This window comes from Exiguobacterium sp. s166 (assembly GCF_018618855.1).
Taxonomy (GTDB): domain Bacteria; phylum Bacillota; class Bacilli; order Exiguobacteriales; family Exiguobacteriaceae; genus Exiguobacterium_A.
On the sequence record NZ_JACSMU010000002.1, the window covers coordinates 343,802 to 401,472 of the forward strand.

General features: G+C 48.5%; 55 protein-coding genes, 1 pseudogene, 1 riboswitch and 2 other annotated features (2 of these 59 running past the window's edge). Of the genes and pseudogenes, 20 read left to right on the forward strand and 36 right to left on the reverse strand.

Annotated elements, in window-relative coordinates; all coding sequences use genetic code 11:
* The 6 genes from KNP93_RS06175 to KNP93_RS06200 all read left to right on the forward strand — a co-directional run.
* Positions 1 to 278 carry the end of an ABC transporter permease gene (locus KNP93_RS06175; protein WP_188005278.1) on the forward strand. Its footprint begins 754 nt before the window's first position, so the window shows 278 of its 1,032 coding nt (coding positions 755-1,032); its start codon lies off the left edge, out of view; it ends in the stop codon at positions 276 to 278.
* Positions 275 to 1,702 (forward strand): FAD-binding oxidoreductase, encoded by a 1,428-nt coding sequence (locus KNP93_RS06180; protein ID WP_188005277.1) that lies wholly within the window; start codon positions 275 to 277, stop codon positions 1,700 to 1,702. Before KNP93_RS06175 ends, KNP93_RS06180 begins: the two co-directional genes overlap by 4 nt.
* A gap of 10 nt (positions 1,703 to 1,712) precedes the next feature.
* Entirely contained in the window at positions 1,713 to 2,300 is a 588-nt protein-coding gene (locus tag KNP93_RS06185; RefSeq protein WP_188005276.1) for an MFS transporter, read from the forward strand.
* Between the two features lie 23 nt (positions 2,301 to 2,323).
* Complete coding sequence (locus KNP93_RS06190) at positions 2,324 to 3,025, forward strand: ABC transporter ATP-binding protein (protein WP_131973152.1); 702 nt, start codon at positions 2,324 to 2,326, stop codon at positions 3,023 to 3,025.
* Entirely contained in the window at positions 3,025 to 4,155 is a 1,131-nt protein-coding gene (locus tag KNP93_RS06195) for an ABC transporter permease (protein ID WP_214853932.1), read from the forward strand. The genes KNP93_RS06190 and KNP93_RS06195 overlap by 1 nt, the downstream gene beginning before the upstream one ends.
* A gap of 146 nt (positions 4,156 to 4,301) precedes the next feature.
* The gene (locus tag KNP93_RS06200; RefSeq protein ID WP_188005274.1) at positions 4,302 to 5,480 is read left to right on the forward strand and encodes an MFS transporter; all 1,179 of its coding nucleotides are present in this window, start codon (positions 4,302 to 4,304) and stop codon (positions 5,478 to 5,480) included.
* A gap of 60 nt (positions 5,481 to 5,540) precedes the next feature.
* Here KNP93_RS06200 and KNP93_RS06205 read toward each other — a convergent pair whose 3' ends face one another.
* The 5 genes from KNP93_RS06205 to KNP93_RS06225 all read right to left on the reverse strand — a co-directional run bounded on the left by KNP93_RS06205 (position 5,541) and on the right by KNP93_RS06225 (position 12,798).
* Positions 5,541 to 6,644, reverse strand: coding sequence for an MFS transporter (locus tag KNP93_RS06205; RefSeq protein WP_214853935.1), 1,104 nt, complete (start codon positions 6,642 to 6,644; stop codon positions 5,541 to 5,543).
* A 209-nt stretch (positions 6,645 to 6,853) separates the two neighbouring features.
* Positions 6,854 to 9,433, reverse strand: coding sequence for a HAMP domain-containing sensor histidine kinase (locus KNP93_RS06210; protein ID WP_214853938.1), 2,580 nt, complete (start codon positions 9,431 to 9,433; stop codon positions 6,854 to 6,856).
* A 228-nt stretch (positions 9,434 to 9,661) separates the two neighbouring features.
* Positions 9,662 to 10,195, reverse strand: coding sequence for a hypothetical protein (locus KNP93_RS06215; protein WP_214853941.1), 534 nt, complete (start codon positions 10,193 to 10,195; stop codon positions 9,662 to 9,664).
* A 69-nt stretch (positions 10,196 to 10,264) separates the two neighbouring features.
* A complete protein-coding gene (locus KNP93_RS06220) occupies positions 10,265 to 10,681 on the reverse strand; it encodes a hypothetical protein (RefSeq protein WP_131503079.1) in 417 nt (138 codons plus the stop codon).
* A complete protein-coding gene (locus tag KNP93_RS06225) occupies positions 10,681 to 12,798 on the reverse strand; it encodes a DNA topoisomerase III (RefSeq protein WP_188005272.1) in 2,118 nt (705 codons plus the stop codon). The genes KNP93_RS06220 and KNP93_RS06225 overlap by 1 nt, the downstream gene beginning before the upstream one ends.
* Before the next feature lie 43 nt (positions 12,799 to 12,841).
* Between KNP93_RS06225 and KNP93_RS06230 the strand changes: the two genes are divergently transcribed.
* Complete coding sequence (locus KNP93_RS06230; protein ID WP_214853944.1) at positions 12,842 to 13,735, forward strand: DMT family transporter; 894 nt, start codon at positions 12,842 to 12,844, stop codon at positions 13,733 to 13,735.
* A gap of 54 nt (positions 13,736 to 13,789) precedes the next feature.
* On the opposite strand, the gene KNP93_RS06235 is transcribed toward KNP93_RS06230, so the two are convergent.
* Positions 13,790 to 15,250 carry an MDR family MFS transporter gene (locus KNP93_RS06235; protein ID WP_214853947.1) on the reverse strand — a complete coding sequence of 487 codons (1,461 nt, stop codon included), beginning with the start codon at positions 15,248 to 15,250 and terminating at the stop codon, positions 13,790 to 13,792.
* Positions 15,251 to 15,406: 156 nt separating this feature from the next.
* On the opposite strand from KNP93_RS06235, the gene KNP93_RS06240 reads away from it, so the two are divergent.
* A complete protein-coding gene (locus KNP93_RS06240; protein WP_214853950.1) occupies positions 15,407 to 16,219 on the forward strand; it encodes an SDR family NAD(P)-dependent oxidoreductase in 813 nt (270 codons plus the stop codon).
* Between the two features lie 62 nt (positions 16,220 to 16,281).
* Here the strand turns inward: KNP93_RS06240 and KNP93_RS06245 are convergent, their stop codons facing one another.
* Genes KNP93_RS06245 through rnz form a run of 7 tightly spaced genes read right to left on the reverse strand, consistent with a single transcriptional unit; the run spans position 16,282 to position 21,064 of the window.
* Complete coding sequence (locus KNP93_RS06245; protein WP_131973156.1) at positions 16,282 to 16,656, reverse strand: hypothetical protein; 375 nt, start codon at positions 16,654 to 16,656, stop codon at positions 16,282 to 16,284.
* Between the two features lie 32 nt (positions 16,657 to 16,688).
* Positions 16,689 to 17,255, reverse strand: coding sequence for an ECF transporter S component (locus tag KNP93_RS06250; protein ID WP_131503084.1), 567 nt, complete (start codon positions 17,253 to 17,255; stop codon positions 16,689 to 16,691).
* Positions 17,246 to 18,211 carry an ATP-binding cassette domain-containing protein gene (locus KNP93_RS06255; protein ID WP_131973157.1) on the reverse strand — a complete coding sequence of 322 codons (966 nt, stop codon included), beginning with the start codon at positions 18,209 to 18,211 and terminating at the stop codon, positions 17,246 to 17,248. The genes KNP93_RS06250 and KNP93_RS06255 overlap by 10 nt, the downstream gene beginning before the upstream one ends.
* The gene (locus KNP93_RS06260) at positions 18,174 to 18,872 is read right to left on the reverse strand and encodes a hypothetical protein (RefSeq protein ID WP_131503086.1); all 699 of its coding nucleotides are present in this window, start codon (positions 18,870 to 18,872) and stop codon (positions 18,174 to 18,176) included. Before KNP93_RS06260 ends, KNP93_RS06255 begins: the two co-directional genes overlap by 38 nt.
* Entirely contained in the window at positions 18,850 to 19,260 is a 411-nt protein-coding gene (locus KNP93_RS06265; RefSeq protein WP_131503087.1) for a DUF4430 domain-containing protein, read from the reverse strand. Before KNP93_RS06265 ends, KNP93_RS06260 begins: the two co-directional genes overlap by 23 nt.
* Positions 19,257 to 20,153, reverse strand: coding sequence for a hypothetical protein (locus KNP93_RS06270; RefSeq protein ID WP_131503088.1), 897 nt, complete (start codon positions 20,151 to 20,153; stop codon positions 19,257 to 19,259). Before KNP93_RS06270 ends, KNP93_RS06265 begins: the two co-directional genes overlap by 4 nt.
* Positions 20,154 to 20,158: 5 nt before the next feature.
* Entirely contained in the window at positions 20,159 to 21,064 is a 906-nt protein-coding gene (gene rnz, locus KNP93_RS06275; protein WP_131503089.1) for a ribonuclease Z, read from the reverse strand.
* A 107-nt stretch (positions 21,065 to 21,171) separates the two neighbouring features.
* On the opposite strand from rnz, the gene KNP93_RS06280 reads away from it, so the two are divergent.
* Positions 21,172 to 21,351, forward strand: coding sequence for a hypothetical protein (locus tag KNP93_RS06280; protein ID WP_026828866.1), 180 nt, complete (start codon positions 21,172 to 21,174; stop codon positions 21,349 to 21,351).
* Between the two features lie 57 nt (positions 21,352 to 21,408).
* Here the strand turns inward: KNP93_RS06280 and KNP93_RS06285 are convergent, their stop codons facing one another.
* Positions 21,409 to 22,533 carry a M20/M25/M40 family metallo-hydrolase gene (locus KNP93_RS06285; RefSeq protein WP_214853965.1) on the reverse strand — a complete coding sequence of 375 codons (1,125 nt, stop codon included), beginning with the start codon at positions 22,531 to 22,533 and terminating at the stop codon, positions 21,409 to 21,411.
* Between the two features lie 228 nt (positions 22,534 to 22,761).
* Positions 22,762 to 23,715: an aromatic acid exporter family protein gene (locus tag KNP93_RS15865; RefSeq protein WP_131503092.1), complete on the reverse strand. Its 954-nt coding sequence runs from the start codon at positions 23,713 to 23,715 to the stop codon at positions 22,762 to 22,764.
* Between the two features lie 78 nt (positions 23,716 to 23,793).
* On the opposite strand from KNP93_RS15865, the gene KNP93_RS06295 reads away from it, so the two are divergent.
* The 4 genes from KNP93_RS06295 (at position 23,794) to KNP93_RS06310 (ending at position 27,587) form a co-directional block, all read left to right on the forward strand.
* The gene (locus KNP93_RS06295) at positions 23,794 to 24,879 is read left to right on the forward strand and encodes an N-acetylglucosaminidase (RefSeq protein ID WP_131973159.1); all 1,086 of its coding nucleotides are present in this window, start codon (positions 23,794 to 23,796) and stop codon (positions 24,877 to 24,879) included.
* A 56-nt stretch (positions 24,880 to 24,935) separates the two neighbouring features.
* Complete coding sequence (locus KNP93_RS06300) at positions 24,936 to 25,871, forward strand: manganese-dependent inorganic pyrophosphatase (protein WP_131503094.1); 936 nt, start codon at positions 24,936 to 24,938, stop codon at positions 25,869 to 25,871.
* Between the two features lie 88 nt (positions 25,872 to 25,959).
* Positions 25,960 to 26,724 carry a 2,4-dienoyl-CoA reductase gene (fadH, locus tag KNP93_RS06305; RefSeq protein ID WP_214853966.1) on the forward strand — a complete coding sequence of 255 codons (765 nt, stop codon included), beginning with the start codon at positions 25,960 to 25,962 and terminating at the stop codon, positions 26,722 to 26,724.
* Positions 26,725 to 26,873: 149 nt separating this feature from the next.
* Entirely contained in the window at positions 26,874 to 27,587 is a 714-nt protein-coding gene (locus KNP93_RS06310) for a ZIP family metal transporter (protein ID WP_131503096.1), read from the forward strand.
* A 47-nt stretch (positions 27,588 to 27,634) separates the two neighbouring features.
* Here the strand turns inward: KNP93_RS06310 and KNP93_RS06315 are convergent, their stop codons facing one another.
* The 6 genes from KNP93_RS06315 to KNP93_RS06340 form a co-directional block, all read right to left on the reverse strand.
* Entirely contained in the window at positions 27,635 to 28,237 is a 603-nt protein-coding gene (locus tag KNP93_RS06315) for an HD domain-containing protein (protein WP_131503097.1), read from the reverse strand.
* Positions 28,238 to 28,293: 56 nt separating this feature from the next.
* Positions 28,294 to 29,016 carry an amino acid ABC transporter ATP-binding protein gene (locus KNP93_RS06320; RefSeq protein WP_131503185.1) on the reverse strand — a complete coding sequence of 241 codons (723 nt, stop codon included), beginning with the start codon at positions 29,014 to 29,016 and terminating at the stop codon, positions 28,294 to 28,296.
* A gap of 13 nt (positions 29,017 to 29,029) precedes the next feature.
* Positions 29,030 to 29,686, reverse strand: a complete 657-nt coding sequence (locus tag KNP93_RS06325) for an amino acid ABC transporter permease (protein WP_131503098.1) — start codon at positions 29,684 to 29,686, stop codon at positions 29,030 to 29,032.
* A 60-nt stretch (positions 29,687 to 29,746) separates the two neighbouring features.
* Positions 29,747 to 30,523: a transporter substrate-binding domain-containing protein gene (locus tag KNP93_RS06330; RefSeq protein ID WP_131503099.1), complete on the reverse strand. Its 777-nt coding sequence runs from the start codon at positions 30,521 to 30,523 to the stop codon at positions 29,747 to 29,749.
* Between the two features lie 284 nt (positions 30,524 to 30,807).
* On the reverse strand, positions 30,808 to 31,233 hold the full coding sequence (locus KNP93_RS06335; RefSeq protein WP_026828877.1) for a BrxA/BrxB family bacilliredoxin: 426 nt from the start codon (positions 31,231 to 31,233) through the stop codon (positions 30,808 to 30,810).
* A gap of 34 nt (positions 31,234 to 31,267) precedes the next feature.
* Positions 31,268 to 32,452 carry a class I SAM-dependent methyltransferase gene (locus tag KNP93_RS06340; RefSeq protein ID WP_214853969.1) on the reverse strand — a complete coding sequence of 395 codons (1,185 nt, stop codon included), beginning with the start codon at positions 32,450 to 32,452 and terminating at the stop codon, positions 31,268 to 31,270.
* A 118-nt stretch (positions 32,453 to 32,570) separates the two neighbouring features.
* On the opposite strand from KNP93_RS06340, the gene KNP93_RS06345 reads away from it, so the two are divergent.
* Positions 32,571 to 33,344: a sporulation protein gene (locus KNP93_RS06345; RefSeq protein WP_131973163.1), complete on the forward strand. Its 774-nt coding sequence runs from the start codon at positions 32,571 to 32,573 to the stop codon at positions 33,342 to 33,344.
* A 67-nt stretch (positions 33,345 to 33,411) separates the two neighbouring features.
* On the opposite strand, the gene tenA is transcribed toward KNP93_RS06345, so the two are convergent.
* Positions 33,412 to 34,107, reverse strand: coding sequence for a thiaminase II (gene tenA, locus KNP93_RS06350; protein ID WP_131973164.1), 696 nt, complete (start codon positions 34,105 to 34,107; stop codon positions 33,412 to 33,414).
* A 74-nt stretch (positions 34,108 to 34,181) separates the two neighbouring features.
* Positions 34,182 to 34,287, reverse strand: a riboswitch (TPP riboswitch).
* Between the two features lie 190 nt (positions 34,288 to 34,477).
* Between tenA and KNP93_RS06355 the strand changes: the two genes are divergently transcribed.
* The 6 genes and pseudogenes from KNP93_RS06355 (at position 34,478) to KNP93_RS06380 (ending at position 43,358) form a co-directional block, all read left to right on the forward strand.
* Positions 34,478 to 35,359 carry a DUF1002 domain-containing protein gene (locus KNP93_RS06355; protein ID WP_214853972.1) on the forward strand — a complete coding sequence of 294 codons (882 nt, stop codon included), beginning with the start codon at positions 34,478 to 34,480 and terminating at the stop codon, positions 35,357 to 35,359.
* Between the two features lie 278 nt (positions 35,360 to 35,637).
* A complete protein-coding gene (gene abc-f, locus KNP93_RS06360; RefSeq protein ID WP_214853975.1) occupies positions 35,638 to 37,497 on the forward strand; it encodes a ribosomal protection-like ABC-F family protein in 1,860 nt (619 codons plus the stop codon).
* Positions 37,498 to 37,734: 237 nt separating this feature from the next.
* Positions 37,735 to 39,189: pseudogene (locus KNP93_RS06365) on the forward strand (alanine/glycine:cation symporter family protein); the annotation flags it as partial.
* 120 nt (positions 39,190 to 39,309) lie between these two features.
* Complete coding sequence (locus KNP93_RS06370) at positions 39,310 to 40,200, forward strand: diacylglycerol/lipid kinase family protein (RefSeq protein WP_131973168.1); 891 nt, start codon at positions 39,310 to 39,312, stop codon at positions 40,198 to 40,200.
* A gap of 326 nt (positions 40,201 to 40,526) precedes the next feature.
* On the forward strand, positions 40,527 to 41,243 hold the full coding sequence (locus KNP93_RS06375) for a peptidoglycan DD-metalloendopeptidase family protein (RefSeq protein WP_131503109.1): 717 nt from the start codon (positions 40,527 to 40,529) through the stop codon (positions 41,241 to 41,243).
* Positions 41,244 to 41,369: 126 nt separating this feature from the next.
* Positions 41,370 to 43,358 carry a penicillin-binding transpeptidase domain-containing protein gene (locus tag KNP93_RS06380; protein ID WP_214853978.1) on the forward strand — a complete coding sequence of 663 codons (1,989 nt, stop codon included), beginning with the start codon at positions 41,370 to 41,372 and terminating at the stop codon, positions 43,356 to 43,358.
* A 70-nt stretch (positions 43,359 to 43,428) separates the two neighbouring features.
* Here KNP93_RS06380 and trpA read toward each other — a convergent pair whose 3' ends face one another.
* From trpA to yqiS, 14 genes are all read right to left on the reverse strand, one after another.
* Positions 43,429 to 44,208 (reverse strand): tryptophan synthase subunit alpha, encoded by a 780-nt coding sequence (trpA, locus tag KNP93_RS06385; RefSeq protein ID WP_131973170.1) that lies wholly within the window; start codon positions 44,206 to 44,208, stop codon positions 43,429 to 43,431.
* Positions 44,208 to 45,407 carry a tryptophan synthase subunit beta gene (gene trpB, locus KNP93_RS06390; protein ID WP_214853980.1) on the reverse strand — a complete coding sequence of 400 codons (1,200 nt, stop codon included), beginning with the start codon at positions 45,405 to 45,407 and terminating at the stop codon, positions 44,208 to 44,210. The genes trpA and trpB overlap by 1 nt, the downstream gene beginning before the upstream one ends.
* A complete protein-coding gene (locus tag KNP93_RS06395) occupies positions 45,404 to 45,982 on the reverse strand; it encodes a phosphoribosylanthranilate isomerase (protein WP_214853983.1) in 579 nt (192 codons plus the stop codon). Before KNP93_RS06395 ends, trpB begins: the two co-directional genes overlap by 4 nt.
* Positions 45,969 to 46,745 (reverse strand): indole-3-glycerol phosphate synthase TrpC, encoded by a 777-nt coding sequence (gene trpC, locus KNP93_RS06400; protein ID WP_131503114.1) that lies wholly within the window; start codon positions 46,743 to 46,745, stop codon positions 45,969 to 45,971. Before trpC ends, KNP93_RS06395 begins: the two co-directional genes overlap by 14 nt.
* A complete protein-coding gene (trpD, locus tag KNP93_RS06405; protein WP_131503115.1) occupies positions 46,742 to 47,761 on the reverse strand; it encodes an anthranilate phosphoribosyltransferase in 1,020 nt (339 codons plus the stop codon). Before trpD ends, trpC begins: the two co-directional genes overlap by 4 nt.
* A 5-nt stretch (positions 47,762 to 47,766) precedes the next feature.
* Positions 47,767 to 48,333 carry an anthranilate synthase component II gene (locus tag KNP93_RS06410; protein ID WP_214853986.1) on the reverse strand — a complete coding sequence of 189 codons (567 nt, stop codon included), beginning with the start codon at positions 48,331 to 48,333 and terminating at the stop codon, positions 47,767 to 47,769.
* Positions 48,330 to 49,724, reverse strand: coding sequence for an anthranilate synthase component I (gene trpE / locus KNP93_RS06415; protein ID WP_214853988.1), 1,395 nt, complete (start codon positions 49,722 to 49,724; stop codon positions 48,330 to 48,332). The genes KNP93_RS06410 and trpE overlap by 4 nt, the downstream gene beginning before the upstream one ends.
* A 49-nt stretch (positions 49,725 to 49,773) precedes the next feature.
* Positions 49,774 to 50,016: a binding site (T-box leader), on the reverse strand.
* Positions 50,017 to 50,063: 47 nt separating this feature from the next.
* Positions 50,064 to 50,296 (reverse strand) — a binding site (T-box leader).
* Positions 50,297 to 50,357: 61 nt separating this feature from the next.
* Entirely contained in the window at positions 50,358 to 51,650 is a 1,293-nt protein-coding gene (locus KNP93_RS06420) for a dihydrolipoamide acetyltransferase family protein (protein ID WP_131973175.1), read from the reverse strand.
* A 13-nt stretch (positions 51,651 to 51,663) separates the two neighbouring features.
* On the reverse strand, positions 51,664 to 52,647 hold the full coding sequence (locus tag KNP93_RS06425) for an alpha-ketoacid dehydrogenase subunit beta (RefSeq protein ID WP_131503119.1): 984 nt from the start codon (positions 52,645 to 52,647) through the stop codon (positions 51,664 to 51,666).
* On the reverse strand, positions 52,644 to 53,657 hold the full coding sequence (locus KNP93_RS06430; RefSeq protein WP_114596332.1) for a thiamine pyrophosphate-dependent dehydrogenase E1 component subunit alpha: 1,014 nt from the start codon (positions 53,655 to 53,657) through the stop codon (positions 52,644 to 52,646). Before KNP93_RS06430 ends, KNP93_RS06425 begins: the two co-directional genes overlap by 4 nt.
* 13 nt (positions 53,658 to 53,670) lie before the next feature.
* Positions 53,671 to 55,092 (reverse strand): dihydrolipoyl dehydrogenase, encoded by a 1,422-nt coding sequence (gene lpdA / locus KNP93_RS06435; RefSeq protein ID WP_131973176.1) that lies wholly within the window; start codon positions 55,090 to 55,092, stop codon positions 53,671 to 53,673.
* Positions 55,062 to 56,165 carry a butyrate kinase gene (buk, locus tag KNP93_RS06440; protein WP_188005255.1) on the reverse strand — a complete coding sequence of 368 codons (1,104 nt, stop codon included), beginning with the start codon at positions 56,163 to 56,165 and terminating at the stop codon, positions 55,062 to 55,064. The genes lpdA and buk overlap by 31 nt, the downstream gene beginning before the upstream one ends.
* Positions 56,166 to 56,182: 17 nt before the next feature.
* Positions 56,183 to 57,307 carry a Glu/Leu/Phe/Val family dehydrogenase gene (locus KNP93_RS06445; protein WP_214853991.1) on the reverse strand — a complete coding sequence of 375 codons (1,125 nt, stop codon included), beginning with the start codon at positions 57,305 to 57,307 and terminating at the stop codon, positions 56,183 to 56,185.
* A 13-nt stretch (positions 57,308 to 57,320) separates the two neighbouring features.
* Positions 57,321 to 57,671, reverse strand: the 3' portion of a protein-coding gene (gene yqiS, locus KNP93_RS06450) for a phosphate butyryltransferase (RefSeq protein ID WP_131973178.1). Its footprint extends 570 nt past the window's final position; only the last 351 of its 921 coding nucleotides appear in the window; its start codon lies off the right edge, out of view; the stop codon is at positions 57,321 to 57,323.

The window sequence follows — 57,671 nt, forward strand, 5'->3', positions numbered from 1 at the left end:
TCATTTTTGAATGGGCATCCCAGTTCGGCTACTATTTCCTGCAATTCTCAGCCGTTTCGTGGATCAACCATCTGTTTTTAGTTCCGGCGATTGCTTTAGCTTTGCTCGTGTTCTTTGCCAACTTACTGACCAGCCGCCTCGAGCGCGCTTACCGCTTGCGCCGACAGCAAATAAGTAGTTCAACTACTCTGCTCGCTGAAGCGGAAGCGGCGACAGCCCATTTGTTTCACCCGTTTGATCCGGTCGACATTTCAATCAAATCCCAGGAGGATATATGAAGCGAATAATCATTGGTGCCGTCATTGTAATTTATGTGACGGTTTTTAGTTTTTCCATTTGGACTTATCAACACCCGGTCCTCACCAGTTCCGATCAGTCGAACTTACTCCCGACCCGTGTCAAACAGATTCGGTCGGCAACTTCGACGGATGACCTGAAGTCCTGGATTGAGCAAGCAAAACAACGCCAGGAGACGGTGTCGATTGCCGGTATGCAACACAGTCAAGGCGGGCAGACATACCTGCCGGACACGACAGTCCTTGATATGACCAAGTACGATCAGATTCTAGATTATACTCCCAGAACGAAACGGATTACCGTCCAAAGCGGCGCCACCTGGGGTGAAATTCAAGACCGGATTCAGCCGGACGGTCTAGCAATTCAAGTCATGCAGTCGCAGAATATCTTTACAGTAGGCGGCGCACTCAGCGTCAATGTCCACGGCCGGGATATCCGTTACGGTTCCCTGCTTGATACGGTCGATTCGTTTCGGCTGTTGCAAGCGGACGGTTCCGTCGTCAACGTCAGCCGGACGGAACATGCGGATTTATTCCGCCTGGTCCCCGGCGGATATGGTCTCTTCGGTATCATTTTGAACGTTACTTTGAAACTGACAAACGATGAATGGTACGCCGAGCAGACTGTCGCCTTGAATTATCAGGATTATCCGGCTTATTTCCGGCAACATGTCCTCGGTGACGATGACGTCCGTATGCACATCGGACGTATTTCTGTCGCGCCGGACGGATTTTTCAAAGACATGTATGTCACGAACTATCGTAAAACAGAGCGGACAACTCCGATTGAAGAGGAACCGCTCAAGCAAGAAACCATCATCGCTTTGCCGAAAGCATTACTCGGCATCTCCCGGTACAGCGACTTCGGAAAAAATCAGCTTTGGTCATTTCAGAAATCGTATTTCCTGAAGCAGAGTGGAACGTTCGAATCCCGTAACAATGTCATGCGTTCCGACAGTGCGTTTATGGAATATACGAGTCCCGGTCGAACCGAATTACTCCAGGAATACTTCGTGCCGGTTGATTCGTTTGTTTCCTACATCGATCAATTGCGGTCGATTTTGACAGCCGAGGAACTGAATGTCTTGAATATCACGATCCGGTATGTCGAGCAGGATGAAACAGCTGCCTTGTCCTATGCGAAACAGGATATGTTTGCCCTCGTCTGGCTGATCAATACGGAAACGGATCCGATATCAATCAACGAAACGAAACGGATTGTCCAAAAGTTGATTGATGCGACACTCGCACATCAGGGCAGTTACTACCTGCCGTACTATCCGTTCGCAACACGCAAGCAGTTCCATGACGCCTATCCGAATGCTGCTACTTTTAAAGAAGCCAAACAAAAGCAGGATCCCGATGGCCTTTTCATGAACCAATTTTATCTCGACTATTTTAAGTAAGGAGACGATGATGAACTATTCACTTTTTGTTCGTATTCAAAGCATGATTTTAATGAGCAGCAGTATCATTTTCCCGTTTTATTTATTGCTTGTCCGGCAAATTGGAGATTCCTATGCCCAGTTCGGTCTTGCCTACGGTCTCTTCACGCTGACTTCAGCGTTCGCTTACCTCGGAATCGGCCGCCTGAGTGACCGGTTCGGCGACCGCTCATTGCTTGTCACCCACACGTTTGGCATGGCACTGGTTTTATTGTACGTACCGATTGTGACGTCCATCAGTCACGTCTACCTGATTCAAATCATCATGGGGATACTTGGTGCGTTGCAAAAGAACACGGAAAAAACAATCCTTGCCCGGCAGGAACTTGCCTTAACGACGGTTGGCCGGACAATCGGCCGCTATCATTTCAAGACGTCCTTATGGTCGGCACTTGGAATCATAGCTGCCGGTTATCTGATTGATTTTTTAACGATCGGCAGTCTGTTTTACATCATCTCTGCCGTCTATTTTTATGTAACGTTGCGTTTACTGTGGGACCGTCCACGTTCAGGAAAAAACATACGGAAGATTCATCATCGGGTGTCGAAGCGGGTATAAAGAAGTAGAAGGGATGTGATCGTATGATTGACGTAACCCATTACTCCCAAACGTTCGGGAAACGCACGGTCTTGAGCGATGTCCAGTTTTCAATTGGTCAAGGTGAAATTGTCGGTTTAATTGGTCCGAGCGGTTCCGGAAAAACGACTTTAATCAAGTCGTTGATTGGTCTGCAACAACCAACGACCGGGACGATCATGGTTCTCGGCACCAAACAACCCTCGCTCGCCCAAGCGGAGAACATCGGCTACATGGCACAGTCGGATGCGCTTTATGAAGACTTAACGGCGCGCGGAAATCTGCGATATTTCGGAAAACTATACGGTTTAAAAAAAGCACGTCTTCGAGCACGTATCGAAACCGTCCTTGAATTCGTCGATTTGAAGAAAGATGCCGATCGTCCGATCCATCAATTTTCCGGTGGAATGAAACGACGACTCAGTCTGGCCATCGCCTTGATCCACGAACCGAGTCTTCTGTTGCTCGATGAACCGACGGTCGGGATTGATCCCGCGCTTAAGAAAACATTTTGGCATGAGTTTGAACAACTGCGCCAGTCCGGTGTAACGGTACTCGTCACGACACATGTCATGGATGAAGCTGAGCGGTGCGACCGGTTATTGTTGATCCAACATGGTCGTCTAATCGAAGCCGGTACCCCCAATGATTTGATTCAACGTTTTGGTTCCATCGATGAAGCTTTCATTCAAAAGGAGCGAGTATAATGCAAATTCTGACGGTAGCGGAACGTGTCATTTCACAAATTTTTCGGGATAAACGGACGATTGCCATGATGTTTCTCGCTCCCTTATTTGTTCTGTTCTTACTGTCGACGATTCTCGGTTCGAGCTCGGACGATGTGACAATCGGTACGGTCGATTTACCGGTGACCTTTCAAGATATACTGAAAACCAAAACAGACATCCGCACCTTTTCAAGCAAAGCGGCTGGTATCACTGCCATGAAGGATCGACAGATTGATGGCTTGATCACCTTTCAAAAGAATCAGCCGAAAATTTTAATTGAAGGCGGCGACATTTCAAAAAACGCCGCAGCGCTCCAACTCATTCAAGAAACCTTGATCACGATTCAAGGAAAACAAGCACTCACAGCCAACACGAAACTCTCGGCAACCGTTCAACAGTTGCAACAACAATTGACGCAATTAACGAATCAAACATTCGATACGCCGCAGCCTGCATCACCCACTCTTACCAAACCCGACATCCAATTTTTATACGGCAATCCGGATGCTGAATTATTTGATCAAATCGCTCCTGCCTTGATGGGGTTTTTCATCTTCCTATTTGTCTTCATCATTGCCGGTGTCAGCTTTTTACGGGAGCGGTCGAGCGGTACACTCGAACGGACGCTTGCGACGCCGCTCAAACGCTCGAGTATCGTCTTCGGTTATTTTGTCGGTTTCTTTTTATTCGTCACGATCCAGACGATTCTTATTCAGTTATTCATCGTCAACGTGCTTGACGTGACGCAACAGGGAAACTACTTCTTACTTTTGTTCGTCAATCTCCTGACGGCAAGTGTCGCCTTGTCGCTTGGTTTACTGCTGTCGAGTTTTTCCCGGACTGAATTTCAACTGATCCAGTTCATTCCGTTAGCAATCGTGCCCCAGATTTTCTTCAGCGGGTTGTTTGATTTGGGTGATGCGCCCGTATGGGTCGAAATCATTAACCGGTTGATGCCATTGACTTATGCCGCGCATGCTCTGCAAAATATCATGACTCGGGGCTACGGGCTTCAAGACATTTGGCTCGATCTTGTCGTATTGGCAGGTTTTGTCCTCCTGTTCGTCGCACTCAATATGCGGGCTCTCAAAAAACAACGCCCGGTCTAAGAACATCGACTTCATTTCCCGGACTCCATTGACAATCCATTTTTTTCCTTATACAATCAAAAAAAAGCGAAATGAGGCCGACCAATGTAAATCCATCTAGATTACCTACCCACTAACTAAATACGAACGATGTGGAGGTTTTATAGATGAACCGATTTACAACTTTACTGGTCAGCCAGTGGGTAGCAAATGCGGGAGACGCGCTCTACATCGTCGCTCTCATTGCTACCCTGTACGCTCAGACCGGACAAGCAAGTACTGCCGCCCTATTCCCGGTTGCCGTGACGGCAGGCATGACGCTCAGTGGATTTTTCTTTGCCGATGTCGCAAGACGGTTTCGTCATGCTTCGCTCTTGTTATACAGTCAGCTTTTAAAAACGATCAGCCTCGGTCTGATTGTGTTTCTTGATTTACCGTTCGGTTATCTGTTAGGATGCGTCGTCTGGATTGCCTTTCTCGACGGGTTTGCCCGGCCGCTTGAGAGTGCTTTCCTGCCGCGGATCACAGACAACCTTCAAAAAGCTAACAGTCTGGTCCAGGGAACAAATCAAGTCGTCCAACTCGTCATGTGGCCGCTTGGCGCGATTTTTGTCAGTCTCGGTTCTGCCGATCTGGTCCTGACGATTTCGTTTTTCCTGTTTGTCCTAGCGAGCATCTGGACTGCTCTGTTTCGTCATCAAGTCCGTGAACTCGCGGATCCTGTCCAAGAAACGCAGGAAACACCGTCGTTCCGCTCTAGCTTCCGCTATACGTGGACGACTGAGCCGGCCCGCTTGAATACAACGTTGCTCGGCATCGATGCCTTTGCCAGTACGGCTTGGATTTCAGCGTTGTTCCTCGTCTATATCGACACGCATCTTCATGTGTCTGACAGCTGGTGGGGCATCTTAAATGCGTTTTATCTGCTCAGCATGATCGGTGGTAGTTATTACATGCTCCGCCGGACCAAGTCCGCCTCCCTGTTAACGCTTAGTGTCGCATTATCGGTCGGAGCAACCGTCTTGTTTGCGTTCGCACCGCATGTGGTCTTTGCGATTGTCGCCTGTGTGTTGCAAGGGGCCTCGAGCCAACTACGGGCAATCGAGCTCAATACACGTTTACAGGAAGCGACGCCTTCCGCCCGTTTGCCGTATGTCTACAGCATGCAACAAACAGTATATACGCTCAGCTTTTGTCTCGGCAGTTTGTTATTCGGACTGCTTGCAGACCGGTTAAGCATCGAGACGGTCTACTGGATTGCGGCCGCGGTCGCCCTGCTGATGTTCTCTTCCGCCCGACGTTTGCGCCATACTGTTTCAGTGCAGGATAAACAGCATGTTTCATAAGACAAGACATAACCAAAAAGAAGTATTTCCGGACTTCATACCGGAAATACTTCTTTTTCCTTACACATTTCGACTTTTTCGATATCGTATCAAGAGTCCTGCCCCGATTGCTCCACAGACGAGTCCGAGATAGAAATAGGCTCCGTCGAGACCGGCGTCTTGACTAATTTGTCCGAAACCCAGTCCAACGCCGATTGTCACAAGGCTCTCAAGCATCGAGACCATCGAGCTCCCTGTCGCCCGCGAGTCATCTGTCAAATTGCCCTGCAACCACGTTGTCAGGACCGGTTCGGACCAGCCATAAATTAGAAACAAACCAAATAAGACAAGCACCGACCATGGACTATCGATCAGGGAAAGTAATATGAATCCGCCAGCATACACGAGCAAGAGAACGCTGAGAGGAACAAACGGACGGTTCGGTTTCGGCAAAAGATTACCGAGTGCTTGGGCAACCATCAGTCCAATCAAAATCGTGCCAAACCAGGAGACCGCAATTTCTCGATCCCGGACATACAATTGCCAAAACTCATCCAAGAAAGTGATCGTCGTACCAAATGAAATGCTGAGCAACGTAATCCGGGCAAAAGAAGGAAATACCTGCCACCGACACCGGTCGCGACGCGTAACAGGAACCACTGTTCGTCCGGACGTGTCCGGTTCAATCAACAGGCAACTGGCGAAGAAAGCCAGCATCAAACAGCCAAGAGAGAGTTCATAATGCACTGTCAGCTCATACGATGTCGCAAGCCAAGCTCCAATCAGCGCTGCAACACCGGCTGCTGCAAGACTTGTCGCATTCAGACGGCTAATCGTTTTCTCAAAACGTTCCTTTTGTAAAAGTTGCTTCATCGTTTCGTAAATCAAGGCCTCTTCCGCTCCGCTGACAGCAGCACTTCCGATTCCGGCCAGCACCATGGCAAGTAAAAAGGACGACAGTTCATATGCCTGAAGCAATATCCAAAACGATAATGTTTCAAACAGCACACCCGTTACGAAGCTGATTTTTCGTCCCAACCGGTCAGCGACCAGACCAAACGGCACTTCGAGAACAACCATCGTCAACGCAAATACGATTTCAGCATACACGACGTCCTCCACCGTCATTCCACGTTGTTCCCAAAACAAGCGCTCGATGACATACGCGGGCAGACAGGCTGTCAAAAAGCGAATCAGGTACAGCAGACGGATATTCCGGCGAAGTCGAACTTAACAAGGCGGCCGAGCGTTGTTCATGACCGATTCCCCCTTTTCTTGATAGCATCCTGTAACATGTTACATTTCTTTTCCCGTTTCTGTTTGACCCGAATCAGCATACAAAAAAAGAAGACGACGGATGATGCATCCATTGTCTTCTTCTGTTTTCAGCTCTGTTATTTTCTGCGGTCTTCTGTAGAAGGCGAGAGTTCCGTTCCAGTAATTGTTTCAAGTGAACTCACCTGCACGAACGGCAATTCGATCGTAAAGATCGAGCCGCGTCCTTCTGTTGATTCCACATGGATCAAACCCTCGTGGGCACGGACGATTTCCTGACAAATCGCGAGGCCGAGACCGGTACCGCCAATTTTCCGACTGTCTGAATTATCGACCCGGTAAAATTTACTAAACAGTTCAGGCAATGCGTGTTGCGGAATCCCGATTCCTTCATCGATAACCTGAATCCGTAACCGGTCATCCAATGCTTCGAGCTTAAGCTCAATCTCCCCGCCATCCGGTGAATACTTGATGGCATTATTAATTAAATTCCCAAACAACTGCCGCATTTTCGGTTCGTCCGCTTCAATCCAACGAAGCGGCTGATCCCCGGTTTCAAGCGTCAGTTGATGGTTGCTCGTTGAACCGGCATGAAATTCCGCGACTTCCTGAATCAAGTTTCCAAGATCGAGTTTTTCGAACTGATAGTGTTGCTGACTCGATTCCATCCGCTGAACATCCAGGAAGTCGTTGACGAGACTCGTCAGACGCTGTGTCTCCGAATGAATCGTCGTCAAATACCGCTGTTGACGATCGACCGGTAAGTCTTTCGCCAGCATCAGCTCGGTATACCCGAAGATTGACGCAAGCGGCGTCCGCAACTCATGAGACACCGTCGAGACGAACTCCGACTTCATCCGGTCGATACCGGTCTCAATCGTCACATCCCGCAGTACGAGCATCGTTCCGCGGAAACGGCCGCCGTACTGAATTCCTTCCGTGTACACTTGAACGAACCGTTCCTCTTTGTTTAAGGATAAGGACAAGCCTTCAGTCGGAATCTCATGACGACAGACCCGACTCATATATTCGAGGAACGCTTCATGTTGATCGACCTGGACGGCCAATTCTTCAATCTTGACATCGAGCGTCATCAATCCCTCATCAAATTGATCGTGAGACGGATGATGGAACAAAGCAAGCAATGGTTTATTGGCAAAAATCTTGTCGCCTTCGATATAAATGACAGCTTCACGGATCGAATGCAACAGTTTCGATGTTTTCTCGCGTTCCCGCTCAATCTCATCAAAGACCCGCATCCGAAGCAATGACAAGGCCAGTTGACGCGAGAACGACCAGATTTCTTCCGTTTGATCTTCATTGAACTGATCCCGATAACGGACTAGATAAATGCTGGCAATCATCGTGTTAGTCGACAGATCCATGACAGGAACCACCGTTTCATACATGCTGTACGGGTAAGGCAGCGGATGATCACTCGTCACTTGTTTCGTCGAACGGACGGCATGTTTGTGCATCCGTGCCCGTTCAAGTAACGAAATCGAAGAGTGTAACAACTGATGTTCCTGATCCGGTGTCATCCCGTACGACACGATATCCGTATAACGGTCGTCGTCAAGGAAGACGATGGCACCAAGCTCGGCATCGGTGATCGTAATTAATTTTTCAATGATTGCGGGGTAAGCCGTCAATGTTTCACGGGAAGCGAGTGTTTCCGTCAATTCATTGCGGTATCGCAGATGGGTTTCGTTCCGCAATGTAATATCAAGTGCTTCCTCGAGTTCTTCTTGCTGCATCTGTAATTCTTCCTGTTGGGCGACGAGTTCTTCCTGCTGACTTTGCAACTCATCGTTACTTGAAACGAGTTGCATCTTTTGGGAAGAAATCGATGCTGCCATCTGATTGAAAGTTGTCGTTAATTCACCGACTTCATCCTGTGGATTCACAACTTTGATTGGTGTCGCATCCTCGCCTTGTGCGAGACGGCTGCTTTCCCGATTCAACTGACGCAATTGTCCGGTCAAACGCGAGACAAATGGACGGACAAGCAACGCAATGATCAGCAGGAGAACAGCCAAATTAATGAACCCCAGCACCTGTGAAGCGTTAACCTGTTTTCCCAGATTTTCTTGCGCCGCGAGCTCTTGTTTGTTTAATGAGTTGCGGTACTTCGTGAATACTGTTTCCATATCGACGATGCTTGAACTCATATCCGCTGCACTTTTCGTTTTGATATTGAACTTCCGTTTTGGATCGAGTGTCGGTGCTTTCGTGACTTTTCCGAGCGTTGCCATCTGCAAGAACGGTTCGGTTACGTCCCCGTCTTTTTTAGCAGCGACGTAGTTCGTCAGACTCGGCATGACGCGTTGCGTATACGCCGTATAAAGCGATCGGGCATCTTTTGCATACTGTTTTTCTTCTTTAAAACGGGCATTTTTCTCAAACCACGTTGTTTGTTGATTGATGTTCGTTTTTTTACGTTCAATTTCTTCCAGCATTGCTTCATCGCCTAATAAGACGAATCCGCGCATTTCATACTGAAGACTTTGCCATGATTCATATAAGTTCGTCGCGCGTGTCCGATGATCGTTTAATGTCAGCAGTTCCTGACGTGATGTCTGAACCTGACTTTTCGTATAAAAATAAACGCCGGCTGAGGTCAGCACGAGTGTCAATATAATCATATAGAAGGCAGACATAATTTGGCGTCCAATCGTTCGATTAAGCCATGACTTCATCTATTCATCCCCCTCTACTGTAAAAACTTAAATTAATCGTTTCTAAACCTCATTCTAAAGCTTTTTTAAGCAAAACCACTAAATATGCTCAAAAAAGACCACTTTTCATCTAACTTTAATCTAAACGGTTGTATGTTACAAACAGATGTCACAAAACAGGAGAAAATTTCGTTCATTTGGAGATTTTTACAAAAAAAGCCCGCTCCGATAGACGGAACGGACAGCCATTTAAAAATTAGAATGGTTCGTAATCTCTGTATTTTGTTGATTGACATACATCTGATGATGATCATGATGATGATGCGTACTCGAATGACGCCGGACAGGTTCTTCATCTGCAAGTGGATCCCCGTCCAAAATGCCAAGCCACGCATATTGGGCCGAAACAGCTTGTTTCGTCGTCGCCTGCACTTGATCCGTCTGATGAATCAACGATGCAATTCCTTTCGCCAACCGGAACGGCTCCAGATTCGTTTTTTCGACTGGAAACGACGGCAACGAACGGAGATAGTCAAGATATCGTTCGGCACCGTCTTGCGATGGTGTCACGAGTTCCGACGCGTGGTGACGAAGCGACTGGGTCAGACTGTGTGTCGAGGCCCCCTGTGTGATCATCGAAAACAGACCGATTACGAAAATACATACGATGATCCCAAAAAAAAGCATCATAAAAACCGGCATTCCGGAAAAAAAGCCGTCACCTTCGATGTACAGCAACAGTCGGTTGCCGTTAAGCAATGAAGCGATTCCTGATAACGACATACAAACCCTCCTCGTTTCGTGTGATAGTTACTTTTACGCAACACGAACAAGAAGGGTTTCCGTTTTTTGTTAAGTTTCTAAGGAAACTTCCGCATTAAACCAATCTTCAACAAACAAAAAACCGTTCGGGGCATCAATCCGGTAAGAATACAGGACGGCAAAGTCACCGTCCGCCATCATCGGTAAGGTGATTTCCCGTAAGATGGCCTTCACTTCTTCCGTCATGACCGTTTCATAGCGGACGAAATCGTCTTCCCGGGTTTCCCGTTCCGTCAAATACGGTAACAATAATGATTTCCCAAACGATTGGGGATCATCGATGACTTCTGCCGTCACTCCGAATAATTCCTCCGCTTCCTCGATCAAGGCATCCGCTTGTCCAATCGTCACTTCGTTCGGAAACCAGACCGTCAGTTTTGTCCCTTCTTTTAAAAATTGTTCAAACATCGGTATAAAGGTTCTATTTTCCATCAAATCGTAATGCATCAAGCTTCTCCCTTCACAAACTCAAATTTCAATTGGTGTTGTTCCAAATACAGCATCGCCTGGAAGGTCCGACCGTTTTTTTTCATCTCAAGCGGCTTTGTTTTGCCGTTCGCGAGCATTTTTTTCAGTTCGGTTTGCGTCAGGCGCGCCCCGAGAATCGTCTTCGGCAGGGTAAACCCGCAATTGTTCTTCTGATAGGCACTACACCCGTAAAACTTGCCCCGATCGAGCAACTCTGCCTGACAGACCGGACAGATGCCAACCGGCCGGTTCGTTGCGCCCCGCGCCCGTTTTGCCGGTACCTGGGTCGGATCGACTTCCAATTGTTCGACCCGTGTTTTCGCATCCTGGACTAAATGTTGCGACAGCTTCTTCGCTTGATCAACGAACTGGGCCGCTGAAGCCTCACCCTTCCCGATTTGGTCGAGCCGGCTTTCCCATTTCGCCGTCATCTCCGGCGAGGCGAGAATACTTCCGCTGACAGCTTCAATCAGAATCCGGCCTTTCGCTGTCGGATACAGTTCTTTTTTCTTCACTTGAATGTATTCACGTCGTTTCAACCCGTCAATGATACCGGCTCGGGTCGCCTCCGTTCCCAGTCCCTCGATTTCCTTCATGATGGCTTGAAGTTCATTTTCAAGCACTTTTCCGGCCGTTTTCATCCCGAGAATCAAAGTTCCTTCCGTGTAGCGTTTTGGCGGTTCCGTTTGTTTCTCGAGTAACTTCGCGCTTTTAATCGGCATCTTTTGTCCGATTTCAAGTGCCGGCAGTTCCTGCTCTTTCGCTTCAATCTTCAAGACTTTCTTGAATCCTAACTCAAGCGACCGGCTGCCTTTTGTGATGAAGCGGTCCTGTTCCCGTTCCGTGATGATTTCCGTTTTTTCCGACCGGGCATCCGGGGCAAACGCCGCCAGGAAACGACGGACGATCAAATCGTAGACTTGTGCATCACGTCCTGTCAGTTTCGCAACAGCTCCCGCTTCTTCCGTCGGGATGATCGCATAATGATCGCTGACCTTCGCTGAATTGACGTACCGTTTATTGTTCGTAATGTTGTTCGTCACGATATCCGTCAGTTCGGTATACTCCGGCTGTTTCAGAAGTCGTTTTAAAATCGTCGGGAACTGACCGGCTTCATCTTTTGAGACAAAGGATGAATCCGTCCGCGGATAACTGATCCAGCCCCGGATATACAGTTTTTGCGCAATATCAAGCGTTTCCTTTGCGCCGAGTCCGAAACGCCGGCTCGCTTCCGTTTGCAACAATGACAAACTGAACCAGAACGGCGGTTTTTCGACTTGTTCCGTCTTTTCGACCGCTGCTACGGTACCGTTTCCTGTTGTTCGGGCGACAATTGCTTCTGCGAGGCTCCGTTCTGTAAGCTTCGTTTGTTTTTTAGCATTGATGTACTTCCCTTTATACCGGGTAAAGTCCGCCTCGACTTCAAAAAACGTTTCCGGACGGAAATTCTCAATCTGCTTTTCCCGTTCGACGATCAAGGATAATGTCGGCGTCTGGACCCGCCCCAGTGAAAAGACGTCAACGATGCCTTTTTTCTTGAGCAGCGTCGTATAGGCACGGGAAGCATTCATCCCGATCAACCAATCGGCACAGGCACGGCTCATCGCTTCATGAAACAGATTTTCGGTTTCCTTACCATCCAGTAGATGAGCAAAACCGTGATCGACGGCCTGCGGTGTCAGACTGGAAATCCAAAGACGTTGAATCGGTTTCGCATTGTTCGCCAGCCGGAGAATCAATCGGACGATTGCCTCTCCCTCTCGCTCGGCATCCGATGCTATAATGATGGAAGTCGTCGTCCGTTCGTTCAGTAATTTCTTGATGACTTGGAACGCTTTGCTTTTTCCGCGGGATAACCGGTAGTCAAACCGTTCCGGAATAATCGGGAGATGATCATAGTTCCATCGTTTCCATTTGGCGTCATAATGCGCCGGTTCCTGCAGCTCACATAAATGTCCGACGGCATACGCCAGTTTCGCTCCTGCCGGAAACCGGTCACATGGTTTGATTTCAATATATCCGTCCCGTTTGACCGATGGATACGGTGCTGCCAGTTTTTCAGCTTGTTTCGGTTTTTCCGCAATGATTAATTGCATTGATTCACCCTCTTTTCCTTACTTCAGACACGCGGAGGTTAACATGCCCTATTTCACTTTATTCATGGCTCTCTTTTTTATCTCGACATCTGCAATTTTTGTTAAATGGGCCGAAACCCCGATCGAAGCCGTCGCTTTTTTCCGGATGTTGTTTTCGACGCTCTTGCTGTTACCGTTGATTCATCTGAAAGAATTACTTAGTCTCAGTTCAACGACAATCCGACATATGATTTTAAGCGGAATTCTCTTAGCCGGTCATTTTTGGCTGTGGTTCCTGTCCCTTGATTATACGACAGTTGCCAGCTCGACGCTCTTCGTAACCGCGAGTCCGATTTTCGTTTTGATCGGGAACGCTGTCTTCTTTAAACAACACCCGTCACGAAAAGCCCTCTTTTTCGTCGGTGTCGCGTTGCTCGGCGGCGGACTTGTCGCTTATGGTGATATCGCGGTCGGTCCAAGAGCGCTGATCGGAGACGGACTGGCCCTGCTCGCGACGATCCTTGTCGCCGGTTACTGGCTGCTCGGTCAGCACGTCCGGACGAGTGTCTCGACGAATACGTATTCGTTCGGTGTCTATGCCGTGTCTTCCGTCGTCTTGTTACTGTTCTCGCTCATTCAGTCCGTCAATCTGGTCGCTTCTTTCCAAATCGATTGGCGCATCTATATTTTACTCGCTGTCTTCCCGACGCTGCTTGGTCACAACCTGTTTAACTGGGCCTTGTCGCGTGTCAGTGCCAGTATCGTCAGCATTACGATTCTCGGTGAAGCCGTCTGGGGCATGATTTTCGGTTATTTCCTGTTCCAGGAATCGTTGACTTGGATTCAAATTACCGGTGCCGCCTTACTTCTCGTCGGAATCGGTCTGTTCCTCCGGCGGAATGAACGGGATATCCGGGAACAATTCGCCAAACAAAATGCCGCGACGACGGCGGAATAAAAAATAAATACCAGTCAGCAGTCTTCTGTTAGAAGATTGTCTGACTGGTATTTTTTAATTCGTCGGATCTTCCGGACGGACTTTCGGCAGACGGAATGTCATGAAAAAGGCGAGGATGGCGCAGATAAGTCCGCCAATGAAGACGAGATGCAACCCATTTGCCAGTGCCTGCTCCGCTGCTGTCTGAACATCCGTTCCATAACGCGATGCGGTACCGGATTGAAAAAACGGATCAATCGAATAGCCGTTCAATAGTTTTGAGTCGGAAAAGGCCTGGATGATCGAGACGTTAAATAACGTCCCGAAGATCGCCACACCAAGCGTTTGACCGGTCGTACTCAAAAATGAGTTGACGGCAGTCGCCGATCCACGGAGTGACCAGTCGACCGATGTCTGCAAGACAACCATGAAGACCGGTTGCGCCAGTCCAAAACCGATTCCAATCAACGAAACAGCCAAATAAATGAAAACGTCACTTGATTCCCGTCCGATTCCGATTAAAATTGCCATTCCGATGACGAGTAATCCCATTCCGGTCATCGTCCGGTAGCGTGGTGAGGCGATGCCAATCGTACGTCCGCCAACGATTGCCGTCAGTGTCCAAAACAACGATAACGGCATCAGCATGAAGCCGGCTTCGGTCGGACTTTTCCCGAGAACACCTTGCGCAAAAATCGGGATATATGCCGACATCGAGACAAGTACCCAGGCAGAAAAGAAGACGGCCAGATTGATGACGAGAATGACGGGGTGACGGATGACCGCAGGTGGCAATAATGGGTCAGCTGCTTTTTTCTCGACCCGGTAAAACCAAAACAACAGGACCAGACTGACCGCAAAACTGATTAAAATCAGCGGTTCGGCAAAGGTTTCAGCTTCACTTCCCGAAAGTAACCCGTACAGTAAGGCACTCATCCCGGTCGCAAATAAAATCGCTCCCCGGTAATCAATCTTACGTGACGTTTCGGTAACATTTTCTTTATAAAACAGGACGATCATAATAAAGGAAATCAAAGCAAACGGAACATTCAACAAAAAGATATAGCGCCATGATAACGTCTCGACTAAAAACCCGCCGACCAGCGGACCGGCAACACCGGAGATTCCCCAAACTGCACTTAAAACGCCTTGGATTTTCCCGCGTTCCTCGTATGTATACAAATCCCCGATGATCGTCATCGCAATCGGCAGGACGGCTCCGGCCCCAATTCCTTGCGCGGCACGGAACAGAATCAGCGTTTCCATCGTTTGCGCCAGTCCACACGCAAGCGATGCGACCGTGAAAACTCCGATTCCAAACAACAGGACTCGTTTTCTTCCGTACAAATCTGCCATCTTTCCGTAAATCGGTGTCGATACCGCCATGAACAGTAAGAATCCGGCAAAAATCCAACTGACGAGTTTAGCACCGTTTAACTCACTCGCCATGACGGGCGTTGCCGTCGCAACAATCGTTCCTTCAATCGCTGCCAAAAATGTAGCTAATAATAAGGCAATCGTGACATTTTTCCTCAAGACACTCAGCTCGCTTTCTGTGTTTGTACCATTCTCTTATCATACAGTGAATGACCGGACTTCTAAAAGGAGATGCTTATCAAGCAGGAATCAAGGGAACAATAGGGAATGATAAAGATTAGAGAATGAGTCATCAATTGAATGGAGGAGTATGACATGTTACGAAAAACTGCTTTGATTACAGGTGCTTCCGGTGGGATCGGTCTTGATTTGGCCGTATTGGCGGCACGCGACGGGTTTGATTGTGTGTTGATTGCCCGCAACGAAAAGAAACTGACCGAGCTGAAAAATGTTCTTGAAAAACGTTACCAAATCAAGGCGTACACATTCGCTGTCGATCTCTCACAAGCAGACAGCGTCTCCCGTGTGCTCAGTTTCCTCGAGGAACATGAACTGACGGTTGATTTATTGTTCAACAATGCCGGCTTTGCGACATCAGGCCGTTTCGCGGAAATCGATCCGTCAGAAGATTTAAATTCGATTCACGTCAACGTCGTCGCCTTGACGGAACTGACAAAACGTTTAGTACCGGGCATGCTTGATCGCGGATTCGGCCGTATCCTGAACGTTGCCTCTGTTGCCTCCTTCATGCCGGGACCGTATATGAGCGTCTACTATGCCACTAAAGCGTATGTCTTATCGTTGTCCGAAGCACTCGCTTCCGAGCTCGACGGTTCAGGTGTCACGGTCACCTGCCTTTGCCCGGGACCAACGGATACGAACTTCTTTGATCGTGCCCAAATCACATTACCTTTTAAAAGCATGCCGTCTCACCTCGTCGCCTTTGCCGGATACCGGGGAACGTTAAAAGGAAAACGTGTCGTCGTACCGGGAGCAAGTAACCGCGCCATGGTGACGTTCGCTAAACTGTTGCCCCGCCGTCTCCTAACGGAAGTGACTGGACGAATTCAAAATCCGGATCAGCAACAACAAGAGACACCGGTCGAAGAATTCGCTGTTTCCAACTAATCCGAAACAAAACAAGACGTCCATCCTTTCCTTTCCGGAAAGCGATGGACGTCTTGTTTCGTTTAATTTGGTTTCGGACGATGAAAATGGTCCGTCATCCATTTTTGAACGTTTTTCGGAATAGAGGTATAACGGTACACGTACCGAAGCGTGACAGCGCCCGTCACCATGACGAGGTAACCACTCGACAGGACTAACAACCAGGCGACAATCGACAGGAACAATTCTTTCTCAAAAAAGAGATGTCCGACCAGTCCGCCTTCGACGGAAGTAATCAGCATCGCTCCGGGGAAAATGGCTGCTGCCAGTAAATAAAATCCTGCATAACGCCCCCGAACCGTTCCCTTCAACAATAAGATACTTCCAAATGCCAGACCCAAACCCGCAATAAGTAACAACCCGACGAGATACGTTATGGACAGCGGCGAACTAAGCATCACGCTTCACTCCAATCGAATGGGATTACTTATCATGTACCCTCATTTCCAACAAACGAGTGCAAAATCCGCAAAAAAATCGGATACAACAACCAGATGAATACGGCATTTGAAACGCCGTGTACTAAATCAAACAGACCTCCCGTCAAGAGCAGTGTCCAAAACGCTTCTCGCGAAAAATCGGTAAAAATCAGAAAACCTAAATTGCTGATCCAGCCATAAAAAAAACCTGCCGCCAGTCCATAGATGGTTAAGACCCATCTCGTTCGCATACCCGGTAAGACACAGAGAAGACTGACGACCATGTACGCCACGATTTGGAATAACACAAAGGGACCGCTTCCTAAAAATAAACTCGTCAAGACGACAACGAGCATCCCGACGATTGTACCGGAAATCGGTCCTATACAGGCTGCAACCAAGAGAATCAGTGCAGTCGCCGGCTGGACATTCGGAATACTTGCAAAAATCAGCCTTCCGACAATCGCCGCTGCCGTGACCAGTGCGATGAACCGAAGCATCGACTCTGAAATCGGACGTTTCTCGAAACAAAGTACAATTAAACTGATGAGGAGGACTGCTGCGCCGATCAGTTCCATTCGTACAACCTGCTTTGCTCGATGAACAGCGACGCCGGACCATCAAAGGCAATCTCGCCCTGGACAAGATACACGACACGGGTCGCACAAAAAATCAGGTCGGGATCGTGTGTAGCAAGAATAATCAACTTGTCCGGATGATTTAGCATGGTTTGAATAAAATCAGAGCGTTGCTGATTGGTTAAACCCGCCGTCGGTTCATCAAAATAACAGGCTTCTTCCGTCCAGGCAAGCCGTTCCATCAATTGTTGTTTTTGCTCGGAAAAAGTAGCGGCCGGCTTGTCGAGGACAGGTGCCAAGGCCGGATGTGCCGGAACATAACATTTTTCCCCGGTTCGCTTGACCTTGCCGTAAAGCGGCCGGTCAACACCGAGTAACAGACGTAACAAAGTTGATTTCCCACTTCCGTTGGCCCCAATCAAGGCTACCCGTTCTCCTAACCGAAACGACATCTGTTCGACTAGCAAAGCGTATTTTGACTGCAACGGATAGCGGTGCCGGATGCGTGACATCTCGTCGATGACCCTTCCTTTGACCGGTCCCGTTCCGCTCTGCTGTTTTAGTCGTGGTTGGTGTACCATGGAATAAGTGATGTGACAGGAAAAACGGCGCTCGATTTCCTCAAACAACAGCATCAAGCGGTTTTTACGGACTTGATCTAAAAATAAAAATGGTTCCGCCAAGAAAATCCGTTCCGGTAAACCAGACAATGTATAGCCGAGCGAAACGAGTTGCTGTTCTCCCGATGACAGTTCACTTGTCTCCCGGTCAAAAAAAGCTTCTAAGCCAAGTAATGTCGCCAGTTCACCTGCGACAAATAAACTGGTTGTCGCTAACATATCGCGGACACGCCCATGCAACAGACGGTCCGGATGAATCACTTCGGCTCCAACTGCCTGAGCCAGTTGTTCCAACCGTTCAAGTGAACTTTCTTCGTCGGTAATGATGGTAGGCATCCCGTATTCCTCCTTTTGAGAACATCACTAATCCGGGTAAAACTAACGCTGACACGACCGCAACAGGAGACCATAATGCGATGTACATGCCTGTAATCACAAGTCCGATCAACAGATCAGAACGCGTCAAGCGACGTAACGGACTTGGGACTGCTTCAACAGGTAACAGATGATACAACGCAACCCGTTCCATCTTTTCTGCCACTGGTTGTTTGGCGTGGCTCATCTTCACTTCCGGCCACGTACGGAGCAACGAGGGGATGATAGCCAGGACCATCCCCGTTAAGCGCGTCAGTCGCGGTAAAATTCGGAATAACGGACCCATTTGCTCGAGCCGGACCAAGGTAAAAGTCAGTTGACTCGATGTCACGAATAGGGCAACCGTCAGACCGGTCAGCCAAATCCCGTATGGATCAACGGACGCACCGACGAGCAGAGGGGCATACATCATTCCGATATAAATCAGAGGTAACGTCAGGTAACGCAGGACGCTCCATTGCCGAATCCATACAAAAAACAATAATTGTCCGGTCAAAACAATCAGCATGCTGACATGCGTCTGTAAAAAGAACGGGACCGATAACATCGCCACTAAAAAAAGAGCGACATTCAGTGGATGAAGTCGCTCCCGTTCCGCCTTACTGAAAATAAGCCATTGCATCTTTTTCAAATCGCCATTCCAGACGGTCGCCGTCTTTTAGTTCGTACGCCCCTGCCCCGACTTGTGCCGGTTTGTCATTGACGCCAAATACCCAGCCACTGCTTGCTCCGGCTGATTTTTCACGGATACCGTCAACGGCCGTTACGTATGCCATTTCACCCTTACCGGTTTTGACGACCGGAAGATCCGTTTCTTCTAGCGCATCAAGCGCCGTCTCAGATGCTTTGAGACACATGTCTTTTTCATATAATGTCTTATCATTCGCATGATTGACGACCGATACTTCGACCGAACGTTCACATGCCTTAGTTTCAGCAGTTTGGTCTGTCGGTTGTTCCGCACATCCTGCAAGCAGGAAAATGCCACTCATCAATATCCATTTTTTCATCGTACGACTCCTTTGCGTCTTGAGGTCTCAAAACTGTAATTGTATAAAAGTATTTTTTTCTCCCGTAACGATTGTCCATCGGAGCGAAGATATGTCAACCGAATCGCGTTGGCTAACACATCTTCTCCGGTATTGACATACGGGATCAATTCGCCTTGATCGTTAATCAACAGGACCGTAGCATCCTGTAAGCTGAACGTTTCGTACAGACCATCCAAATCCATCTCGGCATACGGTGTCTTCGATTCATGGAGAATCTGCTTGATGGATAAAGTCTTCAACATTTGAAACGAGGTCGAGGCATCGATCAATTTTTGATAGTAGGACTCGAGCGAACGGGTCAATACTTCTTCCCGGGGACGGTACGTCAATGTACCGGTCACTTCCTGATAGGTCACTTCGTACCGGATGAAACGCTTCGGACTTTTCGCGATCAACTCAAATGTTGCATTCCGCAGGTTGCCACCCTGGTCAAACAACAATTGACTTTGTTCCAGTCGCAGCGAGTCGTCTCCGATCCGACGGTCGATGTGCGTCATCAGCGTATCAAAAGATTCGTCCGTAATCGTGACCTGACCCATTTGTTGCGTCTCTTCCCGGAGCGTAAACGTATCGAACGGTCCCAGGATGAGCTGAAGCAGGAAAAAAAGAAAACCGAATAAGGCCATATAGCGTTTGTACCGGGAATTTTTTTTCGGATGCAGAACAATTAGAAATAAGATAATTCCCAGCGGCAACTGAATATCATAGACAGGGAACGATACCGCTCCTAAACATGCATAAAAAACGAATTTCAAATAAAGATATTGTTCCTTTTCCGTCCGTTTTTCTAAAAAGAAACCAAGAATGATACTTGCTAACAGAAACAGTGACCATTGGATGAGAAAGTCCATGTTGTTTACCCCTTAATCACGACAGATTGATGATCCGTCATGAGGTATGACTCTTCAAATACTTCCCGCGCCTCCGCTTCCAACCGTTGTTCTTGATCGACATACCGTGCAGAAATATGCGTCAACAACAGTTTTTTAGCCTGTGCTTTCAAGGCGATCTCAGCAGCTTGCCTTGCTGTCGAATGACCGAAGCGTCCGGCATGGTCTTGTTCCGAGTCAGCAAATGTCGCCTCATGCACAAGGACATCTACTTCTTGTGCCAAACGGATACTCCCGTCGCACGGCACCGTATCTCCTAACACCGCCAACTTGATGCCCGGCTTCGGGTCTCCAAGAAAATCAGTCGACCGGTGTTCGATCCCCTCAAATACAAACGTTTCCTGCTGTTTGATTTGCCGATAGAGTGGTCCAGAAGGAATGCCTAGTTGTTGTAACGCTTCGACGCGTAAGGCCCCCTTTTCTTCCTGCCCTTCAATCCGGTAACCGTACGCCAAAAATCGATGTTCCAGTTCTTCGACAGTGATCCGGAATCCTTCCTGTTCGTATGTCCCGCCTGCCTCGACTTCAATGATATCGAGCGGATAACGCAGATACGTCCCGGTGACCCGTAATGTCGCCTCCAACCACTCCTTTAATCCTTTTGGTCCATAGATCGTCAACAACGTCGTACCTTCGAGTGCAGCCCGGGTACTGATAAAACCCGGTAGTCCAAAGATATGATCACCGTGCAGATGTGTGATGAAAATCGTACTGACCTTACGCGGTTTGATCGGACTGTGCAACATCTGATGTTGCGTTGCTTCACCGCAATCAAATAACCAGGTCATCTTCGGATGTAACAGTGCGATGGATGAAACATTCCGTTGTTTGGACGGCATCCCGGCACCTGTTCCTAAAAAATAAAATTCCATCTTTTTCCCCTTTTCGTAAAATTATCAATTTTTATACACAAAATACACCTTTCTCGAGTGGAAGCATGATAAACTGTACCCATACTGATTCGAAAGGTGGTTTTTCCATGACCAAAATCGAGCGGACTTATGCACGAATCGTACAAAGTGCCCGGATGTTAAACGAGAACTATCGGCAACAGTATGGGAAATCAATCCAAATTCAAGATATTGCAACAACCTTACTATGTACGGAAGAACTTGTTCTTGAGTCAATGGAATATTTCGAACGTCCACAATTAACTTAATCGTACAACGACAAAGAGTGTACCGCAACGTTGCGGTACACTCTTTTTAGTCTGTCATCATTTATTTGTGATGTAATCGACTAACGTTACGCATAATTCTGCCGTTTTAACAAGTTCTTCAATCGGCATTTTTTCATTTGTCGTATGAATATCTTCGTAACCAACAGCCAAATTGACGGTCGGAATCCCGAAACCGGCAATCACGTTTGCATCTGATCCCCCACCAGAATGCAAGAGACGTGGTGTCCGACCGAGTTGTGTAATCGCGGCTTTTGCCACTTCGACGACTTGATCGCCGTCTTCGAATTTGAAACCAGGATACATGACTTTGACTTCGACTTCCGCACGCCCTCCGAATTCAGCAGCAACGTCTTCGAACGCCGCTTTCATCTTCGCCGTTTGGGCTTCCATTTTAGGTGCAACGAGTGAGCGTGCTTCCGCAAAGATTTCGACGTAGTCACAGACGATATTGGTCGATGGACCACCACCGCTGAAGCGTCCGACATTCGCCGTTGTCTCTTCATCGATCCGGCCGAGCGGCATTTTAGCGATTGCTTTTGCTGCAATCGTGATGGCAGAGATTCCTTTTTCAGGTGCAACACCAGCATGAGCTGTTTTGCCGTAAATTTTTGCATTTACTTTCGCTTGAGTTGGTGCAGCCGTAATGATATCGCCGACTTTACCGTCTGAATCCAAAGCAAAACCGTAGTCTGCATCAATCTTCGATGGATCCAAAACCATCGCACCCACTAAACCGGACTCTTCGCCGACCGTGATGACGAATTGAATTTTCCCATGCGGTTGATTCGTTTCGTTCAAGACATGGACCAGTTCGATTAATGAAGCGAGTCCCGCTTTATCATCTGCCCCAAGAATCGTTGTTCCATCGGTTTTAACATATCCGTCTTCGATGATTGGTTTGATTCCCTGTCCCGGAAAAACCGTATCCATATGGGAAGTGAAATAAATCTTATCGACTCCGTCTTTTGTTGCCGGAAGCGTGATGATCAAGTTGTTTCCTTTATGTTCGGTTTTGGATGAAGCGTCATCTTCGAATACGTCACAGCCGAGTGTCGTAAACGTTTCTTTTAAGTGGGCACAGATTTGTGCTTCCTCTTTTGATTCCGAGTCAATCTGGACCAGTTCTAAAAAGGTATCAAGTACACGTTGCTCATTCACCATGTTGCATTCCTCCTCATTTTTTCAGTTCGACTAGCGCTTTTTTAGTATACCATCTATAGGCAGATTTGCACTTCGCAAGCGTTGTTTGTACAATGGCTATAATCAATCGTTCTATGAAAGGAGTCGTTTTATTATGGCAAAACCATCAAAACAACAACGGATCATCAAATGGACCACGATTACGATTTTAGCAATTTTCTTACTCGGTACTTTTGCGTCGACGATGTTCTACCTCTTCTGATCGACGAATCGTTGCTTCAGTTTCAAATACTGTTCCGCTTCCTGCAACATGTGCAACAGAGCGGACCGGACTTCGAACTCATCGCGTGTCTTCGGTAACGGTGACTCGCGAAATTCTTCGAGTAGACGTTTGAGTTCCATCAAAAATAGTGTCGCGTCGGCATCGGGTCGGACATTGTCGCCAATCGTCCGGAACAGGTCGGCGACTTTTTTTCCTTCTTCTACGACAAGGACTAAATCATCGACGTTGCGGACGATTCCACTTAACAATTCAAACTGTTGTTCGCGCATTCGGAAATACAGATAGTCTTCATCATCATTTCGCCGACCGATGGCATTCCCCATCCGTTTCAAGGAAGCATCCTTCCCCTCTTTCAACAGCCGTTCCGTCTCATGTAGCGTCAGCGAATGTTGGTTGATCCGCCCCGTCTCGATCGCTGCGGCCACTTCGAAGAACAAGGCGGCAATCCGTTGATCGATTTGCAGTCGCCGCTCGGCAATCGTCCGGTCGAGACTCGGCATGTACATATTAACGAGTAATCCGACCCCGACACCAATCAGCAACAAATACAATTCGTTTAAAAAGATGCTGAGGTTTAATTGGCGTGCGACATACAGATGGGTAAGGATGACGACACTTGTGATAAAACCGTCCTGTAGGCGGAGGCGTTGTGTCAGTGGAAGAAATAAAATGAAATAGAGTGCAATGGAAATCGGACGGTATCCGATGACTTCGAAGATCACAAAACCAAGTCCGATCGCGAGAACCGAAGCCATAATCCGTTCATAAGACGAACGGAATGATTTTTTTCTTGTCGCCTGAATGCTCAAAATAGCGATGATGGCTGCAAAAACGTAGTAATCCAGTTGCATCGTTTCCGCAATCCACATCGCCAGTGCCGCTGCGACAGCGGTCTTTAACGTTCGATATCCGATAAACACAGACTTCCCCCCATTCTTTGTTAGGTTACCTATTCTTTACCCAGGTTGTCGATTGATTTTTTTGAAGGACGTGATTTTTTGACTAAACGTACGATTCGCCCTACTCGCCCGGTCCGTCGAACGGGCTCCTTCAAGGGGCTTGTCTTTTTTTTCTTACTCGGTTGCGGATTGTTCCTGTTGTTACGGGATAAACCTCAAACCATTCTTCCTCCGGCTTCCCCATACGTCGCGGAACTCTACCGGGACGGAAAAGTCATCCAGGAAGAAGAATTCGATTCCGTCACCGAAGCGAAAGCATTTATCAACGGACGCCGTGGCGCCATCAAACGGACGTCCGATGAACGGTATCTCTATTTGACCGGAAGCGGGATTGGAATCGTCAATTCAAATCAGACCTTAAGTATTTATTCGGACCGGGCGTTGAAAAAACGACATACGTATGTCGCGCCCGGCAGCCGACTCGCTTTACTTGCCTATACGGATTCGGTCAGTCGGGTCGAGATTGCCGGTCTGACCGGTTATGTCGCTTCGGACCGGTTGACTCTTTATCCGCTCGAACAATCCAGTAATCGGTCCTATTATGAAAAACAAGGCGCGCGTCTCTTGCATTATATCGTCGCCGATGCCGGTCTCGGTGGTTTAATTACGGCCGGTGAAGCACCGGCATCGTTAGACGACCGAACGATGCAGTATGTCGAATCCAAAACGTTGACGCAGGATTTACGGAAACCGACCGCCCTGACAGCAAAGCAACTGGATGCCTACATTAAAAAAAATGCTCCCGACAGTCCTTTGATCGGTACGGGCAAGACGTTTAAGCAAGTCGAACGTACCTATCAAATCAATGCGGCCTATTTACTCGCCCATGCGATTCATGAATCGGATTACGGACGGTCCGACATCGCAAAAGATAAGTTTAATCTCTTTGGAGTCAATGCAACGGATATCGCTCCCGGTCAAAATGCGACGGCCTATACTTCCTTTGAAGACTCGATCCGTCAAACAGGTCGCTTCATCGCCCGTGACTACCTTGCTAAAGACGGGAAATATTACCGCGGTCCGTTTCTTGGAAACAAGGCACGCGGAATGAACGTTTTTTATGCCTCCGATCCGTACTGGAGCGAAAAAATCGCCGGAATCCTCTTGAAAATGAACGCCGTCTAAAACTGACTTATGGTACACTAATGGGCGAGACATCAATCATTTAGGAGTGAATACACATGGAAAAAGTTTTAGTATTTGGTCATAAAAATCCGGACACGGATACGATTGCATCGGCCATCGCCTATGCCGAATTAAAAAAAGAGCTCGGTGTTCATGCTGAAGCCGTTCGTCTTGGTGAAATTAACGGAGAAACACAATTTGCGCTCGATTACTTCAAAGTCGCTCGTCCCCGCCTCGTGACAGAAGTATCAAAAGAAGCACAACACGTCATTCTCGTTGACCACAATGAACGTCAACAAAGTGCCGATGATATAGATGCCGTCAAAGTGATGGAAGTCATCGATCATCACCGGATTGCCAACTTCGAGACGTCTGATCCGCTTTATTACCGGGCAGAACCGGTTGGTTGTACGACGACGATCCTAAACAAAATGTACAAAGAACACGGTGTTGCGATTAAACCGGAAATCGCCGGTCTGATGTTGTCAGCCATCGTTTCCGACTCGTTACTGTTCAAGTCGCCGACATGTACGGAGCAAGACGTCATCGCAGCACGTGAACTCGCGACGATTGCCGGCGTCGATGCCAACGTCTATGGTCTCGATATGTTAAAAGCCGGTGCTGATTTATCAATGAAAACGGTTGATGAGTTGATCGCACTTGATGCAAAAGAGTTTTCGATGGGACCATTCAAAGTCGAAATCGCACAAGCAAACACAGTTGATACGGCAGAAGTTTTGCTTCGTCAAGCAGAACTCGAAACACGGATCGAATCCTTGATTGCTGAAAAAGAATTGGACTTGTACATGTTGCTCGTCACCGATATCTTGACGAACAACTCGGTCGCGCTTGTTCTCGGACCTGAAGCATCACTGGTCGAACGGGCCTTCGGACTTGATGCAACAAATCATCTCCTCTATCTTGAAGGTGTCGTTTCACGGAAAAAACAAGTTGTTCCGGTCTTGACGAATACAGCAGCAGCAGTCGAATAATTTCCGTTTAAAAGAAGGAGTTTACTCCTTCTTTTTTGAATACTTATATTGAATGGTTATTCATTCAGTTTATAAGGGGGTTTTATACATGACAAAAACAGTACTTGTCACCGGCGGCACGAGCGGTATGGGGAAAGCGATGGCCATCGCTTTAAAAGAAGCCGGCTGGAATGTCGTCGTGACCGGACGGAATGCCGAACGGTTGCAACAAACCGATCAGGACTTACAGGCGATTGACGGAAAACACAGTGTCATTCAAATGGACGTTCGGGATCCGGACGCTTGCCTCGCTGCTGTCAATCAAACCCGGCAACAATACGGACAACTTGAAGCACTGATCAATAACGCTGCCGGCAATTTCATCTGTCCGACTGATGAACTTTCGCCAAATGGATGGAAAACAGTCATTGATATCGTCTTGAACGGGACATTCAACTGTTCGCATGCCCTCGTCAAAGGCTGGCAGGAGGACAATGTATCAGGCGGACAAATCTTGAATATCGTCGCCTCATATGCTTGGCAGGCAGGTCCAAGTGTCGCACCGAGTGCCGCTGCAAAAGCCGGCGTCCTGAACCTGACGCGGACACTTGCTGTCGAATGGGGTTACAAATACGGGGCCCGGATCAATGCCATCAGTCCCGGACCGATTGAACGGACCGGTGGAGCCGATAAACTCGCCATGTCTCCGGAACATGCGGAACGGATTCGGCGGAACGTCCCGCTCGGACGATTCGGGACACCGGAAGAAATCGCCGGTCTTGCGACTTGGATGCTGTCCGATCAGGCGAGCTACTTAAATGGGGAATGTATCGCCCTCGACGGTGGACATTGGTTAAATAAACAACCGTTTTGATGCTTTTCTCAGTCTTCCGTCTCCACGACGGGAGACTTTTTAAATTATTTTCTGTCCGCCCCTTCTTATTTTTCCATTTAGCTATGTTTATCAATCATTTTTTTAGGAAAATAGTAATACAGATAGTTATGAGTAAGGAGGATATAGAAATGGGAATCGCTTTTATGTGGGGGGCAATCGCAGGAGGGGCTGTCGTCATCGGGGCATTAATCGGTTTGTTCATCCCTCTTAAACAACGGTTGATCGGGTATGTGATGTCGTTTGGAACGGGCATTTTAATCGGGGCGGCGACGTTTGAATTATTGGATGAAGCCTTAAACAAATCCACGACGATGGTTGTCGGTGTGTCCTTTATCGTCGGTTCACTCGTGTTCACCGGTTTTGACATGTTCGTTTCCTCCCGTGGTGCCAGTAAACGAAAACGATCGTCCGGCGGTAACGAAGGTACAGGAACGGCAATCTTCTTCGGGACGATTCTGGATGCGATTCCGGAATCGATCATGATCGGTGCCAGTTTGTTATCCGGAAATGTCAGCGCCGCTCTTGTCGCAGCGATTTTTGTCAGTAACATCCCGGAAGGTCTGTCGAGTACAACCGGCTTACAAAAAGACGGCTTCTCGAAGAAGAAAATTCTTGTCATGTGGGGAATCGTCTGGTTGATTTCCGCACTTGCCTCCCTTGCCGGTTATTCCATTTTAGCGGAATTACCGGATATGCAGTTTGCGATGATCGGTGCCTTTGCAAGCGGCGGTATCATTGCCATGCTCGCTTCGACGATGATGCCGGAAGCCCATGAAGAGGGCGGTGCGATTGTAGGTCTGTTCGCTTCACTTGGTCTGATTACAGCTGTCATCTTAAGTTAACGAACAGGGATCCGTTCCATTTGGAGCGGATCCCTGTTTCGTTCTAGTTACCGACCTTCCCATTCCTGTTTGAACCGTTCGACGAATTCCAGCATATACTGGTGACGATCTTCAGCGATGATTTTCGCCGTCTTCGTGTTCATCAACTCTTTTAAGCGGAATAATTTTTCATCGAAATGGTGTAAGGCACTCGTCTTTCCCGTCCGGTCACCCGGCTCGCGGGGAACGAGTCCCGGTACATACATCGGTTCCTTGAATTGACCGGCAAATTGAAATGTCCGGGCGATACCGATGGCGCCAATCGCATCCAATCGGTCTGCATCCTGGACAATCTTCCCTTCAATCGTCTTCATCGGCGGACGGTCACCCCTTTTAAATGACAAGCTGTTGATGATGTCGAGAATATACAGGCGGTCCTGTTCCGATACGAGTGGCCGTAGATGCTGATCGACGCTGTCACTCGTTCCGCCGAGCTTACTGTCGGCTACATCGTGCAGTAGGGCGGCGAGTTCAATAATTTGAACATCGCCTCCTTCGATTTCGGCAATCCGTAACGCCATCATCCGGACCCGTTCGATGTGGGCAAAGTCATGACCGGAAAAATCATTTGCATGGAATCTCTCGACAAATTTTTTGGTTTCTTCATACAACGTAACATCACCCTTTCAAAAAACGCCGACTCGTTTAATCGAGTCGACGCTTTTCATCATAATACTTTTTCGAGGAATTTTTTTGCCCGATCCGTTTTCGGATGGTCAAACAGTTCCACCGGACTGCCCTCTTCCATCAAAATACCCTCATCCAGGAACAGGACACGATCTGCGACTTCTTTTGCGAAGCCCATTTCGTGCGTAACGATGACCATCGTCATTCCGCTTTCGGCGAGCTGTTTCATGACATCCAGTACTTCGTTGACCATTTCCGGATCAAGGGCCGATGTCGGCTCGTCAAACAGCATGACATTTGGTTCCATCGCCAGCGCCCGGGCAATGGCGACCCGTTGTTTTTGACCGCCTGACAGCTGGTTCGGGAAGTTGTCCCGTTTTTCGGCCAAACCGACCCGATCAAGCAACACTTCCGCCCGCTTGACAGCCGCGTCTTTTGAAAGACCTAACACGTTGATTGGTGCGTAAATCAGGTTATCGAGCACAGACTTATGCGGGAAAAGATTAAACTGTTGGAAGACCATACCGATGTTTTGACGCGCTTTCGCGATATTCGCTTTTGGTTTCGTCAGTTCAAATCCATCGACATTAATCGTCCCGCTTGTAGGCTGTTCCAACAGATTGATACAACGTAAAAACGTTGATTTACCGGATCCCGACGGACCGATGACGGCAACCACTTCTCCGCGTCCGACCGTCGTCGTGATCCCTTTTAAGACTTCTAATTTTCCGAACTGCTTATACAGATCAGTCACTTGAATCATAGGTTCCATCTGATTAACCACTCTTTCTCATAGCTTTTTCGACTTGTTGACCAATCAAGGACAATCCCATGACAAGTACGAAATAGACGAACCCCGCAAACAATAACGGTTCAAAATACAAGGCTTTTTCTCCACCGACGACCTGTGCCCGGCGCATGACATCGAGTACACCAACCGTCGAAATCAAAGCGGATTCTTTTGTTAAGGTGATCAATTCATTCATGATGGCCGGTAAGATGTTTTTAAATGCTTGCGGCAAGATGATCGACCGTAACTGTTTCATGTAAGGAATCCCGAGGGCATCCGCAGCTTCCCATTGTCCCCGGTCGACCGCTTGAATTCCGGCCCGGATAATCTCCGAGATATAGGCACCGGAGTTTAGGGAAAAGGCGATGATGGCGGATTGATAGCCTGTTGTTACATACCCTGTCAACTGCGGCAATCCAAAATGAATGATCGCCAGTTGCAAGATCAATGGTGTTCCGCGGAAGACTGCCGTATAGGCATGACCTAGGAATCGAAGAAACATACTTTTTGTAATCTTCAGCGCTGCGACTACGATTCCGATCAGCATCCCGGCAATTGCTGCGACGATGACGACTTGAAACAGAACCGGAATTCCTTGCAGAATATATGGGATTGAATCTTGAATCTTTGTAAAGTCTATCATAACCAATCTCCTAACGTCGCACAAAAGGGATGAGGTTACCCCCACCCCTATGCACTACTCTTATTTTGCTTCTTTTTGGAACCATTCTTCTGCGAGTTTGTCGATGTCTCCGTTGTCGATCATCTTCTTCAACTCTTTGTTGAAGTCGTCACGCATCTTGTCTCCTTTTTTGAAGGCGACAGCAGAACCGGTTGGTCCGTCTTCCTTGATTTCGTATGTCTTCAATGACTCGTCTTGATCCATATATTTGACGGCGACGGCGTCTTCAATGATCAGCGCGTCGATCCGGCCTGTGTTCAATTCTTGAATGATTTCTGGAATCTTGTTTAACGAGACCGCTTCACTGTCTTTGTACCGGTCTTTCGCTAATGCTTCCTGGATTGATCCGAGCTGGACACCTACTTTCTTGCCTTTTAATTCATCATCTGCCGCGATCGCTTTATCCTTCGTCATGACAAGGTTTTTTGACTGGAAGTAGATATCCGTAAAATCGGCATTTTTCTTCCGCTCGTCTGTCGGCGTCATACCTGCCATGACGAAATCAACACGTCCTGCACTGAGTGCTCCGAGCAGGCTTCCGAACTCCATGTCTTCGATTTTCAACTCGTAACCGAGATTTTTTGTGACTTCTTTGGCGATTGCTACATCAAACCCGACGATGTCATCACCTTTCGCTGTATCGATATACTCGAACGGGAAGTAATCCGCTGATGTTCCCATCGTCAATACTTTATCGTTCTTCTTCGTCGTGTCGCCTTTTGATTCCTCCGAGGCCCCACATGCTGCCATCGTGACTGCGAGAATTCCTGCCATTGCCGTTGCTACTAGTTTCTTCATCAATAAATTCCCCTTCCAACGCTCAATTGTCAGAACTTTAACAATAGTATGACTTATGTTTTTTTCTAATTCAATACTAAAAAGTTCGACCTGATTTATTGCTTTTAGAATATACGAATATTTATTCATTGTAAAGCATAAAAATATGAAAATAGTGCATAAAACCTGAATTTATTCGCTTTCTTTGATCAATACTATTTTTGTTATCGCTTACATTTATTTTTGTATTATTCCTGTTCAAACAAATAAAGACCAACGTTTTCACGTTAGCCTCTTTTTCACTGTTACGCGTAGATTTCAATCAATGACTCTAACTTTTCGACGACTTCTTCTGCAGTAAACGATTCGATGTCAAACCGTTCGACCATCGACAGGATGTTTCCATCTTGCATCAATGCGAATGATGGCGATGATGGCGGATATCCTTCGAAGTATTCACGCGCCCGATCTGTTGCTTCCCGGTCTTGCCCTGCAAATACCGTCACGAAATGATCCGGTTTTACACCTTCCATCCGGTTGATGTAAGCGGCAGCCGGACGAGCAATCCCACCGGCACATCCGCACACCGAATTGACGAGGACAAGCGTCAAACCGTCACGCTTCATCGCTTCATCGACGCTCTCGACCGTCGTTAATTCTTCAAAACCAGCAGCTGCTGCTTCTTTACGTGCCGTTTGAACGACATCTTCAAAATACATTTGGAAATCCATTGTATTTGTTTCCCCCTTTAAATCGTTGTCTTCTTTATTGTACGAGTTTCGGTGAAATCTGTCCAAGTCTGCCGCTCAATTCACGTTCTAAATACGGTTTAGCGTGTAACAGGTCTCGGAAAGCGATATACCGGTCAATTTTTTCTTCCGTTGGTTGCTTCGGATTTTTATAAGCCCGAATCAAGATATTTTTCGGCGTGTTTTCTAAATCAATGAACTCAAGCAGTTGCGTATCGTAGCCGACCAATGTCAACAACTCTGCCCGGATGGAATCCGTTGCGAGCGAAGCAAACTTTTCTTGAATCAATCCATGTTGCAGCATGACGTCAAGCGGTGAACAGTCCAGCTGACGGTTCAACTCCTTCTGACAACACGGGACACTGAGAATGACCGATGCATTCCAGTCGACTGCCCGGGCAAGCGCGACATCCGTCGCAACGTCACAAGCATGTAGCGTCACCATTAAATCAACTTCCGTATCCTGGTCGTAATCATGGACATCACCGACACGGAACGATAAATCATCATACCCTAAATCAGCAGCGATGGCTGTACAATCCTCGATGACTTCTTTTTTGAGATCAAGACCGGTGATATTTAAATCAAATCCCTTGACGATTTTCAAGTAATGATAGAGAGCAAACGTCAGATACGATTTACCGCATCCAAAATCCAAAATCCGTAACGTACGCCCTTGCGGCAATACTGCGATACTGTCTTCGACGAATTCAAGAAAACGATTGATTTGTTTAAACTTATCATATTTTTGACGCTTGACCTGTCCTTCTTCCGTCATTACACCAAGACGAATCAAAAACGGTACCGGCACGCCGTCTTCTAACAAATGGCTTTTCTTTCGATTGTGAGACAGTTCGGCCTTTACCGGTTCCTTGCCTGTCGTCTTCAGTGAAACTTTCATTTTCTTCGAGAGTTGGAACTGGACTTCTTCCGTCTCGAAACGGAATAAAAATTGACGAAATTCGTTAAAATAGTCGTCCATTCGCAAAATAAATTCTTCTATACTTAAATTCTCATGCTTAATGATCCGTTCATGTTGAAACTCTAACTGGATTGCATACGTATCTCTAAGTAGAATCGGTTTTAACTTGATTCGACGCAGATCGTTTGATTTTTGGCGCGGACCACTAATCGTCGCGTGTATGAGTGAAGTTGCCTGCAGTTTTTCAGTGAGCAGGTCTTTTAATTGGTCTAGTTCCACGTATCGTCCCGTCCTTTTTTTGTTTGGTCTTTCGAAACTGTAGCAAATTCACCCGCGTTCGACAAGCAAGCAAGCTTTATTTTTAGTCGTCATACTTAATTTAAAGGAGGAACACAACATGTTCAAAAAAATTCTTTCACAAATCGGCATTGGTGCCGCAACGGTCGATACACGACTCGAACAAGATCACTGTGAACCCGGTGGAACGATTCAAGGAGTCGTTCATATTAAGGGCGGTAACGTCGATCAGGAAATCGCCCGGATTTATCTCGCCTTCAATACCCAGTACAAACAAGAAGTCGGGGACAGCACGGCATTCACGACGTTCACACTGGACCGGTTTGCATTAAATGAAGCCCCGTTTACGATTGAAGCAGACGTCGAACGGGAAATACCGTTTACGCTTCAAGTCCCTTTTAATACACCACTTTCCGTCAGCCAATCGAAGTCGTGGATCGAGACGGGTCTTGATATCGCGCAGGCGGTTGACCCTTCTGACCACGATGCTGTCGTCGTCAAAGCGAATGACTACCAATCGGTCATCCTTGAAGCGATGGAAAACCTCGGATTCCGCCTCAAGAAAGCTGATACAGAGAAATTGCCGGGCCGCTTCCGGAAAGATTTGCCGATCGCGCAGGAACTTGAGTATTCTGCCCGCGGTACTCATTATGCTCACAAGCTGGACGAAATCGAAGTCATCCTGTTGCAAGACCGGTTCGGCATCGACATCGTCGTCCAAATCGACCGCCGTGCCCACAGTCTCGGTTCGCTGTTCAGTGAAATGGCAGGAACCGATGAGACGATGACGAAACTTTCATTATCGAACCAGGACTTAACGAATCCGTCACTCGTGAAACAACGTCTCGCCGATTTGATTGAACACCACAGTTGATTGATGTTTTCTATAGAACAAACACCGGATCCGCTTATCGTCGGATCCGGTGTTTGTATTTCCTTCCTTACTTGGATGATGTCATTTCCATCGTCTGTTCGTACTGCCGTTCAAACGTTTCTTCCGCCCAGCCCATCTGCCAAAACATCAATTCGTAATAACAGCTTCTGACGAAATGTTGTTTCATCCGGACGCGTTCTTGTTCACTCGCCTTCTCTGCCAACTCATTTAACCGGTCAATCTGTTCAAAGACCACCCGCTCGAACCATTCGGAACTGTATGTCGCAATCCATTGCTGATAAATCGGTGAAGCCGGTGTCGCTGCCTGTAACTGTTGTCCAATCTCATAGTAAAGCCAGTAACACGGTAAAATCGCAGCGATGGTCTCCCCAAGCGTCCCTTCACTTGCATGGTGCATATGCGAAATATACGCATATGCGGTCGGTGCTGGTTCAAACTCTGCCAGTGTCTTGTCCGAAATCCCAAGCGGTTCAAAAAACGATTGATGCAGACTGAGTTCTGCAGCATAGGTCGACGTCGCATGTTCCGCGAGTTCGGCAATCGTCGCGAAGTCCTGTGCCTTCGACGCGGCCCGCGCCTGAATTTTCGCGAAATGTTTTAAGTAATAGGCATCCTGTAGGACGTAATGGCGAAATTTTGCTTCTGGTAGTGTTCCATCCGCAATCCCTGTCACGAATGGATGGGTAAAGCTACTGTCCCAATACCGTTTTGCCGCTTGCCGGATTTCTTCACTGAATGTCATGTTGGTTCCCCCTTTTGTAATCAAAAAAACGCCACACCTGATGTCAGGCATGACGTGAAAAGACCATAAAAAGAGGATCGTCCACGCCACTTCCCTCCGTAAGTCCAAACTTAATCAGGTTCAAAGGGTCCGAACGTCTCCGTCGTCTCAGTCAGCCTACTGACTCCCCTAGTGGTCGCTATTTGATTTGTTTTGAGTTTATCATGATTTGATGTGGAATTGACCCATTCTCGTCATTTCACTCCATTTTTTTGTACAATGGAACATGACGGAAGGTGGATGACGGCTCGTCCTTGAGACCGATTCTCTTCTGTCGCCGGTCGATTAGACTAAATTTAGTACCTGATACTTAACTTATGGAGGAACTTTTATGAATAAAACCATGACATGGACCGCTTCGGCATTACTTGCTACTACCTTACTGCTACCGACGGCCGCATCTGCTGAACAAGTGGTCGACAAAACAATCGTCACCCTTGGCGAATCACTTGGGGCAAAGGATAAATCGTGGGTCTTGTCCCGCTTGAATGCACCGGAAGGCATTACTCCGATTATTGCAACATCTGCCGATGAAGAAAAATATCTCGGGAAAAACATTCCCCAATCACAACGGGGTGGCGGCATGTACTCTTCCGCTAAAATTGAGTTGGCTGAAAAAGGTGATGGATTATCTGTCGCGACCGAAAACATCACCTGGGTCACAAAAGACATGTACCTCAACGCCCTCGTCACAGCGGGTGTAACGGATGCGGACATTACGATCACGTCCCCGTACAAGGTAACCGGAACTTCAGCTTTGACCGGGATCATGAAAGCGTATGATCAAACATCTGCCGAGACCGGCATCAAACTGACGGATGAACGAAAAGACCTTGCCCAGCAAGAACTCTCTGTGACATCCGATGTCGGGAAAACGGTCGGGACGGATAAAGTCGCCGACTTGATGAATGAAATCAAAGCGGAAATCGCGAAACAACAGCCGGAAACGAAGGTCGAGATTGAAAACGTCATCGTCCAAGTCATCCAAAACAATAACATCAATTTATCCGATGCTCAGATGGACCGGTTGACTGGACTGTTTAATCAAATGGAACAAGCGGACCTGAACTGGGGTCAAATCGAGAGTGGTCTAAAAGATGCCGGACAAGATATCCAGGCCTTCGCGACCTCAGAAGAGACAAAAGGATTTTTTGCGAAGTTGTTTGATGGTTTCAGTGCATTCTTCAACTCGATTGCCGGCTTATTTAAATAAAGATTAACGTTTTCTTTTCTGTCAGGCATGGTAAAATAGATGTATTGAATCGGAAAAGGTGGTGTGGAGACATGGGTTTTGCTGCGTGTAAGCATTGGTTGATGGAACAACTGTATCTGTTGCGCGCGATTTTTCATGGAATGGCGTTCTAAGGGACTAGTCTGCCCTTTTTTAACGAACCTCATACCTGAAAAATAAAGCAAAGCGCATCTTCCACGAGTCAAGGAGAGTGCTGTTTGCGCTCTCCTTTTTTTGATGCGCCAGAGAGGACATTTCATATGATGATCTGCGACATCCAACACCTGACAAAACAATTCGGAGGCGACGATATCTTAACGGACGTCTCCCTCTTTATCGAGCACCAAGACCGCATCGGCTTGATCGGCCGAAACGGAAGCGGTAAAACGACGCTCTTACGTTTGATTGCCCGTCTTGATTCCGAAGACAGCGGAACGATTTATCAAAAAAGCGGGCTCTCCATCGGTTATTTGGCACAACTTCCCGTGTTCGACAACGTAATGACGGGGCGTGATGTCCTGTGGACTGCCTTCGCCACGCTTGTCGATTTACAACGCTCCCTGCAACAAATCGAACGGGACATGGCGACAAAAACGGATCAAATCGATCAGTTGCTCGAACGCTACACGCAAGAGACCGAAGCTTTTGAGCGCCAAGGCGGGTATTTGCTGGATTCCAAAATCGACCGGATGATTAACGGCTTGCAGTTGCATGCCCTTTTGGACCGTCCGTTTGAGCAGCTCAGCGGCGGCGAACAGACCAAAATCTGCCTCGGAAGGATGTTGTTGACCGAGCCGGAGTTGTTGATCCTCGACGAACCGACGAACCATCTGGATTTAGACGCCGTCGAGTGGCTGGAATCCTTTTTAGCCGATTATGCCGGGGCTGTCCTGATCGTCTCCCACGATCGTGTGTTTCTTGATGCGGTCGTGACGCGCATCGCTGAACTGGAGGAGGGGCAGATTCAGCTGTACCAGGGAAATTACACGTTTTACGTGAAGGAAAAGGAACGCCTTCTACTTGAGCAATTCCATGCTTACCAGGAACAACAGAAGAAGATCAAGCAGATGAAGGAAGCGATCCGCCGTCTGCGGCAATGGGCAAACGAAGCGTCACCACCAAGCGAAAAACTATTCCGAAAAGCAAAATCGATGGAACGGGCACTCGCACGGATCGAACGGATCAAACGCCCAAGGCTTGACGCCGAGACCCCCGATCTTGCGTTTGCAGCACATGGAAAAACGAGCCGGACGGTTTACCGCGTCGAGGATGTCAGTATTGCCTTCTCTAAACAACCGTTGTTTCATTCATTAAACTTTGAGATTTCGGCAAAAGATCGAATCGCCATCGTCGGCGCAAACGGAAGCGGAAAATCCACACTATTGCATCTCCTGTTAGGCCATCTCGAACCGACAAGCGGTCTGATTACGCGTGGACCGTCAGTGAAAATCGGCTACCTGTCGCAACGAGTTGACTTCCCGCCCGGTGAACGTTTGATTGACGTTTTTCGCACGACCGTTGATCTCGATGAAGGAACGGCGCGGCAGCGTCTCGCCCAGTTCTTGTTTTTTGGCCCCCGGGTCTTCTTACCGGTCGAGGCGTTAAGTGGTGGCGAACGCATGCGGCTGATGCTCGCGGTTCTGGTCCACTCCGATTTGAACGTACTGATTTTGGATGAGCCGACCAATCATCTCGACATCGAATCACGTGATGCGCTTGAAGAGGCACTCGAATCGTTTGACGGAACGTTGATCGCCGTTTCGCACGACCGCTATTTCTTGAACCGGCTGTTTACGAAGACCCTTTGGCTTGATCAGACGATGGAGCTGTTTCCCGGTCCGTATGTCTATGCGTCAACCAAACGGCAAACACAGCCGCCTGACGCCAAAATACCGAAGAACGTCGTCTCTGCTAAAAAACGACCATCTCCTTCTATTCCAGTACAGACAACACGTCAAGTAGAAGAGACGATCGAACGATTGGAACAGGAACTGAAGATGCTTGATCGGCAACTTGCTGAAACGACGGATTATGAAGAGACGGTGAAACTTTTTTCTATCCGTGAAGAACTTGTCCAACAGCTCGATGCGCAATACGAACAATTTTTAGCTTCGGAATGAGTCATTCCTCCTAAATTATGTGATTTTATGACCTGTCGATTTAGTCGACAGGTCTCTTTTATTTTTCAAAAACAGTTCAAATTCTCTACTTTTTAAATAGTTAACCGTGTTAATTTATGAAAAAAAGTTTTAAAATTCACCTTGCATATTATCTGAAAATTCGTATAATTTAGCGTATAGCCATTTTACTACAACACATTAGGAGGAATTTTTCAGATGGATGCCTTTCAATAAGCAGTACAATCAGGAGTCGATTTTGCCAACAACTTATTATGGTCTTATGTTTTAATCGCGGCACTGATCGGAGTCGGCATCTACTTTACGATTCGGACAAAATTCATTCAGTTCCGGTACTTAAAAGAAATGTTCCGTGTCACACTCGATAAAAACGAGAAAACAACGGACGATGAAGGACAAAGCATTACCTCTTTACAGTCCTTCTTCATCGGTGCCGCTACACGAATCGGAACTGGTAACCTCGCCGGTGTTACGATTGCCATTACGCTCGGCGGACCCGGTGCCGTCTTCTGGATGTGGATGGTTGCATTACTCGGAGGCGCAACTGCTTTAATTGAAAGTACGCTTGCTCAAGTCTATAAAGTCCGCGACAGTAAAACGAATGCCTACCGCGGCGGTCCCGCCTACTACATCGAAAAGGGTTTAAAAAACCGTGCGCTCGGTGTTGTCTTCGCCATCTTAATCGCCGTCACGTTCGGCTTAATCTTCAATTCCGTTCAATCGAACACGATTGCGGCCGCATTTGATAATGCCTTTGGTATCAATAAAGCTGTCGTCGGCGGTGTACTCGTTGTCTTGACAGGACTGGTCATCTTCGGTGGTGTTCACCGGGTAGCGAAGTTCTCAGCCATCGTCGTCCCTGTCATGGCCGGTCTTTACCTGATTGCTGCTCTGTTCGTCGTCGTCACGAACCTGACGGAACTTCCCGGCGTCTTCGCTATGATCTTCAAGAGCGCTTTCGGCATCGAGCAAGCTTTCGGCGGATCGGTCGGAGCTGCGATTTCGCTTGGTGTCAAACGGGGTCTGTTCTCAAACGAAGCCGGTATGGGTTCTGCACCGAACGCTGCCGCGGCGGCCGAAGTTTCTCACCCGGCCAAACAAGGATTCCTGCAAACACTTGGTGTTTTCCTTGATACGTTGATCGTTTGTACAGCAACAGCTGCTATCGTCTTGTTGAGTGACAGCTATGCTTCGGGTAACGGCGAAGGAATCGCGATGTTACAGAACGCATTAGGTGAACAACTGGATGCCGTCGCTCCTGCCTTCATCGCAATCTGTGTCTTCTTGTTCGCTTTCAGTTCAATCGTCGGCAGTTACTACTACGGTGAAACAAACATCGAATTCATTAAAAACAGTCCGGCTGCTGTCTTCGGATTCCGGATTGCGACAATGGCCTTTGTTTTCATCGGTTCCGTCCTCAGTCTGGGAATGGTTTGGAGCTTCGCTGACCTCTTCATGGCAGGTATGACGTTGATCAACTTGACGGCCATCTCACTCTTAGGCGGTATCGCCCTAAAAGTCATCAACGATTACCAGGAACAACGGAAAAAAGGGCTCGATCCGGTCTGCTCGGCGAAAGCACTCGGTATCGAAAATACAGAGTGTTGGGACGAAGAAGAAACCGTTCGTCCGGCAGCAGGAGAAGGATCCCCTCCTCCAATCGCCCGCCGCTAATTTCATGATTGCCTTGGACATGAAGAATCTTCGTGATGTCCAAGGTTTTTTTCTGCCCAGGATTATGTTTATGGAATCTTGGGAAAATAGGAACAGGTAGAATCAAAGGAGGAATCATTTGTGTCAAAAGTCATGCTCATCATCAATCCGTCATCCGGTAAAGAACTTGGAAAGAAACACGCTGAATTTGCGGAAGGAACATTGGCGCAACGGTTTAAGGAAGTCGATGTCCGTTTTACGGAAAAAGAACGCGATGCAACCGAATTTGCCAAACAAGCTGCAGTCGGGCATTATGATGCCGTCGTCGCTATGGGTGGAGATGGAACGGTTAATGAGGTCATCACCGGCATCGCGGAACAAGAACATCGACCGACGCTTGGCATCGTGCCGCTCGGAACGGTCAATGACTTAGCGCGTGCATTAAACATTCCGACAGATCCGCAGGAAGCTATCAGCGTTTTAGAGGATGCCCCTTCCCGCCCCCTTGACATCGGTAAATATGATGATCATTATTTCATGAACGTCATCGCTGTCGGTTTGATTGCAGAAGCGGTCGAAGAAGTGAGTGTCGAACAAAAAACATCACTTGGTTCCGTCGCCTACTTCATCGAAGGACTAAAAGCCTTTAAAGACCACAGTCCCTATCCGATCCAACTGACGGCGAAAGAAAAATCGTTTGATGGTGAAACGCCTCTCCTGATCATTTCCTTGACCAATTCCGTCGGCGGTTTCGAATCGTTTGCGAAAGAAGCCCGTGTCGACGATGGCCTGTTGCATGTCTTCATCGTCAAACAGCTTGGTTTCTTTGATGCCTTACAGGCCTTACCTAAACTTTTGACCGGAAAAATTTCTGACGCTGATCAAGTGGAATATTTTACGACAAAAGAAGTTCATATCGATTCAAAGGAACGTCTCCCGATTAATGCTGACGGCGACACAGCGGGTCATCTTCCCGTTACGGTTCAGGTCTTAAGCCAGCATTTAACTGTTTTCGCACCCGTTTCCAACTAATTCTTTTTACCTATACCCCGTGATGATGTGTCTCTCGCATCGTCACGGGGTATTAATTTTTTTCATAAAAAGGGCTATACATTCTATTTTAGTAAAAATAAATTCAGATAATAAATGAAAAATATCCCATTACAATATATGTTATACAACTATAATCTTGCAATGAAACTGAAATATTTTTGTGTTATTTGCGATGCTATAATCATTCTATCAAGAAAATATTTATACATATTAAATACATATGCTTTGCACCTTACAACTTTGAAAGGGTCTTGTTCCCTTACATAATCGTCCGTCGTCTTTCACACTTTAGGAGGAACTTCTACATGAAACGCATGATTACAACTATGACAATGACAGCACTGATGGTTTCTGGTTTCGCTACAACGGGTATAGAAAAAGTTGAAGCAGCAACAACGTACAAAGTAAAAGTAACTGCAGACGGGTTGCGGGTTCGAACGGGTCCTTCGACTGCTTACAAAGTCGTCGGTAGTGTCAATTCTGGTCAAACCTTCAATTATTTAGGAGTGTCCGGATCTTGGACAAAAATTTCTTACGGCGGCACATCCCGTTACATCTCTTCTACATATGCCAAAAAATACAGTGTTACGACATCTACAAAAGCGTCTAGCGGATTTTCACGACCAGCCAGCGGACGGATTGCCCAAGGGTATGGTGCCGCTAGCGGTACTTACGGTTACACGTTCCATAACGGGATTGATATCGCTGCCCCAACGGGTACACCGGTTTATGCTTCTGCTGCCGGTACAGTCATCACTTCCCGGTATTACGGCGCTTACGGTAACCACATCATGATGAAGCATACCGTCAATGGAATTTCCTATACGACGGTATATGCACACTTAAGCAGTCGAGCTGTTTCTGTTGGACAAACTGTTGCCAAGGGTTCACGCATCGGTAATATCGGCAACACCGGCAACTCATTCGGCTCACACCTTCATTTCGAAATGCACCGTGGAAACTATGTTTACAGCGCTTCTTCTGCAGCAAACAGCGTCAACCCGCTGAACTATTTTAATTAAGACCTGATCTCCTCTCACGCGAATGTTTGTCTTCGCGTGAGTTTTTTTTGTCGTTCGTTCGAGATGAAATCCTTTGCAAAGAATGATACGGTTATAGGACAAACTTTCCGTAAAGGAGGATTTCCCTTGAAGAATACGCTCCCGCTTCTGCTTTCGACAAGCTTCGTACTGACCATCCTTGCCGGTTGCCAAGATCAACCGACACCTGAAGAACGATTAGATGCCTATATCAAATTATGGGGAAAACAAGATTACGATAAAATGTATGCTGATTATGCCAGCAAGGAAACTCAAAAAACATACGGTAAAAAAGAGTTTGTCGATCGGACAAAAAAATTAGCTGATTCTCTTGCCATTGAAAAGATCTCTGTCGAACGAATGAAAACTACAGAAAACGAAGAGAAGGAACAGACAAGTTTACCGGTGAAAATCTCTTTTGAGACACTGGCCGGACCGGTTTCCTATAAAAAGGACATCCCGTTAACGTTCGAGAAACAACAAGATACGGAAAACTGGTACATTGACTGGAATTCTTCGTTTGTTTTAAAGGATTTCAAGAAAGAGGATCAAGTCCAGTTGACGACGCTCGATGCCAAACGTGGTGATTTACTTGATGTCAAAAATCAGCCTCTCGCCACGACAGGCACCGGTTACCAAGTCGGTGCCGTTGCAGGTAAAGTCAAAGATCTTACTGCGCTTGCCAAACTGCTCGACCGTCCTGTCTCTGCAATCGAAGATGCACTCGGCGCCAGTTGGGTCAAGGACGGACAATTCGTTCCGCTGAAGACGTATACAGCAAACGACAAATCAAAAATCGACCGCCTCGAGCAACTCGACGGTATCAGCGTCAAGGAAACGGAAGTCCGGACATATCCGTTCGGGAAAGCGACTTCCCATTTGATCGGCTATACCGGTTCCGCAACAGCGGATGACATCAAACAATCAAAACAAACGATCCAAGCAGGCGAACAAGTCGGAAAACGCGGTCTCGAGCAGGTACTCGACGAAACATTACGCGGGAAGTCCGGTGCCCAAATCAACATCGTTAAGCCGGATAAAACAACGGTTACCGTCGCCGAGACGGAAGCAAAGGATGGACAGGATATCGAGCTGACGATCGACGGGAAGTTACAACAAACGACCTATGCGACGATGAACGATGATCCGGGGACTGCGACCGCGATTGATCCCCGGACCGGTGAGACCCGTGTCCTGCTAAGTTCTCCCGGATTCGATCCGTCGGAATTTACAACGGGTATTTCACAGGCCCGTCTCGATACGTTGACGAACGATCCCGATCAACCGCTGTTAAACCGGTTTACGAGTGCCTTTGCTCCCGGCTCGACCCAAAAACCGTTGACGGCAGCGGTCGGCTTAAAAAGTCAAACGCTCGATCCGGAAAAAGCGTATACGATTGACGGGTTAAAGACAAAAGTCGACGGGTTCAACGTCACACGGATTCACGAGACACCGGATCCGGTCAATCTCCATAATGCCTTGGTCTACTCGGATAATATCTACTTCGCCAAATCAACACTCGAACAAATCGGAACCAAAACGTTTACTTCCGGTCTTGAAGCACTCGGGTACGGAGAAAAAATTCCCTTCACTTATCCGATGCGGGCATCACAAATTTCAAACGACGGTTCGATTGCTTCCGACGGTCAGCTGATGGATACATCTTACGGACAAGGACAGATGCTGACAAACATCCTGCACCTTGCTTCGATGTACGAAATCTTCCTGACAGACGGGACAATTTATCGACCGACGTTGCTGGCCGAAGAAAAAACGAAGCAGGTTTGGAAAAAAGACGTGCTCGACGCAAAAGATGCTGCAATGATCCGCGACGATCTGTATGATGTCGTTCATGCGGGCTACTCCTTACCGGCTGATATTCCTGAAATTAAAGTTGCCGGCAAAACCGGCACAGCTGAACTAAAGAAGTCCGGTGAAGAAAACGGTCAGGAAAACGGCTTTTTCGTCGGCTATGATAATGACAAGAAAGATTTGCTCGTTGCGATCATGATTGAATCGGTCGAGAAGGAAGACCGGGGCAGCCCGTATGTATCGGGTCTTGTCGCAGACGTTTTAAAAAGTCATGCCAACAAATGAAAAGTGATACTACAGCAAACGAGGGTGCCGGAATGAAATCCGGTACCCTCGTTTTGTCATGCTCCTATTTTTACACCGTCACGTCCGGCAGGCGGGCTGCCATCAATTGTTCAATTGCCGTTTCATCCCCTTGCTGCAACAATTCGACGATTTTACTGCCAACGATGACACCAGCGACACTTGTACTGAGCTGACGGACGTGTTCCGGTGTACTGATCCCGAAGCCAGCCATGACCGGAACCGGACTCAGTTGCGCCACTTTCGCCAAATGCTGTTCAAGTGAATCCCCGAAGTTGGTTTGTCCCCCTGTCGTCCCGTTAACGGTCACGGCGTAAAGGAACCCTTCGCTGCGCGTCGCAAGTTTTTCAATTCGTTCAATCGGACTTGTCAGCGAGACCAGTTGAACGAGTGCGATGTCTGTTTTATTGCGTCCGGCAAAAAACTGATCGCTTTGTTCGAGTGGCAGATCGGGAATGATCAACCCGTCGACACCGACTTCACGGCACGTCGATAAAAAGGAATCAATACCGAAGCGGAAGATTGGATTCAAGTACGTCATGACGACGATTGGCACGCTAGTTGACTGACGCGCAATCCGGATCGCTTCAAGGACATCCTTCAAACTGATTTTCTCTGCCAGTGCCCGTAGTCCTGCTTCCTGAATGACCGGACCATCGGCAACCGGATCGGAAAACGGCACCCCGACTTCAATCGCCGTCGCACCGGATCGTTCAAGAAACGCTAAAATATCCGGCAGACGATCGATGCCTCCGTCTCCTCCCATGACATACGGGATAAACGCTTTTTCACCACGTGCATTAACTGTTCGGATTGCTTCTTCTAATCGCATCATGCTTCCCCCTTCAAGGCATTTCTGACGGTCATGACATCTTTATCGCCGCGTCCTGAAAGACAGATGACGACAACTTCTTCCGGTTGCATCCCTTTTGCGAGTTCCGTCGCCTGTGCGACGGCATGAGCCGACTCCAGTGCCGGAATGATGCCTTCTTTTTGACAGAGCAGTTGCAAGGCATCGAGTGCCTGTTGATCCGTTACTGCTTCGTACTGAACACGGCCGATGTCTTTTAGCAGGCTGTGTTCCGGTCCGACTCCCGGATAGTCCAGTCCGGCTGAAATCGAGTGCGCTTCCATGACTTGACCATGCTCATCCTGTAAGAGATACATCATTGAACCGTGCAGGACACCGACCTCACCTTTAGACATCGTGGCAGCATGTTTCTCCGTCTCGAGTCCGTTTCCGGCTGCTTCGATGCCGTACAATGCGACTTCTTCATCGTCGATAAACGGATGGAACATGCCAATTGCGTTGCTTCCGCCTCCGACACAGGCAACGATGGCTTCCGGTAACTTGCCTTCTTTTTCAAGGATCTGCGCCCGTGTTTCCTTACCGATGATCGCTTGGAAATCACGGACGATTTCCGGGAACGGGTGGGGGCCGAGGACCGATCCCATCAAGTAATGCGTATCGTCGACGTGTTTGACCCAGTAACGTAACGCTTCATTGACAGCATCTTTTAACGTCCGGCTTCCTTGCGTTACCGAAACGACTTTCGCGCCGAGCAACTCCATCCGGAAGACGTTTAATTCCTGGCGCCGGATGTCTTCTTCTCCCATAAAGATGACGCATTCGAGATCAAGTAGCGCACAGACGGTCGCCGTCGCGACACCGTGTTGTCCGGCACCGGTCTCGGCAACAATTTTCCGTTTTCCCATCCGTTCGGCGAGTAGTGCTTGCCCAATCGTATTGTTGATTTTATGGGCACCGGTATGGTTCAAATCTTCGCGTTTCAAGTAGATTTTTGCGCCGCCGATCGCCCGCGTCAAATGTTCCGCGTAATAAAGCGGTGTTTTTCGTCCGACATAATTTTCGAGTAAATCATTCATCCGTTCATGAAACGCCGGATCTTCTTTCACTTCGGCATAGGCTTGTTCGAGCTCAAGAACGGCTTGCATCAACGTTTCCGGAATGTAACGTCCTCCGTAGATTCCGTATTGTCCCAGTGCATCAGGTTGTGAATAACGTGTCATTTAAAAGTCTCCTTTACGGCATCATGAAATGCCTGCATTTTTTTCGTATCTTTTTGACCATTCGTTTCAATACCGCTTGAGACATCAACAGCAAACGGCTGATACCGTTCAATCACTTGTCCGACGTTATCTGCCTGCAGACCACCGGCGACGAACATCGGTTGATCGACCCGTAGATCGGTTGTCCAATCAAAGGTTTGACCGCTTCCCGCTTCCGGTGCATCAAATAACACATAATCGGCGTCCAGATGAACCGTAATCTGTGTTCCGGCTGCGAGCGCCTGAATGACCGGCACCCGCTTCTCCCGGTACAGCTCATCCGGGACCTGCCCGTGAAGCTGAATCAAATCCAATCCGACCTGCTCAATCGCTTCCTCGACTTCCTGTTTCGTCGGAGAGACGAAGACACCGACGACCTGGACCGTCTCCGGAATTTCTGCCCGAAGCCGTGCTGCTTCCGTCAATGTGACCTGCCGCTTGCTCGGAGCAAAGACGAATCCGATGTAGTCGGCCCGTTCGATGGCGAAATGGACGTCTTCTTGCCGCTTCAGCCCACAGAACTTAATACGTGTCATGTTTCACTCCGTTGACGGCTTGAATGAAGGTTGCCGGATCTTCCGCCCGCATTAACGTTTCCCCGATTAAAATTCCGTCTGCACCTGCCGCGTGAAGCATCTGCGCTTCAGCAACGGTCTTGATGCCGCTCTCACTGATATAGCGGACATCCGTTGATTTCGTTTTGAGTAACTCGATTGACGTGTCGAGACTGACTTCGAATTTCTTCAGGTTCCGGTTGTTGATGCCGATGATTTTCGCCTGCAACCGTTCCGCCCGTTCCAGCTCCGCCGCATCGTGCACTTCGACCAATACTTCGAGGCCACTCGCATAAGCATAGGCGTATAGATCGTGTAAGGTTTCGTCGTCAAGCGCCGCAACGATCAACAGAATCAAACTGGCACCATGCGCTTTCGCGAGATCAATCTGGATCCGGTCGATCATAAAGTCCTTACACAGCACCGGAACGTTGACTGCTTTCGTGACGGCCGCTAAATCTTCCATGCTTCCTTTAAAATACGTTTGATCGGTCAAGACCGAGATGACCGTTGCTCCACTTGCCGCATACCGTTTCGCCTGTTCAACAGGATCGACATGCAATGAAATGTCACCCTTTGACGGTGAAGCCCGTTTGATTTCGGCGATGACGGATAAATCCGTCCCTCCAAGTGATTGATGAATCGACTGGTTGAGCTTCCGGGGTTCCGCCGCTCTGACCCCGTCGATTTTCAGACGGGCGACTTCCTGTCGTTTCGTCTCGATGATGCGGTCTAATATATTCATCCGATTGCCTCCTGTTGTTTCATCCGTTGTAAATAATGTAATTTTTCCAGTGCCCGACCGGAATCGATGCTTTCCGCCGACCGTTCGATTCCTTCGCGAATCGTCTCGACCCGCCCTTCCGCAAACAAAGCGATTCCGGCATTGAGTAAGACGGTATCCCGGTATGGACCCGCTTCCCCGCGGAGGACCCGCAAAAGGATTTCCGCATTTTCTGCAGCCGTACCGCCACGGATGGCTTCGAGTGGCGCGACCGCCAGTCCAACTTCTTCCGGGTGAAGACTGAACCGGATCAACTCGCCTTGATCGAGCAGCACCAATTGATTTGTTCCTGCGAGTGATGCTTCATCCATCCCACACGCTCCGTGTAAGACGATGGCACGTTTTCGTCCAAGCCGATGTAAGGTCAAGGCCATCGTCTCAAGCAAATCTTCCCGGTAAATTCCGAGTAACTGTGTTTTTAATGGTACCGGATTCGTTAGCGGTCCAATCAGATTAAAGATTGTCGGAATCCGTAAATCGCGGCGGACTTTCATGATCTGTTTGACACGCGGGTGCATCCGTTGGGCGAACAGAAACGCAATCCCGTTTGCTTCAAGCAACTTCGCAATGTCTTCTGCCGTCACATCGAGCGGGACACCGAGTGCTTCGAGTACATCGGCACTGCCCGTCTTGCTTGAGACACTCCGGTTTCCGTGTTTTGCTACTTTGGCTCCGGCACCGGCCAAAACAAATGCCGCTGTCGTACTGATGTTAAAGGATTGGGAACCGTCGCCGCCTGTTCCGCAGTTATCGATAAAATCCGTTCCCGTCACCGGAATGTCGAGTGCGACTTCCCGCATGATGGAAGCAAGACCGGCCAGTTCTTCCGCCGTTTCACCTTTGGCTTTCAGTGCAACAAGAAAAGCTGCAATTTCACTGTCTGTGACATCTGCCGCAAATAAGGCGCGGGCCGCCTGTTGCATTTCATCAAAGCGGAGATGATTGGCATTCGTCAATTTCGTCAATACGTCCTTCATTCCTGTCACTCCTTCGTCAGTTCGATAAATCGTTGAATCATTTGTTGTCCAAACGGGGTTCCGATCGATTCCGGGTGAAACTGAATCCCGTATGTCGGATGTGTGTGGTGTTCGAGTGCCATGATTGTTCCGTCATCGGTCACGGCGGTCACTTCCAGTACTTCCGATAAGCTCGTCCGCTCGACGATCAAGGAATGGTAACGCATGACGTCGAGTTGTTCCGGAAGACCGGTAAACAATCGTCCGGTTTGCCGGATTGTTGATGTCTTTCCGTGCCGGATCTCATCCGCTTCGATGACACGGCCGCCAAATGCTTGACCGATTGCCTGGTGTCCGAGACAGACACCGAGTATCGGGATCTTTCCGGAGTATGTCTCAATCACGTCGAGGCAAATACCGGCATCACTCGGATAACCCGGTCCCGGCGATAAGATGATTCCAGCCGGATTCAAGTCGGCAATCGCGCTCACTTCAATCGCATCATTTCGGATGACTCGGATCTCATCGTAGACGGCTGCATATTGATACAGGTTATAGGTAAAAGAATCATAGTTGTCAATCAGTACAATCATTTCCAGACCTCCAGTAACGACTTCGCTTTATGCAACGTCTCTTCATACTCCAAGGTCGGATCAGAATCATAGACTATACCCGCTCCGGCCTGAACGTACGCTTTTCCGTGTTGGATGACCATTGTCCGGATGGCGAGCGCAAAATCAAGATTTCCGCTGACATCAAAATACCCGACCGCTCCGGCATAGACTTCCCGTTTTTTTGTCTCATATTGATTGATCAACTGCATCGCCCGAATCTTCGGGGCTCCCGAGACGGTACCTGCCGGCAGACAGGAAATCAATGCGTCCGCTCCTGTACGTCCTTCCGCAAGTCTTCCTTCGACGACGGAAACGAGATGCATGACATTTTTGAACCGTTCGATTTCCATTTCCCGCGAGACATGGATGGTACCGACCTGGCAGACTTGACCAAGATCATTTCGTCCTAAGTCAACGAGCATCCGGTGTTCAGCCTGTTCTTTCTCGTCGTTCAATAAATCATGCGCCAGTTGCGTGTCTTCCTGTTTCGTTTTTCCGCGGGGCCGTGTCCCGGCAATCGGATTTGTCGTGACATGACGACCTTTGACCTGGACCAGACTTTCCGGTGATGCACCAAGGACGATGACTTCTCCTAAATCAATGTAAAAGAGATACGGGCTCGGATTGTCCTGGCGCAGCTTCCGGTAAAAGTGGAACGGGTCGCCGGCGAATGTCGCATCGAGCCGTTGCGACAGGACCAGTTGGAACACATCTCCCTGACGAATATGTTGTTTCGCCTGTTCGACGAGTGATATAAAAGTTTCTTTTTCAATCTGCGGTTGATAGACGATGTTTTCAAGCGGGCGCTCGATCCGGGTCTGCTGACCGGTTTGTTCCAGTAAGGTTTTGCGGAGCTTCAGTTTCTGAATCATCTCCTGCCGGTCCGTCAGTCCACCGAGTGACGTATGAATTAAATGCACCCGGTGTTCCAGGTGGTCATATAAAATAATTTCGTCATAGACGGCAAGCAAGGCGTCCGGCAAATTGCGGTCACTGTCCGGTACCGCTCCGATGTTCTCATACGCCCGAATCGCATCATAGCCGACATAGCCGATTGCGCCGCTTAAGAACGGAAAGTCGGCATCGGTCGTCCCCCGTGTCACAGACTGTTGCAACAGCCGGACCGGATTCCCTGTCATCGTCACGGTTTCTTCCGTCTGAAGATGGTGCCGCGTCACTTGATTGCCTTCCGCCCGAAGCAATTCGACCGGATTGACGCCGATGATCGAGTAACGACCGTTACTGCCGCTCGCTGAGCTTTCAAGCAGACATTTCCGGTCTCCTTCCAGATTTAAAAAGATGGAGATTGGCGTCAATTCATCGCCGTTCATTTCGATTTGCTCGATTATCAATTGTTCTGTCTCGATCATCCTGTTCGCCTCCTGATATAAAAAAAGTCCTCCATACAGCAAATGCCGTATGGAGGACGATAGACTCGCGGTGCCACCTCACAATTGGAACGATACACGTTCCCACTCTTCCGATGCGTCTTGACGAGACATCGTAGCCTAAGATAACGGGGGCTTCCGTCACGACCTACTTACCGTTCAGTCATGCTCTCATGAGACCATTCATCAGACATCGCTGTACGGAAGTTCCACCTCTCTCCCGCTCTCTGGAACAACGATTTGTCTGACTACTTAACTCATTCATCGATTTACTTATTCACTTAAATACGAAAAGGGTTTCCCCATCCATTCATGTTAAACATGAAGGACGGGAAAACCCGCGGTACCACCTTCGTTGACTAGTACTAGTCCCCTCGAACGAACCGGTCACCCTGATTCGTCGTCCTTGATAACGGAAGGTACCCGTCAGAGCCTACTGTAAGTTCGGTCTGATGCTCAGAAGCCCATTCACCTGTTTCCCGATACTGATTCGCACCACCCATCAGCTCTCTTCAATCGTTTCATAGGTTACTTTTCTTCGTCATTGCGTCTATGTTCTTTAATTGTCCTTCATGTTACGTGGGAAACCGTTTTCTGTCAATAGATTTGTCTTAATCAATATAAAGACAGTTGATTCGGGTCGATTGACTCGAGTGCGTGTTTGACCGTCTGCAGGAACTGACCGGCAACGAGTCCGTCGAGTACCCGGTGGTCAATCGACATACAAAGGTTGACCATATCGCGTGCTGCGAACATGCCGTTCACCCAAACCGGACGTTTGACGATTGATTCGACCGACAAAATCGCCGCTTGCGGGAAGTTCAGAATCGGTGCTGACTGAATCGAACCAAATGATCCGGTATTGTTAACCGTAAACGTTCCGCCCTGCATCTCGCTTGACGACAGTCGTCCGGATTGCGCCCGTTTGCCGAAATCATCGATTGCCCGCGCCAGTCCTTTAATGCTGAGTTCATCCGCATTTTTGACGACCGGTACGAACAAGGCTTCTTGCGTCGCGACCGCGAGGGACAAGTTGATTGCTTTTTTCTGGATGATCTTGTCGCCCGCCCACGTCGAGTTCATGATTGGATGTTTCTTTAATCCTTCAACGGTTGCTTTCATGAAGAACGGGAGGAATGTCAATTTGACCCCTTCTTGTTTAAAGAATGCCTCTTTGTGACGATTCCGGGCTTCGACCAGGTTCGTCACGTCAACTTCAATCATCAACCAGGCATGCGGTGCTTCCTGTTTTGAGCGGACCATGTTCGTTGCGATTGCTTGGCGGACACCGGCCGTCGGAATTTCGATGTCTCCGGCTTCTGTCGTGCTCGTCATCGGTTTAGCCGCTTGCGGTCGCACTGCTTGCGGTTGTTCATGTCGTTCCGGTTGTGCTTCCGGTTTTGGTGCCGGCACCGACTCAATCGTCGGCGCTTCGACCGTATCCGGTTGCGCGATTTGTCCGGTTTCGACGATTTTGAGCAGGTCTTTCCGGGTAATCCGACCACCTGCCCCCGTTCCCGAAACCTGCTCCAAATCAATCCCGTGCTCGGCAGACAATTTAAGAACGGCCGGTGAATAACGTTTCTTCATCGATTGATCACTTGAGACCGGTGTTTCTTCGATTGCTGGAACGGCTTCTTCCGTTGCTGCGACTTCTGTTGATCCGCCGCTGACCTGCAAGGTTATGATCGCTTCCCCAACTTGCAACGTGTCCCCTTCTTCTGCCAACAGTTGATCGATGACACCGTCGAAGGACGATGGGACTTCTGCTGTCACTTTATCGGTGATGACTTCCGCGATCGGATCATACTTCTTGACTGTATCACCCGGTTTGACGAGCCAAAGGGAAATCGTCCCTTCCGTTACACTCTCACCAAGTTGTGGCATCGTTAATGTTTCAGTTTTCATTGACGTTTCCCCCTTAGTACGCGTGTAGCGTCCGGATTTTATCTTCGATTTTTTCGCTCGAGACGTTAAAGAATTTCTCCATCGTCGGCGCGTATGGCATCGCCGGGACATCCGGACCGCACAGTCGTTCGATTGGTGCGTCGAGATCAAATAACGCTTCTTCCGCAATAATCGCCGACACTTCACTCATGACACTGCCTTCTTTGTTATCTTCTGTCACGAGCAAGACTTTTCCGGTTTTCCGGGCTGCCTCGACGACCGCTTCCCGGTCAATCGGATAAACGGTCCGTAAATCAAGAATATGAACATCGATGCCGTCTTTCTCAAGACGTGCCGCTGCGTCAAGGGCGAATTGAACACAAAGACCGTACGTGATCACCGTCAAATCTTCGCCTTCCCGTTTGACATCAGCTTTGCCGATTTCAACGATATAATCCTCTTCCGGTACTTCACCTTTCAGGAGACGGTATCCGCGCTTATGTTCAAAGAACAACACCGGATCATTCGAACGGATTGCTGCCTTCAGCAGTCCTTTAGCATCGTACGGATTCGACGGAATGACGATTTTTAAGCCCGGTGTCGAATTGAACATCGCTTCGACGGATTGTGAGTGGTAAAGTGCGCCGTGAATTCCGCCGCCGAACGGTGCCCGGATGACGATCGGGCACGACCAGTCATTGTTCGAACGGTAACGGATTTTCGCCGCTTCACTGACGATCTGGTTGACGGCCGGCATGATGAAATCAGCAAACTGCATTTCAGCAATCGGTCGCATCCCGTACATCGCAGCCCCTATTCCGACACCGGCGATTGCACTCTCAGCGAGCGGTGCGTCGATGACACGTGCTTCCCCGAACTGTTCAAGTAATCCTTGTGTCGCCCGGAAAACGCCACCGCGGACGCCAACGTCTTCTCCGAGGACGAAGACCGATTCGTCGCGTTCCATCTCTTCTTTAATTGCGCTGTTGATTGCTTCGATTAAACTTAATGTCGTCATTTCGTTTCCCCCTCATCGTACACGTAACGGAGTGTGTTTTCAGCTGTATCATAGGCTGCTGCTTCCGCATAAGCCGTCGCTTCGTCTACTTCCTGCTCAAGTTTTGCTTCGATGTCTTGTGCCGTTTCTTCCGTTAAGACACCCATCTGAATTAATTTTTCACGGAACAGTTTAACTCCGTCACGTGTTTTCAGTTCAGCCAGTTCTTCTGCCGAACGATACGATTTATCGTCATCATCCGATGAATGGGGAACAAGCCGTTCGACTTCGACTTCAATCAACGTCGGACCATCACCGCGGAGACCACGCTCACGCGCTTCTTTGACCGCTTTATAGACCGCAAGCGGGTCAATTCCGTCAATCGTCACACCCGGCATCCCGTATCCGATCGCCCGGTCGGCGACGTGTTTCGCCGATAATTGTTTCGAAAGCGGCGTTGAAATCGCGTATTTATTGTTTTCACAAAACAGGATGACCGGTAATTTATGAATGCCGGCAAAGTTCGCCCCTTCATGGAAGTCGCCCTGGTTCGATGAACCTTCGCCGAATGAAACGTACGCGACAAGCGGCTCTTGACGCATCTTTGCAGCGAGGGCAATCCCGACGGCATGCGGAACTTGCGTCGTCACCGGGCTAGATCCCGTGACGATGTTTAAAGCACGCGAACCGTAATGACCCGGCATTTGCCGTCCGCCGGAGTTCGGATCTTCCGCTTTTGCGAAAGCGGACAACATGATGTCACGTGACGTCTGACCGAAATGCAACACGACGCCGAGATCGCGGTAGTACGGTAGGATATAGTCCGTCCCTTTTTCAAGCGCGTAAGCGGCGCCGACTTGGGCCGCTTCCTGCCCTTGACAGGAAACGAGGAACGGGATTTTTCCAGCCCGGTTCAATTTCCACATCCGTTCGTCAATCTTGCGCGCCCGGACCATCGTTTCGAACATTTGAATCGCATCTTGCTCCGTCAAACCCAGTTCGACGAGTTCTTTGAATTCTATTTTTTCCATCTGTTTTTCCTCCTTAGGCGTGAACCGCTAATCCGTCAACTGCGAGTGCTGCTTCACCGAATGCTTCTGAAAGTGCAGGGTGTGGGTGGACGAGTTGTCCGACTTCCCATGCCGTTGCATTCAGGACAAGGGCAAGACCGCCTTCACTGATTAATTCAGTTGCTTTTGGTCCAACGATATGGACGCCGACCAAATCATCTGTTTTCGCATCGGAAACGAGTTTAATAAATCCTGCCGCTTCCCCTTCAATCCGGGCTTTTCCGAGACCGTTAAAAGAGAACATCCCCGTTTTGACGTCCAGTCCCGCTGCGACAGCCTCAGCTTCCGTCAAGCCGACCGAGGCTGCTTCCGGCACACTGTAAATACAACGTGGAACAAACGCATAGTTCAGTGGTGTCGTCGAACCGTTGACAATCGTCTCGACCGCTTTTGCACCTTCTGCCGATGCGACATGAGCGAGTTGCAGACGTCCGATGACATCACCAATCGCAAAGATGTGATTATCCTTCGTCCGGAACTCATCATCCACCTGGATGAAGCCGTTCTCAACGACGATGTTCGTATTTTCAAGTCCGATGCCCTCGACATTCGCCATCCGACCGATCGCGACCAACAACTTATCTGCCGCAAGCGTCGTTTTGTCGCCGTTACGGTCGACATCAATCGTCACGCCGGACTCGGTTAACTGGAAACTGTCACTTTGTGCTGCAGCACTCGTCATGATTTTGACGCCGCGCTTTTTGAGCTGACGGGCTACTTCCCGGCTGACAGCTTGATCTTCTGTCGGTAAAATCCGGTCGCTGAACTCGACGACCGTGACCTCTACGTCAAAGTCCGTCAACATCGACGCCCATTCAATCCCGATGACACCCCCACCGATAATGACGATCGATTTTGGTAAGGCGTTCATGTCGAGCGCCTCATCCGAACTAAGCACGTACTCGGAATCAAAGGCCAGACCGTTCAATGGACGTGGACGCGAGCCTGTCGCGACAATCAATTGACGCGGTAAGATCAACTCGCCGTCGCCCTCTTCCGGCTCGACGCTGATTGTTCCCGGCATTGGTGAAAAGATGCTTGGTCCAAGAATCGAACCGCGGCCGTGAAAGACTTCGATTTTTCCTTTTTTCATCAGATGCTGGATGCCGGATTCGAGACCATCGATGATCTCTTGTTTCCGTTGTTTGACCTGTTCGAACCGTAAAAACGATTCCGGTACGTCGACGCCGTATGTAGCGGCGTGTTTTACTGTCTGATAGACGGCTGCCGACTTTAAAAATGCTTTGGACGGGATACATCCACGATGCAGACAGGTTCCCCCGAGTTTTCCTTGTTCTACGATTGCTACTGTTTTCCCGGCTTGTGCAGCACGAATCGCTGCGACATATCCACCGGGTCCACCACCTAGGACAACGACGTCGAATTCTCTAGCCATGTTAGTTCGCCTCCATATTCCTTCACTTGTTCCTCTTGACGCAGTACACGTAAAACGCCTTCTGCGAGCGCACGTAACTCATCTTCACCCGGTATCCGGATGACAGATCCGATGTGTGCGATCCGTTCTTCAATCGCTTTTGTTAACCGGTCACTGTATGCGAGTCCGCCCGTTAAAATGACAGCATCGACTTGACCATATAAAACAGCACTTTGGGCCGCGATCTCTTTTGCAACTCGGTAGGCCATCGCCTCATACAGCAGAGCGGCTTTTTCATCGCCGTCGTCAATCCGACGTTCGATTTCGACCGCATCATACGTGCCTAAGTGCGCGACAAGTCCGCCTGACCCAACGACCAGACGCTTCATTTCCTCGAGTTTATACTTGGTACTATAACATAGTTCTACTAGTTGACCAACAGGCAGGGACCCGCTTCGTTCCGGTGAAAAAGCACCTTCTCCGTCAAGTCCATTGTTCACGTCAATCACACGTCCGTTCAGATGAGCACCGACTGTGATTCCGCCACCCATATGGGCTACAATCAGCCGTAACTGCTCGTATGGTGTGCCAATCTCTTTCGCATACCGTTTCGCGACTGCTTTTTGATTCAAGGCATGGAAAATACTTTTCCGTTCGAGTTCAGGTAAGCCTGTAAGGCGGGCAATCGGTTCCAGTTCATCTACGACGACCGGGTCGACGATGAAGGCGGGAATCGAGAGCATTTGACCAATCTCATCCGCAAGCAGTCCGCCAAGATTCGAAGCATGAACGCCAAACGTTCCGCTTAACAAATCATCACGCATTTCTTGATTGACCCGGTATGTCCCGCTGACGAGTGGACGAAGCAGACCACCACGACCGACGATAGCCGTAAGCGCTTTCAATTCAATTCGTTCTTGTGCCAACACATCAAGGACGACTTGTCGTCTGATCTTCAGCTGATCTGAAAGCGGTCCTCCGACCGCTTCAGCTGAATGGCGCAACGTTTTTGTAAACACTTGCTCTGTCCCATCAAAGATTCCGATTTTCGTTGAGGTTGACCCCGGATTGATGGTTAAAATACGTTCGCTCATTGAAATCCTCCTCTGATTTAACCGCGTGATCCCAGAATGTTTTTATCGCGACGTAAAAACTGGCTGCGGGCACTGCCCATTGTCGCAATCCGTTCTTCCGCCATTTTTTCCGCTGCCCGGTAAGTCGGCAGATGATCACGTTTTGCAATCTCGATGACTTTCGCTACTGCATCATAGACCAGTTCCACTTTTTTCATCGCACGTTCCCGGTTATACCCGTCGAGTTCGTCCGCCACATTGATGACGCCGCCTGCGTTGATGACGAAGTCTGGTGTATAGAGAATACCGCGTTCCTGAAGCATGTCCCCATGACGGTCTTCTTTAAGTTGGTTGTTCGCGGCACCGGCAATGATCTTGACTTTTAGTTGTGGAATCGTCTCAGCATTTAATGTCGCACCCAGGGCACACGGTGCAAAGATATCAGCATCGACACTATAAATTTCATCCGGTCCGACGACCAAAGCACCAAACGCTTCTTCCGCACGGCGTAACGCATCTTGATTGATATCCGTGACAATCAATTTTGCGCCTTCTTCGTGCAGATGACGGCATAAGTTAAAGGCAACGTTACCAACGCCTTGAATCGCGATTGTTTTTCCGCCGAGTGAATCTGTACCGTACACTTCTTTGGCTGCAGCTTTCATCCCGCGGTAAACACCGTACGCCGTGACAGGTGACGGATTACCACTTGATCCGAATGCCGGGCTGACGCCTGTTACGAAGTCCGTTTCCATATGAATGTAATCCATATCGGCTACTGTCGTATTGACGTCTTCCGCTGTGATGTAACGTCCGTTTAACGACTGTACGTAACGACCGAATGCACGGAACAACGCTTCTGATTTTTGAGTCTTCGCATCACCGATGATCACGGCTTTCCCGCCACCAAGGTTAAGACCGGCTGCGGCATTTTTATATGTCATGCCTTTTGCCAATCGTAACGCATCAATCAAGGCTTCCTCATCCGACGCATAGTTCCACATCCGGAGTCCGCCGAGTGCCGGTCCGAGTGTCGTATCATGAATCGCGATGATGGCTTTTAACCCTGAGACTTTATCGTGACAAAAAACGACCTGTTCGTAATCTTCCATTGCCATTGTTTCAAAAATACTGAATCGTGCTTCTACGTTTGTTTCAACCATCGTTAGTTCCCCCTTAGATTGTTTGCTTGATTTTTTTGGTAGGCTGCGCATTAAGTAAAGCAAAGGCCAATGAATACAGTTTCGCTTCCGCCGTATCGGCCCGACTCGTCAAGACGACCGGTGCTTTAGCTCCGACCAAGATAGCGGCGACCGAAGCGTGCGCAAAATACATCAGTGATTTATAAATCACGTTTCCGACCTCAATTTGCGGAACGACGAGTAGATCGGCTGCCCCCGCAACGTCTCCTGTCAATCCCTTTTGTTTCGCCGCTTCTAAATTGACAGCATTATCGAGAGCGAGTGGACCGTCAACAAGGCAATCCTTGATTTGTCCGCGTCGATTCATTTGTGTCAGTAAGGCAGC

Coding starts and splice junctions, on each gene's coding strand:
- abc-f (WP_214853975.1), top strand. CDS start 35,638: ATGATGATCTGCGACATCCAACACCTGACAAAACAATTCGGAGGCGAC.
- KNP93_RS06265 (WP_131503087.1), bottom strand. CDS start 19,260: ATGAAAAAATGGATATTGATGAGTGGCATTTTCCTGCTTGCAGGATGT.
- trpB (WP_214853980.1), bottom strand. CDS start 45,407: ATGACACGTTATTCACAACCTGATGCACTGGGACAATACGGAATCTAC.
- KNP93_RS06325 (WP_131503098.1), bottom strand. CDS start 29,686: ATGATAGACTTTACAAAGATTCAAGATTCAATCCCATATATTCTGCAA.
- KNP93_RS06230 (WP_214853944.1), top strand. CDS start 12,842: ATGCCCTATTTCACTTTATTCATGGCTCTCTTTTTTATCTCGACATCT.
- KNP93_RS06445 (WP_214853991.1), bottom strand. CDS start 57,307: ATGGTTGAAACAAACGTAGAAGCACGATTCAGTATTTTTGAAACAATG.
- KNP93_RS06245 (WP_131973156.1), bottom strand. CDS start 16,656: ATGCTTAGTTCGCCGCTGTCCATAACGTATCTCGTCGGGTTGTTACTT.
- lpdA (WP_131973176.1), bottom strand. CDS start 55,092: ATGGCTAGAGAATTCGACGTCGTTGTCCTAGGTGGTGGACCCGGTGGA.
- trpD (WP_131503115.1), bottom strand. CDS start 47,761: ATGAAGGACGTATTGACGAAATTGACGAATGCCAATCATCTCCGCTTT.
- KNP93_RS06220 (WP_131503079.1), bottom strand. CDS start 10,681: ATGCATTACGATTTGATGGAAAATAGAACCTTTATACCGATGTTTGAA.
- KNP93_RS06280 (WP_026828866.1), top strand. CDS start 21,172: ATGACCAAAATCGAGCGGACTTATGCACGAATCGTACAAAGTGCCCGG.
- KNP93_RS06225 (WP_188005272.1), bottom strand. CDS start 12,798: ATGCAATTAATCATTGCGGAAAAACCGAAACAAGCTGAAAAACTGGCA.
- fadH (WP_214853966.1), top strand. CDS start 25,960: ATGACAAAAACAGTACTTGTCACCGGCGGCACGAGCGGTATGGGGAAA.
- KNP93_RS06195 (WP_214853932.1), top strand. CDS start 3,025: ATGCAAATTCTGACGGTAGCGGAACGTGTCATTTCACAAATTTTTCGG.
- KNP93_RS06320 (WP_131503185.1), bottom strand. CDS start 29,016: ATGATTCAAGTGACTGATCTGTATAAGCAGTTCGGAAAATTAGAAGTC.
- KNP93_RS06375 (WP_131503109.1), top strand. CDS start 40,527: ATGAAACGCATGATTACAACTATGACAATGACAGCACTGATGGTTTCT.
- KNP93_RS06240 (WP_214853950.1), top strand. CDS start 15,407: ATGTTACGAAAAACTGCTTTGATTACAGGTGCTTCCGGTGGGATCGGT.
- KNP93_RS06190 (WP_131973152.1), top strand. CDS start 2,324: ATGATTGACGTAACCCATTACTCCCAAACGTTCGGGAAACGCACGGTC.
- KNP93_RS06250 (WP_131503084.1), bottom strand. CDS start 17,255: ATGGAACTGATCGGCGCAGCAGTCCTCCTCATCAGTTTAATTGTACTT.
- KNP93_RS06420 (WP_131973175.1), bottom strand. CDS start 51,650: ATGAAAACTGAAACATTAACGATGCCACAACTTGGTGAGAGTGTAACG.
- rnz (WP_131503089.1), bottom strand. CDS start 21,064: ATGGAATTTTATTTTTTAGGAACAGGTGCCGGGATGCCGTCCAAACAA.
- KNP93_RS06425 (WP_131503119.1), bottom strand. CDS start 52,647: ATGACGACATTAAGTTTAATCGAAGCAATCAACAGCGCAATTAAAGAA.
- KNP93_RS06300 (WP_131503094.1), top strand. CDS start 24,936: ATGGAAAAAGTTTTAGTATTTGGTCATAAAAATCCGGACACGGATACG.
- KNP93_RS06355 (WP_214853972.1), top strand. CDS start 34,478: ATGAATAAAACCATGACATGGACCGCTTCGGCATTACTTGCTACTACC.
- trpE (WP_214853988.1), bottom strand. CDS start 49,724: ATGATCGAGACAGAACAATTGATAATCGAGCAAATCGAAATGAACGGC.
- tenA (WP_131973164.1), bottom strand. CDS start 34,107: ATGACATTCAGTGAAGAAATCCGGCAAGCGGCAAAACGGTATTGGGAC.
- KNP93_RS06335 (WP_026828877.1), bottom strand. CDS start 31,233: ATGGATTTCCAAATGTATTTTGAAGATGTCGTTCAAACGGCACGTAAA.
- KNP93_RS06430 (WP_114596332.1), bottom strand. CDS start 53,657: ATGGAAAAAATAGAATTCAAAGAACTCGTCGAACTGGGTTTGACGGAG.
- trpC (WP_131503114.1), bottom strand. CDS start 46,745: ATGAATATATTAGACCGCATCATCGAGACGAAACGACAGGAAGTCGCC.
- KNP93_RS06210 (WP_214853938.1), bottom strand. CDS start 9,433: ATGAAGTCATGGCTTAATCGAACGATTGGACGCCAAATTATGTCTGCC.
- KNP93_RS06255 (WP_131973157.1), bottom strand. CDS start 18,211: ATGCCTACCATCATTACCGACGAAGAAAGTTCACTTGAACGGTTGGAA.
- KNP93_RS06310 (WP_131503096.1), top strand. CDS start 26,874: ATGGGAATCGCTTTTATGTGGGGGGCAATCGCAGGAGGGGCTGTCGTC.
- KNP93_RS06180 (WP_188005277.1), top strand. CDS start 275: ATGAAGCGAATAATCATTGGTGCCGTCATTGTAATTTATGTGACGGTT.
- KNP93_RS06215 (WP_214853941.1), bottom strand. CDS start 10,195: ATGTCGTTATCAGGAATCGCTTCATTGCTTAACGGCAACCGACTGTTG.
- trpA (WP_131973170.1), bottom strand. CDS start 44,208: ATGCGATTAGAAGAAGCAATCCGAACAGTTAATGCACGTGGTGAAAAA.
- KNP93_RS06345 (WP_131973163.1), top strand. CDS start 32,571: ATGTTCAAAAAAATTCTTTCACAAATCGGCATTGGTGCCGCAACGGTC.
- KNP93_RS06200 (WP_188005274.1), top strand. CDS start 4,302: ATGAACCGATTTACAACTTTACTGGTCAGCCAGTGGGTAGCAAATGCG.
- KNP93_RS06285 (WP_214853965.1), bottom strand. CDS start 22,533: ATGGTGAATGAGCAACGTGTACTTGATACCTTTTTAGAACTGGTCCAG.
- buk (WP_188005255.1), bottom strand. CDS start 56,165: ATGAGCGAACGTATTTTAACCATCAATCCGGGGTCAACCTCAACGAAA.
- KNP93_RS06410 (WP_214853986.1), bottom strand. CDS start 48,333: ATGATTGTACTGATTGACAACTATGATTCTTTTACCTATAACCTGTAT.
- KNP93_RS06330 (WP_131503099.1), bottom strand. CDS start 30,523: ATGAAGAAACTAGTAGCAACGGCAATGGCAGGAATTCTCGCAGTCACG.
- KNP93_RS06270 (WP_131503088.1), bottom strand. CDS start 20,153: ATGGACTTTCTCATCCAATGGTCACTGTTTCTGTTAGCAAGTATCATT.
- KNP93_RS06185 (WP_188005276.1), top strand. CDS start 1,713: ATGAACTATTCACTTTTTGTTCGTATTCAAAGCATGATTTTAATGAGC.
- KNP93_RS06395 (WP_214853983.1), bottom strand. CDS start 45,982: ATGACACGTATTAAGTTCTGTGGGCTGAAGCGGCAAGAAGACGTCCAT.
- KNP93_RS06260 (WP_131503086.1), bottom strand. CDS start 18,872: ATGCAATGGCTTATTTTCAGTAAGGCGGAACGGGAGCGACTTCATCCA.